Annotated in this window: 56 protein-coding genes (2 of these 56 cut by a window edge); 21 read left to right on the top strand and 35 right to left on the bottom strand. The window is 67.6% G+C overall.

Annotated features, from left to right (window positions below; genetic code table 11):
• The 3 genes from rpsU to M9917_RS10720 all read left to right on the top strand — a co-directional run.
• On the top strand, window positions 1-185 hold the 3' portion of the coding sequence (rpsU, locus tag M9917_RS10730; RefSeq protein WP_038359685.1) for a 30S ribosomal protein S21. 49 nt of this gene lie to the left of the window's left edge; 185 of the gene's 234 nt are visible here — the last part of the coding sequence; its start codon lies off the left edge, out of view; the stop codon is at window positions 183-185.
• 192 nt (window positions 186-377) lie between these two features.
• Entirely contained in the window at window positions 378-1229 is an 852-nt protein-coding gene (locus tag M9917_RS10725; RefSeq protein ID WP_297253521.1) for a tetratricopeptide repeat protein, read from the top strand.
• Window positions 1230-1397: 168 nt separating this feature from the next.
• On the top strand, window positions 1398-1673 hold the full coding sequence (locus M9917_RS10720; protein WP_297253519.1) for a PilZ domain-containing protein: 276 nt from the start codon (window positions 1398-1400) through the stop codon (window positions 1671-1673).
• Window positions 1674-1680: 7 nt separating this feature from the next.
• On the opposite strand, the gene M9917_RS10715 is transcribed toward M9917_RS10720, so the two are convergent.
• From M9917_RS10715 to M9917_RS10695, 5 genes are all read right to left on the bottom strand, one after another.
• Window positions 1681-1965, bottom strand: coding sequence for an aa3-type cytochrome c oxidase subunit IV (locus M9917_RS10715; RefSeq protein WP_297253517.1), 285 nt, complete (start codon window positions 1963-1965; stop codon window positions 1681-1683).
• A 78-nt stretch (window positions 1966-2043) separates the two neighbouring features.
• Window positions 2044-3405 carry an ABC1 kinase family protein gene (locus M9917_RS10710; RefSeq protein WP_297253515.1) on the bottom strand — a complete coding sequence of 454 codons (1362 nt, stop codon included), beginning with the start codon at window positions 3403-3405 and terminating at the stop codon, window positions 2044-2046.
• 62 nt (window positions 3406-3467) lie between these two features.
• Window positions 3468-4700, bottom strand: a complete 1233-nt coding sequence (gene pepT / locus M9917_RS10705) for a peptidase T (protein WP_297253513.1) — start codon at window positions 4698-4700, stop codon at window positions 3468-3470.
• Window positions 4697-5092, bottom strand: a complete 396-nt coding sequence (locus M9917_RS10700; protein WP_297253511.1) for a type II toxin-antitoxin system death-on-curing family toxin — start codon at window positions 5090-5092, stop codon at window positions 4697-4699. Before M9917_RS10700 ends, pepT begins: the two co-directional genes overlap by 4 nt.
• Complete coding sequence (locus M9917_RS10695) at window positions 5089-5349, bottom strand: AbrB/MazE/SpoVT family DNA-binding domain-containing protein (RefSeq protein WP_297253509.1); 261 nt, start codon at window positions 5347-5349, stop codon at window positions 5089-5091. The genes M9917_RS10700 and M9917_RS10695 overlap by 4 nt, the downstream gene beginning before the upstream one ends.
• A 165-nt stretch (window positions 5350-5514) precedes the next feature.
• On the opposite strand from M9917_RS10695, the gene M9917_RS10690 reads away from it, so the two are divergent.
• The 5 genes from M9917_RS10690 to iolB all read left to right on the top strand — a co-directional run bounded on the left by M9917_RS10690 (window position 5515) and on the right by iolB (window position 12014).
• A complete protein-coding gene (locus M9917_RS10690; RefSeq protein WP_297253507.1) occupies window positions 5515-6369 on the top strand; it encodes a MurR/RpiR family transcriptional regulator in 855 nt (284 codons plus the stop codon).
• Window positions 6370-6476: 107 nt separating this feature from the next.
• Window positions 6477-8411 carry a bifunctional 5-dehydro-2-deoxygluconokinase/5-dehydro-2-deoxyphosphogluconate aldolase gene (locus M9917_RS10685; RefSeq protein WP_297253504.1) on the top strand — a complete coding sequence of 645 codons (1935 nt, stop codon included), beginning with the start codon at window positions 6477-6479 and terminating at the stop codon, window positions 8409-8411.
• A gap of 13 nt (window positions 8412-8424) precedes the next feature.
• Window positions 8425-10275 (top strand): 3D-(3,5/4)-trihydroxycyclohexane-1,2-dione acylhydrolase (decyclizing), encoded by a 1851-nt coding sequence (iolD, locus tag M9917_RS10680; protein ID WP_297253502.1) that lies wholly within the window; start codon window positions 8425-8427, stop codon window positions 10273-10275.
• Between the two features lie 28 nt (window positions 10276-10303).
• Window positions 10304-11188 carry a myo-inosose-2 dehydratase gene (gene iolE / locus M9917_RS10675; protein ID WP_297253500.1) on the top strand — a complete coding sequence of 295 codons (885 nt, stop codon included), beginning with the start codon at window positions 10304-10306 and terminating at the stop codon, window positions 11186-11188.
• A 28-nt stretch (window positions 11189-11216) separates the two neighbouring features.
• Entirely contained in the window at window positions 11217-12014 is a 798-nt protein-coding gene (gene iolB / locus M9917_RS10670; protein ID WP_297253499.1) for a 5-deoxy-glucuronate isomerase, read from the top strand.
• Window positions 12015-12041: 27 nt separating this feature from the next.
• Here iolB and M9917_RS10665 read toward each other — a convergent pair whose 3' ends face one another.
• Entirely contained in the window at window positions 12042-12350 is a 309-nt protein-coding gene (locus M9917_RS10665; protein ID WP_297253497.1) for a hypothetical protein, read from the bottom strand.
• Window positions 12351-12572: 222 nt separating this feature from the next.
• On the opposite strand from M9917_RS10665, the gene M9917_RS10660 reads away from it, so the two are divergent.
• Window positions 12573-12869: a hypothetical protein gene (locus M9917_RS10660; RefSeq protein ID WP_297253495.1), complete on the top strand. Its 297-nt coding sequence runs from the start codon at window positions 12573-12575 to the stop codon at window positions 12867-12869.
• Window positions 12870-13018: 149 nt separating this feature from the next.
• Here the strand turns inward: M9917_RS10660 and M9917_RS10655 are convergent, their stop codons facing one another.
• Entirely contained in the window at window positions 13019-13657 is a 639-nt protein-coding gene (locus M9917_RS10655) for a hypothetical protein (RefSeq protein WP_297253493.1), read from the bottom strand.
• A 160-nt stretch (window positions 13658-13817) separates the two neighbouring features.
• Here M9917_RS10655 and M9917_RS10650 point away from each other — a divergent pair, with 160 nt between their 5' ends.
• Window positions 13818-14027 (top strand): hypothetical protein, encoded by a 210-nt coding sequence (locus tag M9917_RS10650; protein ID WP_297253491.1) that lies wholly within the window; start codon window positions 13818-13820, stop codon window positions 14025-14027.
• A 91-nt stretch (window positions 14028-14118) separates the two neighbouring features.
• Window positions 14119-14439, top strand: a complete 321-nt coding sequence (locus tag M9917_RS10645; protein WP_297253489.1) for a polyhydroxyalkanoic acid system family protein — start codon at window positions 14119-14121, stop codon at window positions 14437-14439.
• A gap of 55 nt (window positions 14440-14494) precedes the next feature.
• On the opposite strand, the gene M9917_RS10640 is transcribed toward M9917_RS10645, so the two are convergent.
• The 3 genes from M9917_RS10640 to M9917_RS10630 form a co-directional block, all read right to left on the bottom strand.
• Complete coding sequence (locus M9917_RS10640; protein ID WP_297253487.1) at window positions 14495-14911, bottom strand: DUF3830 family protein; 417 nt, start codon at window positions 14909-14911, stop codon at window positions 14495-14497.
• Window positions 14912-14989: 78 nt separating this feature from the next.
• On the bottom strand, window positions 14990-16063 hold the full coding sequence (locus tag M9917_RS10635) for a patatin-like phospholipase family protein (protein ID WP_297253485.1): 1074 nt from the start codon (window positions 16061-16063) through the stop codon (window positions 14990-14992).
• Complete coding sequence (locus tag M9917_RS10630) at window positions 16060-16845, bottom strand: 3-hydroxybutyrate dehydrogenase (RefSeq protein WP_297253483.1); 786 nt, start codon at window positions 16843-16845, stop codon at window positions 16060-16062. Before M9917_RS10630 ends, M9917_RS10635 begins: the two co-directional genes overlap by 4 nt.
• A gap of 111 nt (window positions 16846-16956) precedes the next feature.
• Here M9917_RS10630 and M9917_RS10625 point away from each other — a divergent pair, with 111 nt between their 5' ends.
• The 3 genes from M9917_RS10625 (at window position 16957) to M9917_RS10615 (ending at window position 20864) form a co-directional block, all read left to right on the top strand.
• Window positions 16957-17505: a Fur family transcriptional regulator gene (locus M9917_RS10625; protein ID WP_297253481.1), complete on the top strand. Its 549-nt coding sequence runs from the start codon at window positions 16957-16959 to the stop codon at window positions 17503-17505.
• A gap of 40 nt (window positions 17506-17545) precedes the next feature.
• On the top strand, window positions 17546-18820 hold the full coding sequence (gene ispG / locus M9917_RS10620) for a flavodoxin-dependent (E)-4-hydroxy-3-methylbut-2-enyl-diphosphate synthase (RefSeq protein ID WP_297253480.1): 1275 nt from the start codon (window positions 17546-17548) through the stop codon (window positions 18818-18820).
• Window positions 18821-18899: 79 nt separating this feature from the next.
• Complete coding sequence (locus tag M9917_RS10615) at window positions 18900-20864, top strand: potassium transporter Kup (RefSeq protein WP_297253479.1); 1965 nt, start codon at window positions 18900-18902, stop codon at window positions 20862-20864.
• Window positions 20865-20888: 24 nt separating this feature from the next.
• Here the strand turns inward: M9917_RS10615 and M9917_RS10610 are convergent, their stop codons facing one another.
• Together M9917_RS10610 and M9917_RS10605 are read right to left on the bottom strand one after the other, a co-directional pair.
• Window positions 20889-21782, bottom strand: coding sequence for a DMT family transporter (locus M9917_RS10610; RefSeq protein WP_297253478.1), 894 nt, complete (start codon window positions 21780-21782; stop codon window positions 20889-20891).
• A gap of 94 nt (window positions 21783-21876) precedes the next feature.
• Window positions 21877-22359 carry a MarR family winged helix-turn-helix transcriptional regulator gene (locus tag M9917_RS10605; protein ID WP_297253477.1) on the bottom strand — a complete coding sequence of 161 codons (483 nt, stop codon included), beginning with the start codon at window positions 22357-22359 and terminating at the stop codon, window positions 21877-21879.
• A 173-nt stretch (window positions 22360-22532) separates the two neighbouring features.
• Between M9917_RS10605 and folD the strand changes: the two genes are divergently transcribed.
• Window positions 22533-23393 carry a bifunctional methylenetetrahydrofolate dehydrogenase/methenyltetrahydrofolate cyclohydrolase FolD gene (gene folD / locus M9917_RS10600; protein WP_297253476.1) on the top strand — a complete coding sequence of 287 codons (861 nt, stop codon included), beginning with the start codon at window positions 22533-22535 and terminating at the stop codon, window positions 23391-23393.
• 31 nt (window positions 23394-23424) lie between these two features.
• Here folD and lpdA read toward each other — a convergent pair whose 3' ends face one another.
• The 10 genes from lpdA to M9917_RS10550 all read right to left on the bottom strand — a co-directional run bounded on the left by lpdA (window position 23425) and on the right by M9917_RS10550 (window position 35780).
• Window positions 23425-24822, bottom strand: a complete 1398-nt coding sequence (lpdA, locus tag M9917_RS10595; RefSeq protein WP_297253475.1) for a dihydrolipoyl dehydrogenase — start codon at window positions 24820-24822, stop codon at window positions 23425-23427.
• 133 nt (window positions 24823-24955) lie between these two features.
• Window positions 24956-26224, bottom strand: a complete 1269-nt coding sequence (gene odhB, locus M9917_RS10590) for a 2-oxoglutarate dehydrogenase complex dihydrolipoyllysine-residue succinyltransferase (protein ID WP_297253474.1) — start codon at window positions 26222-26224, stop codon at window positions 24956-24958.
• 103 nt (window positions 26225-26327) lie between these two features.
• Window positions 26328-29285, bottom strand: coding sequence for a 2-oxoglutarate dehydrogenase E1 component (locus M9917_RS10585; protein ID WP_297253473.1), 2958 nt, complete (start codon window positions 29283-29285; stop codon window positions 26328-26330).
• A gap of 133 nt (window positions 29286-29418) precedes the next feature.
• A complete protein-coding gene (sucD, locus tag M9917_RS10580) occupies window positions 29419-30303 on the bottom strand; it encodes a succinate--CoA ligase subunit alpha (RefSeq protein WP_297253472.1) in 885 nt (294 codons plus the stop codon).
• Between the two features lie 9 nt (window positions 30304-30312).
• The gene (gene sucC / locus M9917_RS10575; protein WP_297253470.1) at window positions 30313-31509 is read right to left on the bottom strand and encodes an ADP-forming succinate--CoA ligase subunit beta; all 1197 of its coding nucleotides are present in this window, start codon (window positions 31507-31509) and stop codon (window positions 30313-30315) included.
• A 22-nt stretch (window positions 31510-31531) separates the two neighbouring features.
• Window positions 31532-31948: a hypothetical protein gene (locus tag M9917_RS10570; protein ID WP_297253468.1), complete on the bottom strand. Its 417-nt coding sequence runs from the start codon at window positions 31946-31948 to the stop codon at window positions 31532-31534.
• A 6-nt stretch (window positions 31949-31954) separates the two neighbouring features.
• Entirely contained in the window at window positions 31955-32917 is a 963-nt protein-coding gene (gene mdh, locus M9917_RS10565) for a malate dehydrogenase (RefSeq protein WP_297253466.1), read from the bottom strand.
• 325 nt (window positions 32918-33242) lie between these two features.
• Window positions 33243-33842 carry a TetR/AcrR family transcriptional regulator gene (locus M9917_RS10560; RefSeq protein WP_297253464.1) on the bottom strand — a complete coding sequence of 200 codons (600 nt, stop codon included), beginning with the start codon at window positions 33840-33842 and terminating at the stop codon, window positions 33243-33245.
• A gap of 37 nt (window positions 33843-33879) precedes the next feature.
• Window positions 33880-35058, bottom strand: a complete 1179-nt coding sequence (gene zapE / locus M9917_RS10555) for a cell division protein ZapE (protein WP_297253462.1) — start codon at window positions 35056-35058, stop codon at window positions 33880-33882.
• Between the two features lie 38 nt (window positions 35059-35096).
• On the bottom strand, window positions 35097-35780 hold the full coding sequence (locus tag M9917_RS10550) for an amino acid ABC transporter ATP-binding protein (protein ID WP_297253460.1): 684 nt from the start codon (window positions 35778-35780) through the stop codon (window positions 35097-35099).
• Between the two features lie 260 nt (window positions 35781-36040).
• Between M9917_RS10550 and M9917_RS10545 the strand changes: the two genes are divergently transcribed.
• Entirely contained in the window at window positions 36041-36427 is a 387-nt protein-coding gene (locus M9917_RS10545) for a SpoIIAA family protein (protein ID WP_297253457.1), read from the top strand.
• A gap of 9 nt (window positions 36428-36436) precedes the next feature.
• Here M9917_RS10545 and phoB read toward each other — a convergent pair whose 3' ends face one another.
• From phoB to pstS, 6 genes are all read right to left on the bottom strand, one after another.
• Window positions 36437-37135: a phosphate regulon transcriptional regulator PhoB gene (gene phoB / locus M9917_RS10540; RefSeq protein WP_297253455.1), complete on the bottom strand. Its 699-nt coding sequence runs from the start codon at window positions 37133-37135 to the stop codon at window positions 36437-36439.
• Between the two features lie 13 nt (window positions 37136-37148).
• Window positions 37149-37868 (bottom strand): phosphate signaling complex protein PhoU, encoded by a 720-nt coding sequence (gene phoU, locus M9917_RS10535; protein ID WP_297253453.1) that lies wholly within the window; start codon window positions 37866-37868, stop codon window positions 37149-37151.
• A gap of 76 nt (window positions 37869-37944) precedes the next feature.
• Window positions 37945-38751 carry a phosphate ABC transporter ATP-binding protein PstB gene (pstB, locus tag M9917_RS10530; protein WP_465246349.1) on the bottom strand — a complete coding sequence of 269 codons (807 nt, stop codon included), beginning with the start codon at window positions 38749-38751 and terminating at the stop codon, window positions 37945-37947.
• 42 nt (window positions 38752-38793) lie between these two features.
• A complete protein-coding gene (pstA, locus tag M9917_RS10525; protein ID WP_297253449.1) occupies window positions 38794-39678 on the bottom strand; it encodes a phosphate ABC transporter permease PstA in 885 nt (294 codons plus the stop codon).
• 10 nt (window positions 39679-39688) lie between these two features.
• Window positions 39689-40660: a phosphate ABC transporter permease subunit PstC gene (gene pstC / locus M9917_RS10520; protein WP_465246348.1), complete on the bottom strand. Its 972-nt coding sequence runs from the start codon at window positions 40658-40660 to the stop codon at window positions 39689-39691.
• Window positions 40661-40692: 32 nt separating this feature from the next.
• Window positions 40693-41718, bottom strand: coding sequence for a phosphate ABC transporter substrate-binding protein PstS (gene pstS, locus M9917_RS10515; RefSeq protein ID WP_297253447.1), 1026 nt, complete (start codon window positions 41716-41718; stop codon window positions 40693-40695).
• A gap of 296 nt (window positions 41719-42014) precedes the next feature.
• Between pstS and M9917_RS10510 the strand changes: the two genes are divergently transcribed.
• On the top strand, window positions 42015-42947 hold the full coding sequence (locus tag M9917_RS10510) for a LysR substrate-binding domain-containing protein (RefSeq protein WP_297253445.1): 933 nt from the start codon (window positions 42015-42017) through the stop codon (window positions 42945-42947).
• 271 nt (window positions 42948-43218) lie between these two features.
• On the opposite strand, the gene M9917_RS10505 is transcribed toward M9917_RS10510, so the two are convergent.
• Window positions 43219-44268, bottom strand: a complete 1050-nt coding sequence (locus tag M9917_RS10505; RefSeq protein ID WP_297253443.1) for an ATP-binding protein — start codon at window positions 44266-44268, stop codon at window positions 43219-43221.
• Window positions 44269-44392: 124 nt separating this feature from the next.
• On the opposite strand from M9917_RS10505, the gene ppk2 reads away from it, so the two are divergent.
• Window positions 44393-45346, top strand: a complete 954-nt coding sequence (gene ppk2 / locus M9917_RS10500) for a polyphosphate kinase 2 (RefSeq protein WP_297253441.1) — start codon at window positions 44393-44395, stop codon at window positions 45344-45346.
• Between the two features lie 37 nt (window positions 45347-45383).
• Here ppk2 and M9917_RS10495 read toward each other — a convergent pair whose 3' ends face one another.
• From M9917_RS10495 to M9917_RS10475, 5 genes are all read right to left on the bottom strand, one after another.
• Window positions 45384-46061, bottom strand: coding sequence for a GntR family transcriptional regulator (locus M9917_RS10495; RefSeq protein ID WP_297253439.1), 678 nt, complete (start codon window positions 46059-46061; stop codon window positions 45384-45386).
• 11 nt (window positions 46062-46072) lie between these two features.
• Window positions 46073-46969 carry a dihydrodipicolinate synthase family protein gene (locus M9917_RS10490; protein WP_297253437.1) on the bottom strand — a complete coding sequence of 299 codons (897 nt, stop codon included), beginning with the start codon at window positions 46967-46969 and terminating at the stop codon, window positions 46073-46075.
• 56 nt (window positions 46970-47025) lie between these two features.
• The gene (locus tag M9917_RS10485) at window positions 47026-47844 is read right to left on the bottom strand and encodes a carbohydrate ABC transporter permease (protein WP_297253435.1); all 819 of its coding nucleotides are present in this window, start codon (window positions 47842-47844) and stop codon (window positions 47026-47028) included.
• Between the two features lie 130 nt (window positions 47845-47974).
• Complete coding sequence (locus tag M9917_RS10480) at window positions 47975-48901, bottom strand: carbohydrate ABC transporter permease (protein ID WP_297253433.1); 927 nt, start codon at window positions 48899-48901, stop codon at window positions 47975-47977.
• A gap of 138 nt (window positions 48902-49039) precedes the next feature.
• A complete protein-coding gene (locus tag M9917_RS10475; protein WP_297253431.1) occupies window positions 49040-50377 on the bottom strand; it encodes an ABC transporter substrate-binding protein in 1338 nt (445 codons plus the stop codon).
• 238 nt (window positions 50378-50615) lie between these two features.
• Between M9917_RS10475 and M9917_RS10470 the strand changes: the two genes are divergently transcribed.
• The 3 genes from M9917_RS10470 to serA all read left to right on the top strand — a co-directional run bounded on the left by M9917_RS10470 (window position 50616) and on the right by serA (window position 54149).
• Entirely contained in the window at window positions 50616-51071 is a 456-nt protein-coding gene (locus M9917_RS10470; RefSeq protein WP_297253429.1) for an RbsD/FucU family protein, read from the top strand.
• Between the two features lie 100 nt (window positions 51072-51171).
• Window positions 51172-52350, top strand: a complete 1179-nt coding sequence (locus M9917_RS10465) for a phosphoserine transaminase (protein WP_297253427.1) — start codon at window positions 51172-51174, stop codon at window positions 52348-52350.
• A 209-nt stretch (window positions 52351-52559) separates the two neighbouring features.
• Complete coding sequence (gene serA, locus M9917_RS10460) at window positions 52560-54149, top strand: phosphoglycerate dehydrogenase (protein WP_297253425.1); 1590 nt, start codon at window positions 52560-52562, stop codon at window positions 54147-54149.
• A 12-nt stretch (window positions 54150-54161) separates the two neighbouring features.
• On the opposite strand, the gene M9917_RS10455 is transcribed toward serA, so the two are convergent.
• A protein-coding gene (locus tag M9917_RS10455) for a DMT family transporter (RefSeq protein ID WP_297253423.1) crosses the window boundary here: on the bottom strand, window positions 54162-54646 show its 3' portion. Its footprint extends 445 nt past the window's final position; only the last 485 of its 930 coding nucleotides appear in the window; the start codon falls outside the window, past its right edge; the stop codon is at window positions 54162-54164.

The following is a 54646-nucleotide window of genomic DNA, read 5'->3' as shown; positions in this document are numbered from 1 at the left end:
TCAAGAAGAAGATGCAGCGCGAGGGCATCTTCCGTGAGATGAAGCTTCGTGGTCACTACGAGAAGCCGTCCGAGAAGAAGGCACGCGAGAAGGCCGAGGCCGTCCGTCGCGCCCGCAAGCTCGTCCGCAAGAAGCTCCAGCGCGAGGGCCTGCTGCCCGCGCCGGTGAAGCCCAAGCGTCCCTGACCTGGGCGGCGGCCTGACGGCTGCCGCAAGGCCGGTAGCGATTCGCGCCTGGAGCCGGCTCCGGGCGCGCTTTGTTTTCGGCGGCGTTAACCAAGTTTTGGCGGGTTTCGGGCGTCTTCTCCGCAAGGCCGCTCACCCTGCGGGGGGATGGGCATCGCGGCAGGCGAAGCACGAAAACCGATGAGGCAGAGCATGATCCGAGGCAGTAACTGGTTGGCCGCAGCCGGCATGGCGCTGGCGCTCGCAGGTTGCGACACCGTCTCCAATCTCGGCTCCCAGCCCGCCGTCGCCGAGCTCGACACGCGCGACGCCGCCGACGCCAGCGTCAATATCGGCTCGCTGACCGAGGTCATCTCCCGCAACCCGAACGATCCCGGCGCCTACAACACCCGCGGCGCGGCCTATGCCCGCGTCGGCCGCTTCTCCGATGCGATCGCCGATTTCACCAAGGCGGTGCAGCTCGATCCCAACCTCGCCTCCGCCTACACGAATCGCGGCCTGGCGCTGCGCCAGAGCGGCCGCAACGATTCGGCGCTGGCCGATTTCAACCGCGCCACCACCGCCAATCCGAATTACGCGCCGGCCTATATCGCCCGCGCCAACCTGCTGCGCCAGCAGGGCAACAGCCAGCAGGCGCTCGCCGATCTCAACACCGCGATCCGCCTCAACCCCGAATCGGCGGAAGCCTTCCATGCGCGCGGCCTCGTCTACCAGAAGGAAGGCCAGCACCAGCACGCCGTCACCGATTTCGACTCGGTGATCGACCGCAACCCCTATACCGCCCCACCCTATATCGCGCGCGGCCAGAGCCTGAACGCGCTCGGCAAATACGATGCCGCGCTCGAGGATTTCACCGCCGCGCTCAACGTCGACAACCGCAGCGCCGATGCCTGGGCCGGCCGCGGCTTCGCCTTCGAGAAGCTCGGCAAGAAGGCCGAGGCCTCGGAAGCCTATCAGCGCGCGCTCTCGCTCGACGGCAACAACGCGCTCGCCCGCGCCGGCTCCTCGCGCATGGGCGGCGGAGGCGGCCTGTTCCGCAGCTGACGCAGCCGGCAGCACGGCCTATCGCATATCCGGATAATTGTCGTGCCGCCCTTAAACGGGCTGAAAGACCTCCTGCCCGATATTCGAGCATCGGATCAATCCGACGTTAAGGCTGAGATCCGCCGCGCTGGCGTCCAGCCGCTCGATGGCGAGGGAGACCGCACCGACATGACCGACATGATGATGGCCGCGACCGAACGCAAGCATATCGACCGCCCGGCGCGCTGGGAGTGCACGGCCGATATCACGATCGCGGATCACGCCGGCCGCGAGCTTTTCGCCAAACTCGGAAACATCTCGGATTCGGGTTTCATGGCCGAAGCCGAGGAGACGGTGCTCGTCGGCTCGATCGTCACCGTCGATCTGCCCGGGCGGGGGCCCGTGCGGGCCGAGGTCCGCTGGTCGAACGGCTGGCGCTTCGGGTGCCTGATCCTGCCGGCCTGAGCGAGAATCAGAGCAGGACGAGCGCGAGCAGCATCAGCACCAGCGAGACGGCCGGCGCGCGCCACGAGATCGAGGGCGCGGCGATGCCGACGACGGCGCCGATGACGGCGATCAGCGTGCCGAACAGCGCCGTGCCCCAGGCATGCTTGGCGCCGCCGACCGCGAGCGCCGCGACGATGGCGAGCGAGGCGACCGTCACCACCTCGGCGAGCAGGAGGAAGCCGGCATAGGTCCGCTCATGCTCACGATAGTCCATCGCGGGGATGTCGGCGTGATGGGCGTGCTCGGCCATGGTCTCGATCCTGAAAAGACTTGAGGTCCCCACGCCTGTAGCGCACCCGCGGCGCAGGAGCAACGCGGCAGCGCGCCACTATGCCTTCAGCCCCGCCTCGGCCAGCGCGGCGCCTTGCCGCTCGGCGACGCGCGCGACGCAGAAGCCGTCGATCTCCGCCTCGAACAGCCGGTGGAAGTTCAGTTCGGCGTCGAGATGCAGGAAGACGCCGCCGAGTCCGATCGCGGCGCGATCCATGAAGACGAACTCGCGCGGCACCGTCACCGGTCCGCGCTTCTTCAACGCCTGATGCACCTGGAAAGCCTGCTTGCGGCCGTATTCGGCCGGGCTGACGCCCTCGGCGATGCGCCTGACCCGATCCTCCAGCAAGGGCCCGTAGATGAAGCGCGCCCAGATGTTCAGCGTCTCGACCAGATCCCGGCTCAGCCCCTTGAAGCCCCAGGTCTCGTAGGCATGGACGACGCGGGCCTCGTCGCCGTCGCGCAGACCTTTATAGAGATCGACCACGCCGCCGACGAAAGCCTCCGGGAAGATGCGGATGCAGCCATAGTCGAGCAGGTTGATGCCGGCAGGCGCGCCATCCTCCGAGAAAACCGTGTAGTTGCCGAGATGCGGATCGCCATGGATGACGCCGTGATGGCTGAAGGGCCGCCACCAGGCCTTGAACATCGCCGTCGCGATCAGGTCGCGCGCGCCCTGCCCGTCCTGCTTGTGAGACAGGATCGGGCTGCCATCGAGCCAGTGCATTGTGATCAGGCGCCGCGTCGACAGCTCCGGTTCGGCCCGCGGCACGCGCACCTGCGGCGTATCGGCCAGGATAGCGCGGTAGAGCGCGATATGCTTCGCCTCGCGGCGGTAATCGAGCTCCTCGCGCACGCGCGCGCCGATCTCCTTGGCGATCTCGGTCGTATCGATCACCGCACCCATGCGCCGGTGCAGCGAGAACAGCACCTGAAGCTGCGCGATATCGGCCTCCACCGCCGATTCCATGTCGGGATATTGCAGCTTACAGGCGAGTGCGGTGCCTTCGAGCGTGGTCGCGCGATGGACCTGCCCGAGCGAGGCCGCCGCCACCGGCTTCAGCTCGAATGTGCCGAAGCGCTCGCGCCAGCGCGGCCCGAGTTCGGCCATCATCCGCCGCTTGACGAAGGCCGCGCCCATCGGCGGCGCCTGCGATTGCAGCTTCTGCAATTCGGCGGCGTATTCCGGCGGCACGACGTCGGGAATGGTGGCGACGAGCTGCGCCACCTTCATGATCGGCCCTTTCAAGCCCCCCAGCGCCCTGGCCAGCGCCTCGGCATTGGATGCCTCGCGGCCCTCGACGCCGAACAGCCGCGCCCCCGCGATCCGCGCCGCGACGCCGCCGACATTGGCGCCGACGCGGGCATAGCGCGCCGCGCGGGCGGAGAATCGGTTGGCTTCGGCGTCGCGTTCGGACATGGGCGGCTGGCTCTCGCTTTCCCCTGAAGATGTAGGCCGCGCCCGGCCGAGCGCCAGTACCGCTAGACTTCGCCCCGCCCCGCCAGCAGGCAGATCCGCCGCGCCACCTCATAGGCGGTCTCGAAGGCCGGGACGGGCAGGAATTCGAAGCGCGAGTGGAAATTATACGCGCCGGTGAAGAAGTTCGGCGTCGGCAGCCCCCGCGCCGAGAGGGCCGCCCCGTCAGTGCCGCCCCGCATCGGGATGAGCTTCGGCGTGATCTCAAGCTCGGCCAGCGCAGCCATCAGCAGATCGACCGAGCGCCGATCCTCGCCCATGCTGTCGGCGATGTTGCCATAGGTGTCGCTCACCTCGAAGGTCACGCGCCCGGTCGGATAGCGCCCGGCGATCTCGGCCGCGACTTCCCCGATCCGCCGCTTGCGCGCTTCGAAGGCTGCCTTGTCGAACTCGCGGATATTGGCCTTGAGCACCGCCTGCGCCGCATTGGCGGCAAGCTCGGTGAACCAGACATAGCCCTCGCGGCCTTCGGTGTTCTCGGGCGTCTGCGCACGATCGAAGGCGGCGACGAAATCCTGCGCCATCAGCAGCGGATTGACCATCACGCCCTTGGCAGACATCGGATGGGCGGTGACGCCGGTGAAGACGATCTCGGCGCCGGCCGCGTTGAAGTTCTCGATCACCACCTCGCCGACCTCGCAACTGTCGATCGTATAGGCGAAATCGCAGTCGAACCGGGTCAGATCGAGCGCCTTGGCCCCGCGCAGGCCGATCTCCTCGTCCGGCACGAAGGCGACCAGGATGTCGCCGTGCCCGTCCTGCGGACCAAGCTTCGCCAACAGCGTCATCACGATCGCGATCGCCGCCTTGTTGTCGGCGCCGAGCACGCTGGTGCCGTCGCTGAAGACGATGTCGCTGCCCTTCCAGCGCACGATCTCGGGATGCTCGGCGACCCGCAGCCAGATGTCCTCGCCCCGGTTGAGGCACAGATCCTGCCCCTCGAAGCGCAGCACCTGCGGCCTGATCGCCGGCGACAGGCCGACATCGACGGTATCGATATGGGCGATGAAGCCGATGCGCGGCGCGCCTGGCCGGTTGCCCCGCTTGCGCGCGGTCACCGTGGCGTGGTCGTCGACGACGACGTCGTCGAGGCCGAGCGCGCGCAACTCGCCGGCGAGCAGCTCGGCCAGCCTCTGCTGTCCGGGCGTGCTCGGCAGGCTCGTCGCCCGCGGGTCGCTCTGGCTCTCGACCGCGAGATAGCGGAAGAAATGTTCGAGCAGGTGTTCGCGCAGGCTCATCGGGCGGCCTCCTTCGGCCAGTTGTCGCGGATCCAGCGGGTCAGGCCCTCCTCGTCGACCTCACCGGCGGCGAGCGCGAGGATGGCGGCGGCGGCACTCTCCTGCGATGGCGCGAAGGCGACACCGTTGAGACGCAGGAAAACGAGCAAGGCGAGCAGGGCGCCCCGCTTGTTGCCATCGATGAACGGGAGGTTGCGGGCAATGCCGGAGGCATAGGCCGCGGCGAGCACGGCAAGATCGGTCTCGCCATAGGCGAAGCGGTTCAGCGGCCGTGCCAGCGCCGATTCGAGCAGGCCCGGATCGCGGATGCCGCCCGGCCCGCCGAAGAGCGCGAGCTGCTCGGCATGGATATCGTAGACGATCTCCGCCGAGAGCCACAGCGGCTCGCTCATTTGGCGAGCTCACGCAGCGCGCCCGCATAATCCTTCATCGCCTGACGCGCGGCGGCCATCGCCCGTGCGTGCAAATCGTCGTGGCGCTGAAGCTTGAGCCCGCCTTCCGGCTGCCGAACGACCTCCAGCCTGTCGCCCTCGCCGAAGCCGAGCTGCACCAGCAGTTCCTTGGGCAGGATGAGGCCGAGCGAATTGCCGATCTTGCGGATCTGGAGCACCGTCGCCTCGGCCGTCTCGACCTTCTTCGCCTCGCTCATGATCGCGGCCTTTCCGTTATACGCTTCGTATAACATGACACCCCCGGCATCGCGACGTCTTTCGCAAGGACCGATCGATCGTCCGTTCCTTCGGCGGAACGCTTGCTCCATTTGCGCTTCGCTGCCAGAACTGTCGCGATCGGGGGCGGGAGCGGGCATCCATCAATGAGCGAGACCGCCGTTGCGGAGTTGCCGCGCGATTTCGACGGGTTGCGCGCGCTGATCCTCAGCCAGCGCGAGAGCCTGCCCAAGCGCATCGCGCAGATCGCGGCCTATGCCCTCGACAACCCCGACGAGATCGCCTTCGGAACCGCCGCCAGCATCGCGGTCTCGGCCGGGGTGCAGCCCTCCACCCTGATCCGCTTCGCCCAGCATCTGGGCTTCGACGGCTTCACCAGCCTGCAGGCCGTCTTCCGCGAAAGGCTGCGTGGGCGCAATTCGAGCTATGAGGAACGCCTCGCCATGCTGCGGGGGGGCGACGATGGCGCCGCCGGCAACCACCGCATCCTCGACGGCCTGCTGACGGCCTCGCGCAAATCGCTCGACATGATGAGCCGCACCCTCGACGAGGCGACGCTCGACCGCGCGATCGCGGTGCTCGCCCGTGCCGAGACGATCCATATCCTCGCCCGGCGCCGCTCCTATCCGGTGGCGAGCTATCTCGCCTATGCGCTCGGCAAGCTCAAGGTCCGCAACCAGCTGATCGAATCCGCCGCCGGCCTCGATCCCGAGATGATCGCCTTCGCCACGCCGAAGGACGCCGTCATCGTCGTCTCGTTCTCGCCCTATGCGCCCGCCACCATCGCGGATGCGCGCGGCCTCGCCGAACGGGGCGTGCCGCTCATCGCCATCACCGACAGCGCGTTTTCCCCGTTGGCGGGCCTCGCGAAACTGTGGTTCGAGGTGGCGGAGGCGGATTTCGGCGGCTTTCGCACGCTCGCCTCGACCATGGCGCTGGCGATGGCGCTCGCGGTCGGTATCGGCGAGGCCCGCCGGAGCGGACACGGCACGCCGGGCTGACGACACAGGAATAGCTATTCCGCATTGACGAGATGCTGGAATTATCATTTCATTTTTACGATGCGGGCCGTTCGGCGCCGCTGACCGTCTTAAGGCCGGAGGACAACATGGCGGGACCGCTCGGCGGATCGGCGCAGCCGCTCGACGTCATCACCATCGGCCGTGCCTCGGTCGATCTCTACGGCCAGCAGATCGGCTCGCGGCTGGAGGATGTCGCGAGCTTCGCCAAATCGGTCGGCGGCTGCCCGGCCAACATCGCCATCGGCACGGCCCGGCTCGGCCTGCGCTCGGCGCTGCTCACCCGCGTCGGCAACGAGCAGTTCGGCCGCTTCCTGCGCGAGCAGCTCGCCCGCGAGGGCGTGGACCTCGCCGGCGTGAAGACCGATCCCGAGCGGCTCACCGCGCTCGCCCTCCTCTCGGTCGAGAGCGATGCCTCCTTCCCGCTGCTGTTCTACCGCGAGAACTGCGCCGACATGGCGCTGGAGGAAGGCGACATCGACCCCGCCTTCATCGCGCGGGCCCGCGCCGTCGTCGTCACCGGCACGCATTTCGCCAGGCCCGGCCCCGAGGCCGCCCAGCGCAAGGCGATGCGGCTGATGCGCGAGGCCGGCGGCAAGGTCGTGCTCGACATCGACTACCGCCCCAATCTCTGGGGGCTCGCCGGCCACGACGCCGGCGACAACCGCTACATCGCCTCCGACGCCGTCTCCGCGCGGATGAAGACAGTCCTGCCCGGCTGCGACCTCGTCGTCGGCACGGAGGAGGAGGTGCTGATCGCCTCGGGCGAAAGCGAGCTCATGCCGGCGCTGAGGACGATCCGTTCGCTCACGCCCGCGACCATCGTGCTGAAGCGCGGCCCGATGGGCTGCATCGTCTATGAGGGCGCGATTCCGGAGGATCTGGAGCAGGGCATCGTCGGCCGCGGTTTCCCGATCGAGGTCTACAACGTCTTGGGCGCGGGCGACGCCTTCATGTCCGGCTTCCTGCGCGGCTGGCTCGGCGGCGAGAGCTTGCAGACCACGGCGACCTGGGCCAATGCCTGCGGCGCCTTCGCCGTCTCGCGCCTGCTCTGCGCGCCGGAAAACCCGACCTTCGAGGAGCTGCGATATTTCCTGAAGGAAGGCAGCCCGCACCGGGCATTGCGCAAGGACGAGGCGATCAACCACATCCACTGGGCGACGACGCGCCGGCGCGGCATCCCCTCGCTGATGGCGCTCGCCTGCGACCACCGCTCCCAGCTCGAGGAGCTTGCCGCGAAGCTCGGCGCCGATCCGGCCCGCATCCGCGCTTTCAAGGTGCTCGCGGTCAAGGCCGCCGCCCGCGTCGCCGATGGCCGGCCCGGCTATGGCATGCTGCTCGACGAGAAGCACGGCCGCGAGGCGATGTTCGAATTCGCCCGCCACCCCTTCTCCTGGCTCGGCCGCCCGGTCGAGCGGCCGGGCTCGCGTCCGCTGCGCTTCGAGACAAGCCAGGATATCGGCTCCCTCCTGCCGGAATGGCCGGTCGACCACTGCATCAAATGCCTGTGCTTCTACCACCCGGACGATCCCCCCGCGCTGAAGCGCGAGCAGCAGGAGAAGCTCCGGACCTTGTTCGAGGCGGCACGCAAGGTCGGGCGCGAGCTCCTGATCGAGATCATCGCCGGCAAGCATGGCGCGCTTGGCACCGACACGGTCGCCCGTGCGCTCGACGAGATCTACGCGCTCGGCATCAAGCCCGACTGGTGGAAGCTGGAGCCGCAAGCCTCGGCCGCAGCCTGGGCGGCGATCGAGGCAGCGATCGCCCGGCACGATCCCTGGTGCCGCGGCGTCGTGCTGCTCGGCCTCGACGCACCCGCGGACGAGCTGGAAGCCGGTTTCGCCGCCACGGCGAACGCACCCATCGTCAAGGGTTTCGCGGTCGGGCGCACCATCTTCATGAACGCGGCCGAGGGCTGGCTTTCAGGCCAGATTTCCGATGAGGAGGCCATCGCCGACATGGCGCAGCGCTTCGAGGCGCTGACCGGCCTCTGGCTCGCCACGCGCGGCCGCAAGGCGGCCTAGCCGGAGATCGATCATGACCGCCACCATCCGCCTCACCATGGCGCAGGCGCTGACGCGCTTCCTCAGCCGCCAGATGACCGAGATCGACGGCAAGCGCCTGCCGATCTTCGGTGGCGTCTGGGCGATCTTCGGCCATGGCAATGTCGCGGGGCTGGGCGAAGCGCTCTGGCACGAGCGCGAGCGCCTGCCGACCTTCCGCGCCCATAACGAGCAGGCCATGGCGCACGCGGCCATCGCCTATGCCAAGGCGCAGATGCGCCGCCGCTTCATGGCCGCGACCACCTCGATCGGTCCCGGCGCGACCAATCTCGTCACCGCCGCCGCACTCGCCCATGTCAACCGCCTGCCGGTGCTGCTCTTGCCGGGCGACGTCTTCGCCAGCCGCATTCCCGACCCCGTCCTCCAGCAGGTCGAGGATTTCGGCGACGGCACGGTCTCCGCGAACGATTGCTTCCGTCCCGTCTCGCGCTATTTCGACCGCATCACCCGCCCCGAGCAGATCATCCCCGCGCTCGCCCGCGCCATGCAGGTGCTGACCGACCCGGCCGAATGCGGCCCGGTCACGCTGGCGCTGTGCCAGGACGTGCAGGCCGAGGCTTTCGATTATCCCGAGAGCTTCTTCGCCGAGCGCCTCTGGATGCCACGCCGCCCCCGCTCCGACCGCGACGAGCTGAAGGCCGCGACCGATGCCCTGAAATCCGCGAAAAAACCGCTGATCGTCGCCGGCGGCGGCGTGCTCTATTCCGGCGCGAGCGCGGCGCTCGCCCGCTTCTCGGCCGAGACCGGCATCCCCGTCTGCGAGACGCAAGGCGGCAAATCCGCCCTGCCCGACGACGACGCGCTCAACATGGCGGCCGTCGGCGTCACCGGCACGGCGGCCGCCAACCGCCTCGCCGCCGAGGCGGACCTGATCCTCGCCGTCGGCACAAGGCTTCAGGATTTCACCACCGGCTCCTGGGCGCTGTTCGGCGCCGCGCGGAAGACGATCATCGGCCTCAACGTCCAGCCCTTCGACGCCGGCAAGCACCGCGCCCTGCCGCTGGTCGCGGACGCCCGCGAGGGCCTCGCCGAGCTCGCCGAAGCCATCGGCGACTGGAAGGCGCCGGCAGGCTGGACCGCCGGCGCCAGGGCCGGCAAGGCCGCATGGCGCGCAGAGGCGGACGCCGCCACCGCCCCGACGAACGCAAGCCTCCCCTCGGATGCGCAGGTCATCGGCGCCGTCCAGCGCGCGCTCGGCTCGGACATTATCCTGCTGCATGCCGCCGGCGGCCTGCCCGGCGAGCTGCACAAGCTCTGGCGAGCCGGCCCGCCCGGCTCCTACCACGCCGAATACGGCTATTCCTGCATGGGCTACGAGATCGCCGGCGGGCTCGGCGCCAAGATGGCACGGCCGGACAGGGAGGTCGTCGTCATGGTCGGCGACGGCTCCTATCTGATGCTCAATTCCGAGATCGCGACCTCGGTGATGCTCGGCCTCAAGCTCACCATCGTGCTGCTCGACAATCGCGGCTTCGGCTGCATCAACCGGCTCCAGAACGCCACCGGCGGCCAGAGCTTCAACAACCTGCTCAAGGACACCCGGCACGAGACCCTGCCCGAGATCGACTTCGTCGCCCATGCCGCGAGCCTCGGCGCGACCGCGGCGAAGGCGGCCTCGATCGCGGAGCTGGAGACCGCGCTGGCGCAGGCGAGGGCGAACAGCCGCACCACGGTCGTCGTCATCGACACCGACCCGCTCACCTCGACCGGTGCCGGCGGCGCCTGGTGGGACGTCGCGGTGCCCGAGGTCAGCGAGCGCGACGAGGTCCGCGCGGCACGGGTGGACTACGACGCGCGGCGCAAGCGGCAGCGCCTCGGTGAGTAACGGGCAGACAGCAGGAAAGACCCGAGACATGATCCGCATCGGCGCGAACCCCATCGGCTGGTCGAATGACGACATGCTGGAGATCGGCGGCGACATCCCGCTCGAAACCTGCCTGAGAGAGGCCCGCGAAGCCGGCTTCACCGGCATGGAGCTCGGCAACAAGTTCCCGCGCGAGGCGGGCAAGCTGAAGCCGATCCTCGACGCGCACGGCCACGCCCTGGTCTCGGGCTGGTATTCGACGGAATTGCTGATCCGCGACGTCGCCGCCGAGATGGAGGCCGTGAGAGCCCATGCGGGCCTGCTCAGCGCGATGGGCTCAACGGTCCTGATCGCGGCCGAGACCTCGAACGCGATCCATTCCGACATCGCCAGGCCGCTCTCGGCCCGCCCCGTCCTGCCGAAGCCGCAATGGGACGATTTCGGCGCGCGCTACACCAACTTCGCCGCAGCGGTCGAGGCCGAATACGGCCTCAGGCTCGTCTACCACCACCATATGGGCACGGTCATCCAGACCGAGGCCGAGATCGACCGCTTCATGAGCATCACCGGGGAAGCCGTCGGCCTCTTGCTCGATACCGGCCATGCGACCTGGGGCGGCGGCGATCCCGCCCGCATCGCCCGCCACTGGAAGGCGCGCATCCGCCACGTCCATTGCAAGGACATCCGCGAGGCGGTGATGTGGCGCGCCAATCGCGGGGACTGGTCCTTCCTCGAAGCGGTGCTCGCCGGCGTCTACACCGTCCCGGGCGACGGCCTGATCGACTATGTCCGCGTGCTGAAGGAGCTTCGGGGTTATTCCGGCTGGATCGTGGTCGAGGCCGAACAGGACCCGAAGAAGGCGGAGCCCGCGGCCTATGCCAGGCTCGGCCACGCCAATCTCAGCCGCTTCATCGCGGAAGCGGGGCTGGCCTGACGGCAGCCCAACGGAGAGGAATGAGCCGATGTCGCATCTCAAGGTCAGGCCGAGCGGAACGCATGACCGCGTCACCCATGTCACGCCGCAAAGCGCCGGCTGGACCTATGTCGGCTTCGACCTCTACCGCCTGAAGCCGGGCGAGACCGCCTCGGCGAAGAGCGAGGATCGCGAGACCTGCCTCGTCTTCGTCACCGGCAAGGGAAGGGTCGCGGCCGGAGGCAGGCCGCTCGGCGAGCTCGGCCGGCGCATGAGCCCCTTCGACGGCAAGCCCTGGGCGGTCTATGTCCCGCAAGGCGGCGGCTGGTCGGTCACCGCCACGACGGATCTCGAGCTCGCCGTCTGCACGGCGCCGGGCCTGGGCGGCGGACTGCCGGTGCGCGTCATCGAGCCGGGCGATCTCGGCCAGGAGACCCGCGGCAAGGGCTCCAACACCCGCCACGTCACCAATATCCTGCCCGAGAGCGAGCCGGCGGATGCGCTGCTCGTCGTCGAGGTGATCACGCCCGCGGGCAACACCTCGAGCTACCCGCCCCACAAGCACGACCGGGACGACCTGCCGCGCGAATCCCATCTGGAGGAGACCTATTATCACCGCCTGAACCCGCCGCAGGGCTTCGGCTTCCAGCGCGTCTACACCGACGACCGCAGCCTGGACGAGAGCATGGCGATCGAGGATGGCGACGTCGTGCTGGTGCCGAAGGGCTATCACCCCTGCGCCACCTGCCACGGCTACGATCTCTACTATCTCAACGTCATGGCCGGGCCGAGGCGGACCTGGAAGTTCCACAACGCCGCCGAGCACGAATGGCTGCTGAAGGGGTGAGTTCTTCCCGGGTCGAACGAAAAACGGCTAGGGATTGCACTTGTAGACGGTGCCCTTGCTGTCCGGCCCCTTCCACTTGATGTCGGCGACGCTGGCGAGGACATGGGTCCCGCCCATCTCGGCGGCGGCGATCTTCAGGCGCGTGATCACCGAATCGCGCGTCTTGTCCAGGGTCATGATCGACTGGAGGCTCTCCTGGCCGTCGATCTCGCCGAGCGCCGCGCAAGTCTCGACGACGCCCTTGGCGTCGGTCACGACGACGATGCTGCTGCGCGAGGAATGATAGGCGCAGGCGCCAAGCAGCAAGGCCGGCAGAAGGATGAAGAAGCGTGGCATCGTCGCGTCCGGGCTGTCCTGATCGGATCGCCGCCATGTTCCGCCGCTTCGGCGCAAATGCAAGCCCGGGCCGCCCTGCATCCGCCCGCAGCCTCGCGGCCATGGCCAAGTTGCCGCGATCCGGCCCGAAACATTAACGCAAAGGCTGCGACATTCTTGACCTGCCGGCACGGCTGCCTTTAAGTCGCGACAGGCTGATGGGAGGCTGAAAAAGGATAGACTATGCGTAGCATTTTGATCGTTGGGGCGATGGCCGCCCTTCTTGCCGGTTGCCAGACCGCGCAGGAATCCATGGCCGACGCCGAAGTCACCTGTGAGGCTCAGGGTTTCCGCCCCGGCACCCGCGCCTATCAGCAGTGCCGCTCGGCGAACTATGTCGAAAACCGCCGCGCCTCCAACGAGGCCGGCAATGCGGTTGCGGCCGGCGTGGCCGCCGGCGTCATCGGCGGCGCCATCGCCGCCAGTGCCGCACCGCGTTACGGGTACGGCTATTACGGCCCGCGCCGCTACTGGTGGTGAGCCGGGGCGGCGCCTTCCCGAAAGGCGCCCTGCCCTATAACGAAGCCCTGCGGCGCCTTCCGCCGCAGGGTTTTTTTTGCCTGCCGGCAAGGCACTGGGTCGAAAAGCGGAATCCGTCTTTCGGCCCGGCGCCATGACGATGGGATAGCTCAGCGCCGGGACGCGCGTTTCCGGGCCGGCGGCGGGGCCGGCTCGGCAGCGGACGCCGCGCTCATGAGCGAGCCGACGGCGTAGATCGCAAGCCCGATGCCGATCAGCGCCGCGACCGGCTCGCGGCCGGCGCGCCTGGCCAGCATGCGCCCGCCCCTGTCGGCATAGTCGCGCGCGATCGCCGCATAGTCTCCAGCCCGGCCGGCGTAATCGTCGGCGACGCCGCGTTGCGCGTCGAACCAGCTTCGCCCGGATTTCAGCGCCCGGCCGCCCGCATCGGCCACATCGGCCCCGTAATCCTGGAGCCAGCCGCGCCACCGGCCATAATCCGGCAGCGAGGGCGAAGGCTCTCTGCGCGACACAGCCCAGGCGATCAGCCCGATGCCGAGCGCACCCAGCCCGAGCGTGGCGAGCGGATGGCGCTCGACGGTGCGCACCACCGCCTGCCCGCCCTCGCGAACGGCCTCGAGCGGCTCGGCCTCGTCCCAGGCGTCCTTCGCCCGCTCATAGCCTTCCCTCACGGTCTCGCCCGCCCGGCCGGCCAGCTCCGCCGCCTTGCCGCGCAGATCGCTTGCCGTCTCCCCGGCCTCCTCGGCGGCCTTCGGGACATCGGGCGGGAAGCTGTTGCTGATCGCCATGGCGGTTTCTCCGTTTCTGGATGGGGTCATTGCAGTGAACGATGCGGGCGCGGCCCGGTTCCAACGCCGCGGCAAAACAGGCGCGCCTCGGTCACGACCGCGTCACGATTGCATGCGACCCATCATCGGACAGGGGCTATCAACGAGAAGGAGACGCCGCATGCATGTTCAGCACCTCCAGATCGCTCACCCGTTCGTTCTCTCGGATCCCGAATGGATCGCGCTGGAGAGCATCGAGGAGGAGACCCGCCACTTCATCTTCGATGAGACGATGCTGCAGGCCCTGCGGGATCGCGGCCTCGTCGAGCCGGACGGCGCCCTCTGGCGCGTGACGCAGACCGGCCAGAAGCGCCTGAACGAACGCGACTGAGCCCGCCTCCGGCGGGCTTCTTCATTGCGGCGCTGGAAAAGCGCCGGTGCCAGCGCCATCTAGGGCTCCCCTTCCTTTCCGATGAGTCGCCATGGGCAAGCCCGTTTCCATCACCATCTCCCATGAACTCGGCCGCGATGCTGCGCTCGCACGGCTGCGCGGCGGGCTGGACGGCATCCGCGACCGGCTCGGCATGGTCAGGATGCAGCTCACCGAGGAGCGCTGGGAGGGCGACGCCCTGCATTTCGGCGTCGGCGCGCTCGGCCACGCCGTCCATGGCCGCGTCGAGGTCGAGGACAGGCTCGTGCGCGTCGAGGTGACGCTGCCCTGGATGCTCGCGGTCTTCGCCGAGAAGCTCAAGCTCGGCGTCGAGAGGCAGGGCGGGATCCTGCTGGAGAAACCGAAGGGCTAGAGCATCGGACCGAAAAGTGGAATCCACTTTTCGGAAAAATCCGATGCTGCGAGCTTCAGCCGACGAGGTCGAAGCGGATGTCCTGCGCGCCTTCGTAGAGCGTCTTGCGGCCGAGCGCGTAGAGGTTCTCCAGCCCCGAGGTCAGGGTGATGAAGTGGTTGCCCGAGAGCACGCCCGCCTTGCTGGCGAACTGCACGCCGCCATAGGCGAGCAGGATCTCGGTCTCGCTGACCCCGCCCGGATAGAGGATGATGTGGCCGGGCGCCGGATAGGCCGTGTTGTTCTCGTAGCCGACGCCGAAATCGAGATCACCGAGCGGCATCCAGACGCCCTCGCCGCTCCAGCGCACATGCACGATCTTGCTGATGAACGGCATCTGCTTCCTGAACGCGGCGCAGGTCTTGGGAGCCGCATCCAGCTCGAACTTCGCATCGAACCTGTACGGGCCGGCAGTGACGATCAGCTTGCTCATGAAATCCCCTCTTCCTGGAAAAGGCGGCGAAGCTGCTGAATGACATCACGCCTCAGGGCCGCGCAAGAGCGTTCCGCCTCAGCCGATCGCCTCCCTGAGGTCGAGCGTTCCGCTCTGGCCGATCGCCTCGTAGTTGCGCTTCAGCCAGCGCTTGCCGGCGCTGCGGCCGATGTCGCGCAGCTTCAGGAGGAAGGACCACTCCGCGTTCATCCGCGAGGAGGAGGTGAGTTCGGCCAATGGCAGGCCGCCGTCGATGCGGTGCATCAGCACGCGCTTGTATTCGTCGCGCGGCAGCTTGCCGGCATCGACGAGGCGGTTGACGAAGTCGATCGCCCTGAATTCGCGGAGCAGCGAGGCGTTGAAGGTGATCTCGTTCAGCCTGTCCTGGATCTCGCGCGCCCTGGTCGGCAGCTCCCGGCGCTGGATCGGGTTGATCTGCACCAGGAGCACGTCGTCGCAACGCGCCTCGTAGAACAGCGGGTAGAGGGCCGGGTTGCCCATATAGCCGCCGTCCCAATAGGCCTCGCCGCCGATCTCCACCGCCTGGAACACCATCGGCAGGCAGGCCGAGGCCATCAGATGGTCCGGCGTCAGCTCGCGGCCCTCGAACACCGCGATCTTGCCGGTGCGGACGTTGGTGGCCGCGATGAACAGCTTGACCGCGTCGCAGGCGCGCACCTTGTCGAAATCGATCAGCTCGGCGATGACGCCGCGCAGCGGGTTGATGTTGAGCGGGTTGACGTCGTAGGGGCTCGCCACCTTGGCGAACATCTCGAGGAACAGCATGCCCGGCGGCGTGCCGCTGGCGTTGCCCCAGGCGCCGAGCATGGTGTCGAGCAGCGAGCGCTGCGAGCCGCCGTATTTGCCGTCGACGCTGATCGCCCGCCAGAATGCCTCGAGCTTGGCGCGCGCCCCCTCCGCCCCGCCCTCGATCCAGCCCTCGGCCAGCACGACCGCGTTCATCGCGCCGGCGCTGGTGCCGGTCAGCGCCTCGATGCCGAGGCGCCCGTCCTCCAGCACGGCGTCGAGCACGCCCCAGGTGAAGGCGCCGTGCGCGCCCCCGCCCTGCAACGCCAGCGATACGATCTTCTCGGTTCCGGGGCCGGTGAGAGCCGGGGCCGGCTCGGCCTTGCGCGACGGGCGCCCGCTCACGCGGCCGTCCAGCCGCCGTCGATCGGCAGGACCGAGCCGGTGATCGACTTCGCCGCATCGGTGCACAGGAACACCGCCAGCGCCGCCACCTGCTCGACCATGACGAATTCCTTGGTCGGCTGCCCGGCCAGCATGACGTCGTTGACGACCTGCTCCCGGGTCAGACCACGGACCTTCATCGTATCGGGGATCTGCTTCTCGACCAGCGGCGTCCAGACATAGCCGGGCGCGATGGCGTTGACGGTGATGCCCTTGGTCGCGACCTCGAGCGCGACCGTCTTGGTGAGGCCCGCGATGCCGTGCTTGGCGGCGACATAGGCGCTCTTGAACGGCGAGGCGGTGAGCGCATGCGCGGAGGCCGTGTTGATGATGCGGCCCCAGCCCTTCTCCCTCATCTTCGGCAGGGCGGCGCGGATCGTGTGGAAGGCAGAGGACAGGTTGATCGCGATGATCTGGTCCCATTTCTCCGGCGGAAATTCGTCGACCGGCGAAACAAACTGGATGCCGGCATTGTTGATCAGGATGTCGATGGCGCCGAACGCCTTCTCGCCCGCGGCGATGAAGCCGGCGATCTCGGCGGGCTTGCCCATATCGGCGTCAGAGAACACCACCGCGACCCCGAATTCGGCCGCCAGATCGGCGCGCAGCTTCTCGGCGTCGGCCGGCGCCATGATGCCGTTGATCACGAGGTTGGCGCCCTCGGCTGCGAGCGCGCGGGCATAGGCGAGCCCGATGCCGGAGGTCGATCCGGTGATGGCAGCGGTACGGTCTTTGAGGAACATGAGCGTCAAGGCTCCTGACAATCGGGAAGAAAATGCTTAGGGTCGGATCAGGACGTGGCAATGCACCGACGGATATCGCGCAGGTTGCCCGATGAGTCTTCGCAACGCAACATGACGAAAATGCAGCCGAATGCGCATTCCCACGGTGGCCATGACCATGCGTCCCATGACCATGGCGACGGGGCCTGCCGCCATGCCGACGAGCATCGCCGCCATGCGGCGGAAGCGCTTGCCCGGGCCGAGCGCATCTGCCGCGAGCGGGGCCTGCGCCTGACCCCGATCCGGCGGCAGGCGCTGGAGGCGCTCCATGCCGACCATCGCCCGGTCGGCGCCTATGACCTGGCCGACCGGCTCTCGCCGGAAGGCGGGCGCCGGCTCGCGCCGATCTCGATCTACCGCGCGCTCGACTTCCTGGTCGAGCAGGGCTTCGTCCACCGCCTGTCGTCGAAGAACGCCTATGTCGCCTGCCTGCACGGCCATGGCGTAAACGAGGTCGTCGCCTTCCTGATCTGCGAATCCTGCGGCGGGGTCGACGAGGATTCCTCGCCCGCCATGAAGAAAGCGGTGGCGGCCATCGCCGAAACGCGGCAATTCTCACCCTCTCACCAGATGGTCGAGATCGTCGGCCGCTGCGAGCATTGCCGGAGCACCGGTTCGTGATGTCTTCCCATGGTCATGGGCAACCTCTAGAGCAGCCCGCATGAACGAGCGTGCCTTCTCCTACCTGATGCCGGAGCGCGCCGGTCCGTTGGGTCGCCAGCTCACCGTCCCGGTCAGGATCGGCAATGTCGTCGTCGGCGGCGGCGCGCCCATCGTCGTGCAGTCGATGACCAACACCGACACCGCCGATGTCGCCGCCACGGTGGCGCAGGTCGCCGCGCTCGCCCGGCAGGGCTCGGAGCTCGTCCGCATCACCGTCGACCGCGACGAGGCCGCCGCCGCCGTGCCGCGGATCCGCGAGCGGCTCGACCGCATCGGCGTCGACGTGCCGCTGATCGGCGATTTCCACTATATCGGCCACAAGCTGCTCGCCGACCATCCGGCCTGCGCGCAGGCGCTGGCGAAATACCGGATCAACCCCGGCAACGTCGGCTTCAAGGACAAGAAGGACAAGCAGTTCGCCCAGATCATCGAGCTCGCGATCCAGCATCGCAAGCCGGTGCGCATCGGCGCCAACTGGGGCTCGCTCGACCAGGAGCTGCTGACGGCGCTGATGGACGAGAATGCCCGCGCCATCCGCCCGCTCGACGCGCGCGCCATCATGCGCGAGGCGATGGTGCAGTCGGCCCTGCTCTCGGCCGAGCGCGCCGAGGAGATCGGGCTCGGGCGCGACCAGATCATCCTCTCCGCCAAGGTCTCCGGCGTGCAGGACCTGATCACGGTCTACCGCATGCTGGCGAGCCGCGCCGACTATGCGATCCATCTCGGCCTGACCGAGGCGGGCATGGGCTCGAAGGGCATCGTCGCCTCCTCCGCCGCGCTCGGCATCCTGCTCCAGGAGGGCATCGGCGACACCATCCGCTATTCGCTGACGCCCGAGCCCGGCGGCGACCGCACGCTCGAGGTCAAGACGGCGCAGGAGCTGCTCCAGACCATGGGCTTCCGCGCCTTCGTGCCGCTGGTCGCCGCCTGTCCCGGCTGCGGCCGCACCACCTCGACCGTGTTCCAGGAGCTCGCCCGGGATATCCAGGACTGGATCTCGGCCTCCATGCCCGAATGGAAGGAACGCTTCCCCGGCGTCGAGGGCCTCAACGTCGCGGTGATGGGCTGCATCGTCAACGGCCCCGGCGAGTCCAAGCACGCCGATATCGGCATCTCGCTGCCGGGCACCGGCGAGGCCCCGACCGCCCCCGTCTTCGTCGACGGCCGCAAGGTCGCGACGCTGCGCGGCGCAGGAATCGCGGCGGAGTTCAAGATAATGGTCGCAAGCTATGTCGAGCGACGCTTCGGCGCCGGATCCGGCGCCGCCCGCTGATCCCTCCTTTGCGCGCTCACCCGCAACGTGCTAGAGGCCCCAGCCTTTCGCTGCACCGCAGCATGCGCGGAGATCCCCTATGGGGCATGAGAACCCGAATTCCGCGACCGCCCGACCGGAGGATTCCCGCTTAGGGCTCGACCCCGGATCCGATTCGAACGGCGGCCAGGGGCACGGCAAGGCGGGCTTCGCGGCGCTGGCGCTGGGCGCGCTCGGCGTCGTCTACGGCGACATCGGCACGAGTCCGCTCTACGCGCTGCGCGAGACGATCCTGGCCGCGACCGGCGGCGTGGAGAACGCCTCGGTTCCCCCGACGGTCGTCATCGGCGTGCTCTCGCTGATACTGTGGTCGCTCGTGGTCGTAGTGACGCTCAAATACGTCGTGCTGCTGATGCGCGCCGACAACAACGGCGAAGGCGGCATCCTCACTCTCGTCGCTTTGGCCCAGCGCAGCCTGGGCCGTGCCCGCAGCCATGTCGCCCTGCTGCTCGGAATGATCGGCGCCGGCCTGTTCTACGGCGACACCGTCATCACCCCGGCGATCTCCGTCCTCTCGGCGATCGAGGGCGTGAAGCTCGTCACGCCTGCGCTCGACGACTACATCCTTTGGATCGCCTCGGTGATCCTGATCGGCCTGTTCGTCATGCAGAGCCACGGCACCCACCGCGTCGCAACCCTGTTCGGGCCGCTCATGCTGGTCTGGTTCCTGACGCTCGCCGGGCTCGGCATTTATCACATCGCCGACGACCCCCAGATCTTCCGCTCGATCAATCCCTGGTACGCACTGCTCTTTTTCCGTGACCATGCCGGTGTGGCGCTGGCCGTGCTCGGCTCGGTCTGTCTGGCCGTCACCGGGGCGGAGGCGCTCTATGCCGATATGGGCCATTTCGGCCGGGGCCCGATCCGCGGCGCCTGGCTCTATGTCGTCTTCCCGGCCCTGTGGCTCAACTATCTCGGCCAGGGCGCGCTGATCCTCTCCGACCCGACGGCGATCGACAATCCGTTCTATCGGCTCGCGCCGCAGGGCCTGCTGCTGCCCTTCGTCATCATGGCGACGGTCGCGACGATCATCGCCAGCCAGTCGGTCATCACCGGCGCCTTCTCGCTGACGCGGCAGGCGATCCAGCTCGGCCTTCTGCCGCGCATGGAGATCCGGCACACCTCCGAGCAGACCTCGGGCCAGATCTACGTGCCGCGCGTCAACCTGCTGCTGCTCGTCGTCGTGCTGATCCTCGTCTGGTCGTTCCGCACCTCCTCCAGCCTGTCGCATGCCTATGGCATCTCGGTCTTCGGCACGATGGTGGTCTCCTCGCTGCTTGCCTCCATCGTCATCCGCCGCCACTGGGGCTGGAGCCTGCCGGCGACCGCCGCGCTGATCCTGCCCTTCCTGCTGGTCGACGTCGCCTTCTTCTCGGCCAACATGCTGAAGCTGCTCCATGGCGGCTATGTGCCGGTGCTGCTCGCCATGGCGCTGACGCTGATCATGTGGACCTGGATGCGCGGCACCAGGATCCTGTTCGACAAGACGCGCAAGACCGACGTGCCGCTGCTCGAGCTCGTCACCATGCTGTCCAAGAGCCCGCCGGTGCGCGTCAAGGGCATGGCCGTCTTCCTGACCAGCGACCCGCAGACCGCGCCGGCCTCGCTCCTGCACAACCTCAAGCACAACAAGGTGCTGCACGAGCGCAACGTCGTCCTGACCGTGCGCTCGGCCGACACGCCGCACATCGCCGAGGAGGAGCGCGTGCGCCTCTCCCGCATCACCGACGATTTCTGGCGGGTCGAGATGGTCTATGGCTACATGGAAAGCCCGAACGTGCCCAAGGGCCTGGCGATGCTGCGCAAGCAGGGCTTCAAGTTCGACATCATGTCGACCTCGTTCTTCCTGTCGCGCCGCTCGATAAAGGCTTCGCCGCAATCGGGCATGCCGGTCTGGCAGGACAATCTCTTCATCGGCCTGACCAAGAGCGCGACCGACGCGACGAGCTTCTTCCAGATCCCGACCGGCCGCGTCGTCGAGGTCGGCACGCAGGTCATGGTCTGACGCGAAGGCGGCCGGTCCTGCCGCCTACCGCCTCACCACCCGCTCGCGGTAGAGCAGATAAAGCCCCGAGGCGATGACGATGCCGGCGCCGGCGAAGGTCCAGCGGTCCGGCAAGTGGTCGAAGATGAGCCAGCCGAGCAGCAGCATCCAGACGATCTGCGAATAGACGAAGGGCGCCAGCACCGTCGCCGGGGCGAGGCGATGCGCCAGGATCAGGAGCCAGTGGCCGAAGCTGCCGAGTACGCCGAGCACGAACATCATCAGCCAGACGAACGGCGTCTGCGGCGTCTCCCAGATCCAGGGCAGGAGCGGGATGGTCGCCAGCGCCGACGCCGCGCCCGAATAGACCATCGTGGTCTGCGATGAATCATGGCCCGACAGCACCCGCGTCGCGAGCGCGTAGAAGGCATAGCACAGGCAGGCCACAGCGCTCAGCAGCGCCGCCGGATGCATGGCGCCGAACCCCGGCCGCGTCACTACCAGCACGCCGAGGAAACCCACCGCGATCGCCATGAGCCGCCGCGGCCCCGGCCATTCGCCGAGCAGGGGTCCCGATGCCAGCGCCACCACGAACGGCGCCGCGAACATGATCGACGTCGTCTCGGCGAGCTGGAGATAGCGCAAGGCGATGAAGTTCAACAGCGTCGTGCCGAACATCAGGAGCGAGCGGCCCCCTTGCAGCCAGGGACGGGAGGTGCGCAGCACGCCCGGATGCGTCCACGGATTGAGGACGGCCAGGACCAGGATCATGCCGCCGACCGAGCGCGCGAACACCACCTGCAGCGGATTCATCGACTGGCTCAGCCATTTCACGCTGGTGTCGAGCAGCGCGAGCACCAGAACGGCCGCGCACATCAGGCCGATCGCGGCGATTCGCGCGCGGCCGGTCTCGGAAGGCGCCTCTGAAGGAAGCGGCACGGGCCTCGCCATGTTTTGGAGGAATGACGAGAGCAGGTTTGAACTGATTTAGCCGGCGCCGCCAGCACGCCGGAGCATGCGCTCCATGCGCAAATCAGGCATCGTTCTCGGCGTCGTCGAGATCGGCGTCGCCATCGTCCGGCTCGGCGCCGGCCTTGGAGAGGCCCTTCGCCGCCTTGCGCAGGAGCTTGCGCAACTGCTTGCGCTCCTTGCCGTCGAGCTTGTCGAGCAGTTCCTCCTCGACCGCGTTCCAGACCGCGTCGAGCTCGGCCGCCGTCTTGCGGCCCTCTTCCGTCAGCGCGACCTGGACGAGGCGCCCGTCGCGGTTGCCGCCCTCGCGCGCCACCAGGCCCTGCAGCGAGAGCCGCCCGATCGTCTTGGACACGGTCGGCGGCTTGACGCGCAGCAGCGCCGCGAGCTCGCCCATCGTCATCGGGGCTTCCTGCAGCGCCTTCAGCGCCTGCTCCTGCCCGGGAAACAGCCCGAGCCCGTTCAGCCGCTCGCCCATCCGCGAGCGGTGCAGTCTTGCGGTGACGAGCAGGGCCCGGCCGACGCTCTTCTCGATTGCCTTGGTCATGGAGCCGGTCCCTCGGGCGGATGGCAAGATGCTTCGCCGGCTCGCGTCCTCGCGCGCGAACATGACATGGGTATGACAATCGCTCGCCATCGCCTGCGGTCGCATTCGGGCTTGTCCGGGCCGGCGGGATCGCGCATGAGGACGGCATCACCACGAAGCACGGAATCTGACCCATGATCGGCGAAGCCCGCATCATCGACGGCAAGGCCGCTGCCGCCGCGCTCAGGGCCGGGATCGGCCGCGAGGTCGCGGCGATCAGGGCCGCGCGCGGGCTTGTGCCGGGCCTGCATGTCGTCCTCGTCGGCGAGGATCCGGCGAGCAAGGTCTATGTCGCCTCGAAGGAAAAGCTCGCCGTCGCGGCCGGCATGAATTCGGTCGCCCACCGGTTGCCCGCCGCGACGACCGAGGCGGAGCTCCTCGCCAAGCTCGCCCAGCTCAACGCCGACGATGCCGTCGACGGCATCCTCGTCCAGTTGCCGCTGCCGAAGCATATCGACGCCGGCCGCATCATCGACGCCATCGACCCGGCCAAGGACGTCGACGGGCTGCATCCGGTCAATGCCGGCCGGCTCGCCGGCGGCAAGCCGGGGCTCGTGCCCTGCACGCCGCTCGGCTGCATGCTGCTGCTGAGGCAGACGCTGCCCTCGCTTTCGGGGCTGGAAGCGGTGGTGATCGGCCGCTCGGAGCTCGTCGGCCGCCCGGTCGCGCAATTGCTGCTGCAGGCCGACTGCACCGTCACCATCGCCCATTCGCGCACGCGCGACCTGCCCGCGGTGGTGAAGCGCGCCGACATCGTCATCGCCGCCGTCGGGCGCCCGCGCCTGGTCGGGGGCGACTGGATCAGGCCCGGCGCCACCGTGATCGACGTCGGCATCAACCGCCTGCCCGACGGCAAGCTCGCCGGCGACGTCGATTTCGCCGCAGCCGTGAAGGTCGCCGGCGCGATCACGCCGGTCCCCGGCGGCGTCGGCCCAATGACCATCGCCTGCCTGTTGCGCAACACGCTGACGGCATTCGAGGCGCGGCGGGGGTGAGCCTCTTCGGCCGATGCGCCGCGCGCGCCGATCACATATGGATCGGGCGCTTGTCCACCGCGAGGGCTGCTTCCTTCACCGCCTCCGACAGTGTCGGGTGTGCGTGGCAGGTGCGGGCGAGGTCCTCGGCCGAACCGCCGAACTCCATCAGCACCGTCACCTCCGCGATCAGGTCGCCGGCATGGGGGCCGATGATGTGGCAACCGAGCACGCGGTCGCTTGCCGCATCCGCCAGCACCTTCACGAAGCCCTCGGTATGGCGCATGGCCCGCGCCCGGCCATTGGCCGTGAACGGGAACTTGCCGACCTTGTAGGCGATGCCGGCCGCCTTCAGCTCTTCCTCGGTCTTGCCGATCGCGGCGACTTCGGGCGCGGTGTAGACGATGCCGGGAATGGCGTCGTAGTTCACATGGCCCGCCTTGCCGGCGATGATCTCGGCCACCGCGACGCCCTCGTCCTCGGCCTTGTGCGCCAGCATCGGCCCGCGCACCACGTCGCCGATCGCGTAGATGCCCGGCACATTGGTCCTGAAATGATCGTCGATGACGACGCGGCCCTTCTCCGTGGCGACGCCGGCCTTGTCGAGGCCAAGCCCTTCCGTGTTCGGACGGCGGCCGATGGCGACGAGCACGATATCGGCATTGAGCGCCCTCACCTCGCCCCCGGCGGCGGGCTCGACGGTGACGGTCGCGCCTTTCTTAGCCGTTTCGACCTTGGTGACCTTGGAGCCGAGCTGGAAGCTGAAGCCCTGCTTCTCCAGGATGCGCTGGAACTGCTTGGCGACCTCGCCGTCCATGCCGGGCAGGATACGGTCGAGATATTCGACGACCGTGACCTTGGCACCGAGCCGGCCCCAGACCGAGCCGATCTCGAGCCCGATCACGCCGGCACCGACCACGACGAGCTCCTTCGGCACGGAACCGAGCTCGAGCGCGCCGGTCGAGGTCACGACGGTCTTCTCGTCGACGGCGACGCCCGGCAGCGGCGCCGATTCCGACCCCGTCGCGATGACGATGTTCTTGGTCGCGAGCTCCTGCGTCTTGCCGTCGCCAGCCGTGACGACGACCTTGCCGGCGGCAGGAATCGAGGCCGTGCCGTGGAAGGCGTCGATCTTGTTCTTCTTCAACAGGAAGCCGACGCCGGTGACGTTGGCGTCGATCGTCTCCTGCTTGTGCGCCATCATCGCCTTGAGGTCGAGCCTGGGCTTGCCGACGACGACGCCGAGCTTGTCGAAGGTATGGCCGGCTTCCTCGAACATCTCGGAAGCGTGCAGCAGCGCCTTGGAGGGGATGCAGCCGACGTTCAGGCAGGTGCCGCCATGGGTCTTGCGCTTCTCGACCACCGCGACCTTGAGGCCGAGCTGGGCGGCGCGGATGGCGCAGACATAGCCGCCGGGGCCGGTTCCGATGACGACGAGATCGTAGGACATCTCTAGAGCCTCTTGCTGCCCGCCATGGCCGGGCTTGTCCCGACCATCCACGTCTTCGGAGGCCGGAAGGAAAGTCGTGGGTGCCCGGGACAAGCCCGGGCATGACGCCGGAATGGACCGCCGACGAGAGCGGTCACAGATCGAGCACGAGCCGCGCCGGGTCCTCCAGCCCCTCCTTGATCCGGACGAGGAAGGTCACCGCCTCCTTGCCGTCGATGATGCGGTGGTCGTAGGAGACCGCGAGATACATCATCGGCCGGATTTCGATCTTGCCCGCGACCACGACCGGGCGCTCCTGGATCTTGTGCATGCCCAGGATCGCCGATTGCGGCGCGTTCAGGATCGGGGTCGACATCAGCGAGCCGTAGACGCCGCCGTTCGAGATGGTGAAGGTGCCGCCCTGCATCTCCTCGATCGAGAGCTTGCCGTCGCGGGCCTTGCGGCCGAACTCGCCGATCTTCTTCTCGACGCCGGCGATGGAAAGCTCGTCCGCATCGCGCACCACCGGGACGACGAGGCCCTTCTCGGTGCCGACCGCGACGCCGATATGGTAGTAGTTCTTGTAGATGATGTCGGTGCCGTCGATCTCGGCATTGACGGCCGGGATCTCCTTCAGCGCCTGCACGCAGGCCTTCACGAAGAAGCCCATGAAGCCGAGCTTCACGCCGTGCTTCTTCTCGAACACGTCCTTGTACTGGTTGCGCAGCGCCATCACGCCGGACATGTCGACCTCGTTGAAGGTCGTCAGCATCGCGGCGTTGGACTGGGCTTCCTTGAGGCGGCGCGCGATGGTCTGGCGCAGCTTCGTCATCTTGACGCGCTCCTCGCGCGAGGCGTCGTCCGGCGCGGACGGGGCGCGGATCGCAGCCGGCGCGGACGCGGCGGCCGGAGCGACGGCACCGCCCGTCGCGATCGCGGCGAGCATGTCGCCCTTGGTCACGCGGCCGTCCTTGCCCGAAGCCGGGACGGAGGCCGGGTCGACGCCGCTCTCGGCGGAAAGCCGCGCCACGGCCGGGCCGGAATCGGCGGCCTTGGTCGCCGGCTTCACCGGCGGCTCGCCGGCGACGGCGGCGGTCTTCTTCTCGGCATCGGCCAGCTTTTCGGAGCCGGCCTTGCCGGCGGCCTGCGCCACGGCCGCATCGTCCTTCTTCGCGGCGGCGGCAGCGCCCTCGCTGATCGAGCCGAGCAGCGCGTTGACGCCGACGGTGTCGCCTTCCTTGGCGACGATCTCGCCGAGCACGCCGGCGGCCGGCGCGTTGACCTCCAGCGTCACCTTGTCGGTCTCGAGCTCGACAAGGGGCTCGTCGGCCTTCACCGCCTCGCCCGGCTTCTTGAACCACTTGCCGATGGTCGCCTCGGACACGGATTCGCCGAGGGTGGGTACGCGGATTTCGGTCGCCATGTCAGGCCTCTGTTTATGTCGTTCTCTGGCGGTCGTTTCGAGCCTCGAGCCCGAAAGGCGGGAAGACCGGACCGGGTTTGAGGGCCCGGTCCGCTTATGACGGTCAGGCCGCGAAAGCCTCGTCGAGGAAGGCGTGGAGCTGGGCGGTGTGCTTGGACATCAGGCCGGTCGCGGTCGCGGCCGAAGCCGGGCGCCCGACATAGCGCGGCCGCTTCGACTTCGAGCCGGCATGGCCGAGCACCCATTCCAGATAGGGCTCGACGAAGGTCCAGGCGCCCATGTTCTTCGGCTCCTCCTGGCACCAGACCACATCGGCGCCCTTGAAGCGCGCCAGCTCCTGCGCCAGCGTCTTCAGCGGGAAGGGATAGAGCTGCTCGACGCGCATCAGGTAGACATCGTCCAGCCCACGCTTCTCGCGCTCCTCCAGCAGGTCGAAATAGACCTTGCCCGAGCAGAGCACGACGCGGCGGATCTTCGAATCCTTGACGAGCCTGGTGGTCGAGCGGCCGCGCTCGGCATCGTCCGCCAGCACGCGATGGAAGCTCGATCCCTCGGCGAGTTCGCTGAGGTCGGAGACGCAGCGCTTGTGGCGCAGCAGCGACTTCGGCGTCATCAGGATCAGCGGCTTGCGGAAGTCGCGCTTGAGCTGCCGGCGCAGGATGTGGAAGTAGCTCGCCGGCGTCGAGCAGTTCGCGACCTGCATGTTGTCCTCGGCGCACATCTGCAGGAAGCGCTCGAGGCGGGCGGAGGAGTGCTCCGGCCCCTGGCCCTCGTAGCCGTGCGGCAAGAGGCAGACGAGCCCGGACATGCGCAGCCATTTGCGCTCGCCCGACGAGATGAACTGGTCGAACACCACCTGCGCGCCGTTGGCGAAGTCGCCGAACTGCGCCTCCCACATCGTCAGCGCGTTCGGCTCCGACAGCGAGTAGCCGTATTCGAAGCCGAGCACGGCCTCTTCCGAGAGCATCGAGTTGATGACCTCGTAGCGAGCCTGGCCTTCGCTGATATGGTTGAGCGAGGTGTGGCGGGCCTCCGTCTCCTGGTCGATCAGCACGGAATGGCGCTGCGAGAAGGTGCCGCGCTCGCAATCCTGGCCGGAGAGCCGCACCGGGTTGCCGTCGAGCAGCAGCGAGCCGAAGGCCAGCGCCTCGGCGGTCGCCCAGTCGATGCCCTCGCCGCTCTCGACCGCCTTCTTGCGGTTGTCGAGGAAGCGCTGGATCGTGCGGTGCAGGTTGAAGCCGGCGGGAACCGAGGTGATCTTCTCGGTGATCTCCTTCAGCACCGCCTCCGGCACGCCGGTGGCGCCGCGGCGCGGATCGTCCTCGTCGGCGCGGATCGCCTTCATCCCGGCCCAGCGGCCGTCGAGCCAGTCGGCCTTGTTCGGCTTGAAGCTCTGCCCGGCCTCGAACTCGACCTCGAGCCTCGCCTTCCAGGCGGCGCGCATCTCGTCGAGCTCGCCGGGCTGGATCACGCCCTCGGCCTCGAGCTTGGCGCCGTAGAGTTCCAGCGTCGTCTTGTGGCCGCGGATCTTGCGGTACATCAGCGGCTGGGTGAAGCCCGGCTCGTCGCCCTCGTTATGGCCGAAGCGGCGATAGCAGAACATGTCGATCACGACCGGCTTGTGGAACTTCTGCCGGAACTCGATCGCGACCTTGGCGGCGAAGACCACCGCCTCCGGATCGTCGCCGTTCACATGGAAGACCGGCGCCTCGACCATCTTCGCCACATCCGACGGATAGGGCGAGGAGCGCGAATAGCGCGGATAGGTGGTGAAGCCGATCTGGTTGTTGATGATGAAATGCAGCGAGCCGCCGGTGCGGTGGCCCTTGAGGCCGGAGAGCCCCAGGCACTCCGCCACCACGCCCTGGCCGGCGAAGGCGGCATCGCCATGGATCAGCAGCGGCAGCACCTTGGTGCGCTCGACGATGTCGCCGAACTGGTCCTGCTTGGCACGCACCTTGCCGAGCACCACCGGATCGACGATCTCCAGATGCGAGGGGTTGGCGGTCAGCGAGACATGGACGTTGTTGCCGTCGAATTCGCGATCCGACGAAGCGCCGAGATGGTACTTGACGTCGCCCGAGCCCTCGACGTCGTCGGGCGCGAAGGAGCCGCCCTTGAACTCGTGGAACAGCGCCCGATGCGGCTTTCCGAGCACCTGCGTCAACACGTTGAGGCGGCCGCGATGGGCCATGCCGAAGACGATGTCGCGCAGGCCCAGCGCTCCGCCACGCTTGATGATCTGCTCCAGCGCGGGGACGAGCGACTCGCCGCCATCGAGGCCGAAGCGCTTGGTGCCGGTGTATTTCAGGTCGAGGAACTTCTCGAAGCCCTCGGCCTCGACCAGCTTGTTCAGGATCGCCCGCTTGCCTTCGCGGGTGAAGGCGATCTCCTTGTCCGGCCCCTCGATGCGCTCCTGCAGCCAGGCTTTCTGCTCGGGGTCGGAGATGTGCATGAACTCGATGCCGACCGTGCCGCAATAGGTCCGCTCCAGGATCGCGACCATCTCGCGGATGGTGGCGAACTCCATGCCGAGCACGTTGTCGATGAAGATCTTGCGGTCGAGGTCGTCGGGCCCGAAGCCGAAGGCGGCCGGCGACAATTCCTCATGGTCGGTGCGGCTCTCGATGCCGAGCGGATCGAGATTGGCGTAGAGATGGCCGCGCATCCGGTAGGCGCGGATCAGCATGATCGCGCGCACCGAATCGCGCGTCGCCTGCTGCACGTCGGCGGCGGAAAGCGCGGTGCCGGCCGCCTTGGCCTTGGCGCCGAGCTTGTCGGAGACCGCCTTCTCGACCTGGGCCCAGTTGCCGTCGAGCGCCGAGACCAGCTCGCCGCTGGCGGGAACCGGCCAGTTCGGCCGCTTCCAGGAAGCGCCCCTGGCGTTCTCCAGCACGAGCTTCTTGTCGTCCTTCAGCGCGCCGAAGAAGCTCTGCCACTGCTCGTCGACCGATTTCGGATCGGCCTCGTAGCGGGCATAGAGATCCTCGATATAGGCGGCGTTGCCGCCATAGAGGAAGCCGGTCTGCGCGAAAGCCTCGTTGATGTCCAGGCGAGCCATTCGTCTATCTCCTCCGTCATCCCGGAACCGGCTCCGCCGGAGCCCGGGATTCAAAACCGCGACAGCCTCCCTGCTGCCGCGACCTGAGTCATGGGTTCCGGGCACACGCCTTGCGGGTGCGCCCGGAAACCGATCAGCCCTTCAAAACCTCGACCAAGGTCTTTCCAAGGCGCGCCGGCGAGGGCGAGACCCTGATGCCGGCAGCTTCCAGGGCGGCGATCTTGTCCTCGGCGCCGCCCTTGCCGCCCGAGATGATCGCGCCCGCATGGCCCATGCGGCGGCCCGGAGGGGCCGTGCGCCCGGCGATGAAGCCGACCATCGGCTTCCTGCGGCCGCGCCTGGCCTCGTCCTTGATGAACTGCGCCGCGTCCTCCTCGCCCGAGCCGCCGATCTCGCCGATCATCACGATCGACTCGGTCTTGTCGTCGGCCAGGAACATCTCGAGCATGTCGACGAACTCGGTGCCCTTGACCGGGTCGCCGCCGATGCCGACGGCCGTTGACTGGCCGAGCCCCTCGCGGGTGGTCTGGAACACCGCCTCATAGGTCAGCGTGCCCGAGCGCGAGACGATGCCGACCGAGCCGGGCTTGAAGATGTTGGCCGGCATGATGCCGATCTTCGACTGGCCGGCGGTGACGGCGCCGGGGCAGTTCGGCCCGATCAGCCGCGACTTGGAGCCCGACAGCGAGCGCTTGACCTTGACCATGTCGAGCACCGGGATGCCCTCGGTGATGCAGATGATCAGCGGGATCTCGGCATCGATCGCCTCGCAGATCGCGTCCGCCGCGCCTGGAGGCGGGACATAGACGACCGAAGCGTCGGCGCCGGTCCTGGCCTTGGCCTCGGCGACGGTGTCGAAGACGGGCAGGCCGAGATGGAGCGAGCCGCCCTTCCCCGGCGAGGTGCCGCCGACCATCTGCGTGCCATAGGCGATCGCCTGCTCGGAGTGGAAGGTGCCGTTCTTGCCGGTGAAGCCCTGGCAGATGACCTTGGTGTTCTTGTCGATCAGGATGGACATGTCTCTTCCTCAAGCCTTCTTGACCGCGGCGACGATCTTCTGCGCGGCGTCGTCGAGATCGTCGGCAGGGATGACGTTGAGGCCGGATTCGCGGATGATGGTCTTGCCTTCCTCGACATTCGTGCCCTCGAGGCGCACCACAAGCGGAACCTGCAAGCCGACCGCCTTCACCGCGGCGATGACGCCGCGCGCGATGACGTCGCACTTCATGATGCCGCCGAAGATGTTGACCAGGATGCCCTTCACCTTCGGGTCGGCGGTGATGATCTTGAACGCCGCCGTCACCTTTTCCTCGGTCGCGCCGCCGCCGACATCGAGGAAGTTCGCCGGGCTTTCGCCGTAGAGCTGGATGATGTCGAGCGTCGCCATGGCAAGGCCCGCGCCGTTGACCATGCAGCCGATCGTGCCGTCGAGCGCGATATAGGCGAGGTCGTATTTCGACGCCTCGATCTCCTTGGCGTCCTCCTCGGTCTCGTCGCGCAGCACGACGATGTCCGGATGGCGGTAGAGCGCGTTGGTGTCGAAGTTCACCTTGGCGTCGAGGCACTTGATCTGACCCTGCTTGGTCACGATCAGCGGGTTGATCTCGAGCATCGCCATGTCCTTGGCGACGAAGGCGTTGTAGATCTGGGTCAGCACCGCGCCGGCCTGCTTGGCGAGGTCGCCGGTCAGCCCCAGCGCCTTGGCGACGGTGCGGCCGTGATGGGGCATGATGCCGGTCGCCGGATCGACCGAGAAGGTCAGGATCTTCTCAGGGCTGTCGTGGGCGACGGCCTCGATGTCCATGCCGCCCTCGGTCGAGACGACGAAGGCGATGCGCGAGGTCTCGCGGTCGACCAGCGCCGAGAGGTAGAACTCCTTCTCGATGTCCGAGCCGTCCTCGATATAGAGGCGGTTGACCTGCTTGCCGGCGGGGCCGGTCTGCGCGGTGACGAGGGTGTTGCCGAGCATCTCCCTGGCGAAGGCTTCCACCTCCGCGACCGATTTGGCGAGGCGCACGCCGCCCTTGGCGTCGGCCGGCAGTTCCTTGAACTTGCCCTTGCCGCGCCCGCCGGCGTGGATCTGCGACTTCACCACATAGAGCGGGCCCGGCAGCTTGCCGGCGGCCTCGACCGCCTCCGCCACCGACAAAGCGGGGAAACCGGCCGAGATGGGCGCGCCGAACTCCTTGAGGATGGCCTTGCCCTGGTATTCGTGGATGTTCATGCAGTTGTTCCTTTGCCTGGGATTAGCAGGGCGAAAAGCGACGCTTGATCAAGGCACCGGCGTGACGGGTCACGGCGGCGGAGACATCGATATTCTCTTGTTCGAGCACGACCATGACGAGCGAGCCCGACTTGCCCGTCAGAATGCGCAAATGGCGCTTGCCTGCAACCGCTGCTTTCCGCTGATCCGTGAAGACCAGCCGGAAGGTGGTGGGTTCCGCCCCCTGCTCGACCCGATCGAACCTGATCCCGTCGAACGCAGGATCCTTGCCGACCCAGCAAAGCCTCGCCACATCGGCCAGTTGACCGGCGAGCTGCCGGATATCCGTCGCGACATATTCCGCGGCGATGGTCTGCCGGACGGGAGCCGCCTGCGCGGCCGAAGCCGCGAGGGCGGTTCCGGCCAGCAACAGGCCGGCGAGCCGCTGCCCGGTCGACATGCAGGCTCACGCCAGAGACGCGTCGATGCTCTTGCAGGCGTCGATCAGCCCCTGCACGGACGCCACCGACTTCGCCAGCATCTCCTTCTCGGCGCCGTTGAGGCGAATCCGGACGACGCGCTCGATGCCCTTGGCGCCGATCACCACCGGCACGCCGACGAACATGTCCTTGACGCCGTACTGGCCCTTCAGCGCGGCGGCGGCCGGCAGCACGCGCTTCTGGTCCTTGAGATAGCTCTCGGCCATCGCGATCGCGGAAGCCGCCGGCGCATAGAAGGCCGAGCCGGTCTTGAGCAGGTTGACGATCTCGCCGCCGCCCTTGCGGGTGCGCTCGACGATGGCGTCGAGGCGCTCCTGCGTCGTCCACTTCATCTTGACGAGGTCCGGCAGCGGGATGCCGGCGACGCCCGAATAGCGCACCAGCGGCACCATGTCGTCGCCGTGGCCGCCGAGCACGAAGGCCGAGACGTCCTTGACCGAGACCTGGAATTCCTCCGCGAGGAAGTAGCGGAAGCGGGCTGAATCGAGCACGCCGGCCATGCCGCAGATCATGTTCGGCTTGAGGCCGGAAAACTTCTGCAGCGCCCAGACCATGGCATCGAGCGGGTTGGTGATGCAGATCACGAAGGCTTTCGGGGCATATTGCTTGATGCCCTCGCCGACCGACTTCATCACCTTGAGGTTGATGCCGATCAGGTCGTCGCGGCTCATGCCGGGCTTGCGCGGCACGCCGGCGGTGACGATGATCACGTCGGCGCCCTTGATGTCCTCATAGGAGTTCGTGCCCTTGTAGCCGGCGTCGAAGCCGTCGACCGGCGAGGATTCGGCGATGTCCAGCCCCTTGCCCTGCGGAACGCCCTCGGCGATGTCGAACAGGACGACGTCGCCCAGTTCCTTGAGGCCGGCGAGGTGGGCGAGCGTGCCACCGATCTGACCGGAGCCGATGAGGGCGATCTTCTTACGGGCCATGGCCTAGTCCTTTTGTCCTGGCGCTGCGAAAAGCCGACTCTCGTCCAAGAGTTAGAGCAGGATCGGGAGAAGCCGTTTCCCGGTTTTTCCCGATCCTGCTCCAGCCGGCCAAACCGTGCGTTCCTTTGGCCCAAAGCGGGCTTTTGCCGCAACCCTCGCCGCAAAAGCGGCTTTTCTCGGGCGCCCGCGTGAGGGTCATGCAGGCCCCTGGCGCGGGCTCTGGTTTTTCAATGACTTGCACGCGAGCGCTCGAAATGCGACCGCCCCGAGGCCAGGAATCCGGTTTGTTACAATTTACGTTTTCTGTAATTAGTAACCTGATTTTTCACACGATCCCGCTGCCGAGCACCCGCAGGATCACCCGGATCAGGGTGGAGAGCCTGGTATCGACCGAAGCCTGCGGCACATCGGCTTCCAGCGCCAGCGAGGCCGGGTGGATGAAGCGGTTCGTCGCGTCGATGACGAAGGCGATGGCCCTGTCGCGGTCGCGCGGCTCGAATACGCCTGTGGCGATCCCCTCGTCGATCACGCGCTCGAACAGGGCGCGGACACGGGCGCGGTTGCGCCGGCTGATGGCATGGCGCCGGGCGACCGCCAGCGACAGCGCGGCGAAGAGATGCGGCTCCTCGCCGAGGAGATCGCGATTGGCCTTGGCGAGGCCGAGGATCAGGCGCTCGAGCTTGTCGTCGGCGGGGTCCGGCCCGTCGGCGATGTCGGCGAGGTTGCGCTCCGTCGCCTTGAGCCAGAGATCGACGACGGCGTCGATCAGCGCCACGCGCGAGGGGAAATAGCGGTAGACATTGGCATGGGTCATGCCCGCCTCCTCCGCCACGGCGACGACCGTGAAGCGCTTCAGCCCGAACCGGCGCAGATGCTCGGAGGCCACCGTGAGGATACGGGTCTCGCTCGGTTCGCGCGGTGGCATGTTCAGCCGCCCTCCCGCTCTGGCGCCGCTACCTTCGTCACGTCTCCACCAGCCCGGTCGTATCCCCGCTCGCCGCCGAATCCGGGCGGCCATGGGGCAGGCTGAGATAATCGCCGGAGCGCATCTCGATCAGCCGCGAGACGGTGCGGTCGAACTCGAAGGCCTCGCGGCCCTGCCGCGCCTTATAGAGTTCGTGCGGCTCGGCCGCCGCCGAGGCGACGAGCTTAACATGGTGCTCGTAGAGCGTGTCGATCAGGATGATGAAGCGCTTGGCCTCGTTGCGCCGGTCGTAATCGAGAACGGGTATGTCGTCGAGCACGAGCGTGTGGAAGCGCTGCGCCAGCGCGATGTAGTCGGAGGCGCCATAGGCCTCGGCGCAGAGATCCGCGAAGCTCGCCCGCGCCACGCCGCCCGCCGCCTGCGGCACGACGAGGTCGTGGCCCTGCACGGAAAGCACCGTGCGCTGCCCCCGCTCCACACCGGACAGGGCCTTGAACGCCTGATCGAGCGCGGCCTTCGCCTTCGCGTCGGCGGGCACGTGATAGACCGGCGCGCCGCCGAGCTTCTCCAGCCTGAAATCGGTGCGCGCATCGAGCTTGAGCACCTCGACCCGGGTCTGGAGCAGCGCGATGAAGGGGGTAAACAGCGCCCGGTTGAGCCCGCCCTCATAGAGCCGCGACGGCTCGACATTGGAGGTCGCGACCACCACGACGCCGGCCGAAAACAGCGCCGTGAACAGCCGCCCCAGGATCATCGCATCGGCGATGTCGGTCACGGTGAACTCGTCGAAGCAGAGCAGATAGGCTTCCCCGGCGAGATCGGCGGCGACGGGGGCGATCGGGTCGGCGTCCTTGACCTCGCCCGTCCTGATCTTCTGCCGGTAGGCGTTGATGCGGGCGTGGACGTCGGCGAGGAATTCGTGGAAATGCACGCGGCGCTTGCGCTTCACCGGCGCGGCCTCGAAGAACATGTCCATCAGCATGGTCTTGCCGCGGCCGACCGAGCCCCAGACATAAAGCCCCTTCGGCGCCTCGCTCGTCTCGGGCCTGCGGCCGAAGAGCCAGCCGAGCGCGCTGCCCTTGCGGGCGAGGCGGCGGGCGGCGAGCGTCGCGGTCAGGGCTTCGAGCTTCTTCACCACCGCGACCTGCGCGGGATCGCGCTCGATGGCGCCCGCCTCGACCAGGGCGGCATAGCGGTCGGTGATCGAGGCTGACATGAGGCGGGCGCAGGCGATCCGGATGAGACCGGACCGGGTTACGGCAGCCCCGCCCTCATCGCAAGCCCCGGCGCCGGCGCGACGATCTTGCCCTCGTCCATGAAGATGACCGCGCTCGCGGCCGCACGGACGAAATCGAGCGCGTCGGTGACGACGATCATGGTCATGCCGCCGGCGGCGAGGCCGCGCATCACCTCGAGCACCGCGCCGGCCTCATCGGGCTCCAGCCCCGCCGTCGGCGCGTCGAACAGCATCAGCCCAGGCCTCACCGCCAGTGCGCGCGCGATGGCGACGCACTGGCGCTCAGCGCCCGAGAGCTCGGCCGGATAGGCATCGCGCCTGTCGGCGAGGCCGACGCGCTCCAGCGCCGCCATCGCCGCGGCGACGAGCTGCCGGCGCGGCCGCTTCAGCCCGGAGAGCGGCCCTTCGATGATCTGCTGCAACGCCGTCATCGCCTCGGGCAGGTCGGCGCGCTCGCCGATCAGCGGCGCGACCGGCCCGCCATCCAGCCGGATCGTCCCCCGGTCGATCGTCTCGAGCCCGCCGACGCAGCGCAGCAGGGTCGATTTGCCGGCACCCGGCGGCCCGATCACGCACAGGACCGTGCCGGCCCCGACCGAGAGCGAGACGTCGTCCAGCGCCCTCACCCCGCCGAAGGATTTCTCGACATGGGCGAGCGTGACGCTCACGCCATCGGCCTCTGTGCCCTGCGCCGCATCCATGTGGCCCGTCCCGCCCCCTGCCCCAGGGGCTGTTGACACTTGCCCCACCTTCGTCATTCCGGGGCTTCGCGTAAGCGAAGAACCCGGAACCCACGACCGGGTGAAACATTCTATGCCTCGTTTCGGGTGGCTCGCCCAGCCGTCGGTTCCGGTTTCGCGCCAAGGCGCGCCCCGGAATGACAGTCGTCGTTGCAGCCAGCATCCTGTGACCCGGGGAAACCTCACCCTGCCCCGCGCGTTGTCGCCGAGGAGGAAGCGCCATGCTCACCATTCTTCCCGCACCCGATCATGTCGCCGCCTATCGCCTGTCGCAGACGCTGACGGCCGAGGACCTCGACGCGGTGATGGCCGATATCGAGGCCAGGCTTTCCCGCCACGAGAAGCTCGGCATCCTGGCCGACCTGACCGACTTCACCGACATGACGCTCGCCGCCGCCTGGAAGGATGCCCGCTACGGCATCAGCAAGCTGTGGGAGCTCAACCGCTTCCCGCGCGAGGCGGTGATCACCGACAAGGGCTGGCTCACCAGCTTCGTCGAGCTGCTCTCCCCGGCGATCCCCTTCGTCACGGTGCGCGCCTTCAAGCCCGAGGACTACGGCAAGGCGCTGGCCTGGGCCGGCGACATCGAGGGCGGCCCGAACGCCTGAGCGCACCCTTCAGCCGCGCGCGAAGGTCTCGTCGAAGGCATAGCCGGCCCCGCGCACGGTGCGCAGCGGGTCCTTGGCGTCGCCGGGCGTGATCGCCTTGCGCAGCCGCCCGACATGGACGTCGACGGTGCGCTCGTCGATATAGACGTCGCGGCCCCAGACCGCGTCGAGGAGCTGCGCGCGCGAATAGACGCGGCCGGGCGCCTGCATCAGGAATTCGAGCAGGCGGAACTCGGTCGGCCCGAGATGGAGCTCGCTGCCCGCCCGCCGCACGCGCCGCGTCGTGCGGTCGAGCTCGAGGTCGCCGGCGGTCAGGAGGCCGGCGACATGGCCGGGCTTGGCGCGGCGCAGCAGCGCCTGGATGCGCGCGATCAGCTCCGGCAGCGAGAACGGCTTCACGACATAGTCGTCGGCGCCGGTGGCGAGCCCGCGCACCCGCTCGGTCTCCTCGCCGCGCGCCGTCAGCATGATGATCGGCACGCGCTCGGTGCCGCGCCGCGCGCGCAGCCGCCGGCAGAGCTCGATGCCGGAGAGCCCCGGCAGCATCCAGTCGAGCAGGATGAGATCGGGCGTGTGGTCGCGCAGATGCAGCTCCGCCTCGTCGCCACGCGCGACGCTGTCGACCTCGAAGCCCTCGGCCTCGAGGTTGTAGCGCAGCAGCAGGGTCAGCGGCTCCTCGTCCTCGACGATCAGGATGCGTGCGGCCATGCTAGCCTTACCCTCACTTCCCCGTAACCGCTTCGACCGCGATATTGGTCGTATCGAGCTTCGGCCGGTTGCCGTCGAGGGAATCGCCGGTGACGAGGTAATGGATCGTCTCGGCGATGTTGGTGGTGTGGTCGCCGATGCGCTCGAGGTTCTTGGCGCAGAACAAGAGATGCGTACAGAAGGTGATGTTGCGCGGGTCCTCCATCATATAGGTCAGGAGTTCGCGGAACAGCGAGGTGTAGAGCGCGTCGATCTCGTCGTCGCGGCGCCAGACGTCGAGCGCCTTCTGCTCGTTGGTCGCGGCATAGGCGTCGAGCACGTCCTTGAGCTGCGCCTGCACCAGGCGGCTGATATGCTCCAGCCCGACGACGGCGCGATGCGGCGGCTGGAACTGGCCGGCGATGGCGACGGCGCGCTTGGCGATGTTCTTGGCGAGATCGCCGACGCGCTCGATGTCGGAAGCGAGCCTTATCGCCGAGATCAGCTCGCGCAGGTCCTGCGCCAGCGGCTGGCGGCGCGCGATGGTGAGCACCGCCTTCTCCTCGACCTCGCGCTGGAGGTTGTCGAGGCGCTGGTCGGCGGCGATGATCTTCTGGGCGAGCGCGGTGTCGCCGCGCAGCAGCGCGACGGTCGAATCGCCCAGCATGCGCTCGGCCATGCCGCCCATCTCGGCGAGGCTGCGGCGGATGCCCTCGAGATCGGCGTCGTAGGAGCGGACGATGTGCTCGGTCATGGTGCTGTCCTCTGGTGCATCGGCCCGAAAAGTGGTGGGCGGTTTTCGGAAAAGCCGATGCAAAAATAAGTATCGCTCAGCCGAACCGGCCGGTGACGTAGTCCTGCGTCTGCTTCTTGGCCGGGTTCATGAAGATGGTGTTGGTCGGCGCGAATTCGATCACCTCGCCGAGATACATGAACGCGGTGTACTGCGAGATGCGCGCCGCCTGCTGCATGTTGTGCGTCACGATCGCGATGGTGAAGTCGCTCCTGAGCTGCTCCAGCAGATCCTCGATCTTGCCGGTCGAGATCGGGTCGAGCGCCGAGGTCGGTTCGTCGAACAGGATCACCTCCGGCTTCTGGGCGATGGTGCGCGCGATGCATAAGCGCTGCTGCTGGCCGCCGGAGAGGCCCATGCCGGAGCTCCTGAGCTTGTCCTTGACCTCGTCCCAGAGCGCGGCGCGGCGCAGCGCGCCCTCGACGCGGTCGTCGAGCTCGGATTTCGGCGGCTTCTCGTAGAGGCGGATGCCGAAGGCGACGTTGTCGTAGATCGACATCGGGAAGGGCGTCGGCTTCTGGAAGACCATGCCGACGCGCGAGCGCAGCTCGTTCACGTCGATGTCGTTGGAGATGACGTTGCGGCCGTCGAGCATGACCTCGCCGGTCGCCCGCTGCTCCGGATAGAGCGAGTAGATCCGGTTGAAGATGCGCAGCAGGGTCGACTTGCCGCAGCCGGAGGGGCCGATCAGCGCCGTGGCATGGCGGTCGCGGAAGTCGAGATTGACGTTCTTCAGCGCCTTGTGCTCGCCATAGTAGAAATCGAGGTTCCGGACCGCGATCCGGACGGGCGCTTCGGCATCGAGCGTCTGCGGGGAGGTTTCAAGGGTCGAGAGCATCGACATTAAGTCCTCAGGGTCGCGGGCGACCGGGTTGGTTTTCAAGCCCTACTTGCCACCGGCGACGATGCGCCGGGCGACGAGCGAGAGCACGAGGATCGAGACCGTGATGATCAGCGAGCCCGCCCAGGCGAGCTGTTGCCAGTTCTCGTAAGGGGCGGAGGCGAACTGGTAGATCGTCACCGGCAGGTTCGAGACGCCGCCGACGAGCGAGGGCGAGAACCAGAAATTGTTGTTGAGCGCGGTGAAGAGGAGCGGCGCCGTCTCGCCGGCGATGCGGGCGAGCGCGAGCAGGATGCCGGTGACCATCCCGGCCTTGGCGGCCCGCCAGGTCACGCTGGTGATCACCACGGAAGGCGGGGCGCCGAGCGCAGCGCAGGCCTCGCGCAAGGGGCCGGGAACGAGGTTCAGCATATCCTCGGTGGTGCGCACGATCACGGGGATCGCGATGATGCCGAGCGCGACGCCGCCCGCCCAGCCGGAATAGCCGCGGAAGGGCTCGACCAGGATGACGTAGACGAACAGGCCGATCAGGATCGACGGCGCCGAGAGCAGGATGTCGTTGATGAAGCGGATCAGGTTCGCGAGCTGCGAGCCGCGCCCGTACTCGGCGAGCCAGGTCCCGGCCAGCACGCCGATCGGGGTCGCGATCGCGATGCCGAGGAAGGTCAGCACGAAGGAGCCGACGATGGCGTTGGCAAGCCCGCCGCCCTCGGTGCCGGGGCCGGGCGTGATCGCGGTGAAGGTCGTGAGCGAAAGTCCGCCGATACCCTTCACGAAAAGCATGCCGAGGATCCAGAACAGCACGAAGACGGCAATGAGGGTGAAGCCGGCGGCGGTCACCCTCATCAGCCGGTCGGCGGTGCGGCGCGAGCGGCGCACCCGCCCCCAGGGCTGGCGGGGCAGGTCGCGGGGCGTGGTCGTCAGGGTCATGGGCAAGACCTCAGTAGCGCTTGACGCGGGCGACGAGCAGCCGCGCGATGACGAGGACGACGAAGGTGACGAAGAACAGGATGCAGCCCAGCGCGATCAGCGCGTTGAGCTGCAGGCCCAGCGCCTCGTTGAACTCGTTGGCGATGCGCGAGGCGATGGTCGAGCCCGGATCGAGGATCGAGGCCGAGAGCCGGTTGGCGTTGCCGACGACGAAGGTGACCGCCATCGTCTCGCCGAGCGCGCGGCCGAGCCCCAGCATGATCGCGCCGATGATCGAGGCGCCGGCCTGCGGCACCAGCACATGGCGCACGACTTCCCAGGTCGTCGCGCCGATGCCATAGGCGCTCTCGCGCAGCACGGAGGGGATCTGCTCCAGCATGTCGCGGGTGATCGAGGCGATGAACGGGATGATCATGAAGGCCAGGATGATGCCGGCCGTGAAGATGCCCAGTCCCGAGGGCGAGCGCGCATAGAGGATGGTGCCGACGACCGGCATGCCCTCGACGAGGTTCGAGAGCGGGACCTGCACATAGGCCGCAAACAGCGGCACGAAGACGAACAGGCCCCACATGCCGTAGATGATCGAGGGCACGGCGGCGAGCAGCTCGATCGCGGTCGAAACCGGCTTCCTGAACCAGGGCGGGGCGAGCTGCGTCAGGTAGACGGCGATGCCGAGCGAGAGCGGCACGCCGATCATGAGCGCGATCAGCGCCGTCGAGAGCGTGCCGGCGATCGCCGGCCAGGCGCCGTATTGCTCGTTCTGGGTGTCCCAGACGCTGGAGGTGATGAAGCCCGGGCCGAATTCGCGCAAGGCCGGCCAGCCGCCGGCGACCATCGCCGCCATGATGCCGGCGAGCATCACCAGCACCAGAAGCGCCGCCCCGAAGCTGGCATGGCGGAAGACGCGATCGAAACCCGCCTTCGGCGTCCTGCGGGCAGGCATCGCCGAGGGCATGCGCGTCATGTCGGTTGCTGCGGTCATTCCGCTCGGGCTCCGGTGGGGTTCGGCGCCGATCAGAAGATCGGCTTGCCGGAATTGTCGGTCACGCCCTTCCAGGCGGCCCTGACCTCGTCCTTCACCTTGGCCGGCAGGGCGACATAGTCGAGCTCGCTCGCCAGCTTGTCCCCGGACTTGTAGGCCCAGTCGAAGAACTTCAGCGCTTCCTGCACCTCGGCCGGCTTCTCGGGCTTGGCGGGAACCAGGATGAAGGTCGCCGAGGTGATCGGCCAGGCCTGCGCGCCCTTCTGGTCGTTGAGCGAGATGCCGAAGCCCGGCTGCGCCTGCCAGTCGGCATTGGCGGCCGCCGCCTGGAAGGCCTTCTCCTCCGGAGCCGGGAAGGCGCCGTCGGCGTTCTTCACCAGCGCGTGGGAGAGCTTGTTCTGCTTGGCATAGGCGTATTCGACATAGCCGATCGCGTTGGCGACCTGCTTGACCGAGGCCGAGACGCCCTCGTTGCCCTTGCCGCCGATGCCGACCGGCCACTGCACCGACTGGTTGGCGCCGATCTTCGACTTCCAGTCGGCCGAGACCTTCGAGAGATAGTCGGTGAAGACGAAGGTCGTGCCCGAGCCGTCCGAGCGGTAGACCGGGTTGATGTTGGCTTCCGGCAGGGTGAGGCCGGCGTTCAGCGCGGCGATCTTCGGGTCGTTCCACTTCTTGATCTCACCCAGATAGATCTGCGCGAGGATATCGCCCGAGAGCTTGAGCTTGCCCGGCTCGACGCCGGCGATGTTGACGACCGGAACGACACCGCCCATCACGGTCGGGAACTGGACGAGGCCGCTCTTGGCGAGATCGTCGCCCTTGAGCGGCGCGTCGGTGGCGCCGAAAGCCACGGTTTTCGCCTTGATCTGGCGGATGCCGCCGCCCGAGCCGATCGACTGGTAGTTCAGACCCGTTCCGGTCTCCTTCTTGTAGGCTTCGGCCCATTTGGCATAGATCGGGAAGGGAAAGGTCGCGCCGGCGCCGGTGATGTCGGCGGCCTGGGCGGAACCGGCGATCCCGGCGGCGAGCGCCGCGAGAACGAGAATCTTGCGCATGTGAGGGGTCCTCATCTGGTCGCTGTTGTCAGCGGCTCCCACAGACACCGTCCGTATGACAGCCGAATGACAATCCGTCACGAAGGCCGCGCGGCTTCTCTCGAGCTGCACTGACAGTGGCACCACATGCGGTGATGTGGCACGTATTGGCGGAAAGTTTGGCAGCTGGGGGTCACATCGGCCATTCAATGCCGGTGTAACGCGTCCAGCATTTTTAGATTGAGAGCTGTTCCTCGGCCGGCCCTGCCGCTTGCCTCAAGCTTCGCTCTACCCGCATTTGCCAGCAGTCACCCGTCATGGATATCGCCCAGCTCAAGACCTTGATCCACGTAGCCGAGCTCGGCAGCCTCAGCCGCGCCTCCGAAAGGCTGCACATCGTCCAGCCCGCGTTAAGCCGGCAGATTCGGCAGCTTGAGAGCGAGCTCGGCGTACAATTGTTCGAACGACATGGCCGCGGCATGGTCATCACCGATATTGGCCGAGAAGTCTTGGAGCATGCGTCGCGGATCCTTGCCGAGATGGAAGCGATCCGCTCCGCCACCGGGAGCAGCGGAACCTCGCTACGGGGCACGGTAAAGGTCGGTACCACACCGACGGTAGCGGAGATCGTTACCGTGCCGCTCGTCAGTCGGCTTCGCGAGACACACCCACAACTCGGGATACGACTCGCCTCTGCCTTCAGCGGACATCTTCTTGACTGGCTACAACGTGGCGAACTGGAGCTCGCTGTTTCGTACGATCCGAAACCTCAACGTTCCCTTCGCATTGTTCCCGTCATGCTCGAAGAGCTTATGCTGGTCAGCGCCGGGCGTGGCGAATTGCCCATTGGAGGTCCGCGCCGGTTCTCCGACCTCGTCAATGTGTCTCTCATTCTGCCAAGCCCCCACCATGGCTTGCGCATGATCGTCGATGAGTGCGCACGGCAAGTGGGTATTTCTCTTCGCGCTCAAATCGAAGCGGACTCTTTCGGGGCTATGATCGATCTCGTCCGCAATGGATTTGGCTCGACCGTACTGCCTTTGGCCCCGATTTACGGGCTCGTCCAAGCCGGCTCCGTCCATGCATATCCGTTGGTTGATCCCACGCCCAGCCGCAGGCTCGTTCTCGCCTATCCGGCGGATCGACCGATCAGCCCGGCCGCGCGCTTCGTCGGTGAAACCTTCACCCAAATCGCAGCCGACTTAGTGCGCCGTGATATCTGGATCGGACGTGTACTCTCGGGGATCTGAAGGCATCGCTCCAGATCGGCCGCAAAGCGCTTCAAGGCTTCGTGCAGATACCGAAATGCCCCGCCAAGGTGCTTATGACGTTATCAGCCATGGCTTGGCGCGTCTCGATAGTCCCAGAGCCGGGATGCGGCGTCAGTATAACGCGCCTGTCAGGATAAAGGCAGTCGGTACTTCTGGCTCATTCTCGAACCTGACGCTCCCCGGATACGCTCCGGCATGAATTGCGGGGCAAGCCCGGGATGACGGCGTGGTTCGATGGAAACTCCCCAGCCTACGATCTGGCCTCGAAACGCGGCAGGATCGCCGTGAAGGCCGCGCCCTCCCCCGGATTGCTCCCGATCGTCAGCCGGCCGCGATGGCGCAGCACGATATGCTTGACGATGGCCAGGCCCAGCCCCGTGCCGCCGGCCTCGCGGCTGGCGGCCGTGTCGATCCGGTAGAAGCGCTCGGTCAGGCGCGGCAGATGCTCGGGCGCGATGCCCGGCCCGTCGTCGCGCACGCAGATGCTGGCCTCTGCCTCGTGCGCCTCCACCGTGATCGTAACCTCACCGCCGCGCTTGCCGTATTTGATGGCGTTCTCGACCAGGTTCTCCGTCAGCCGCAAGAGCTCGTCGCGGTCGCCGGGCACCTGCACCGCCTCGCGCGGCGCCCGCAGCGTCAGCGCGACCTCGCGCTCGCGTGCCATCAAGGCCAGCGAATCGACGATCTCGCGGGCGATACCGGCAAGATCCACCGGCTTGTCGGGCGCGACATGGGCGCGCTGCTCGATGCGCGACAGCGAGAGCAGGTCGTCGACGAGCCGCGCCATCCGCAGGCCCTGCTCGCGCATGATGGCGAGGAAGCGCGCCCGCGCCCGCTCGTCGTCGCGTGCCGGCCCCTGCAAGGTCTCGACGAAGCCGATGAGCGAAGCCAAGGGCGTACGCAGCTCGTGGCTGGCATTGGCGACGAAGTCGACGCGCATGCGCTCGATCACGCGCTGCTCGCTCAGGTCCTGGAAGGTCAGGAGCGTCGCATGCCGCTCGCCGCCCTCGCCCAGCGCCGCGATCTGGATGCGGAAGGTGCGCTCGAGCGGTACCCGCTCGACGAGCTCGACGCTCCTGCGGCCGCCCCCGCGCGCGACTTCCTCGATGGCGTCGTTGAGATCGGGGTCGCGCAGCACCAGCGCCAGCGGCTTGCCGGCGGAAAGCCCTGGCATCAGCGCCTGCATCGCCGGGCTCAGCGCCTGCACGACGCCCTGGGCGTCGAGCAGGACGACGGCCGCGCCGAGCGCCTCGATCAGGTTGCGGGCGGTTGCCGCGGGAAGGACCGCGATATCGATCATGGAACGTCCGAAGCGGCCGGCGGTTACCGGCACGGTCCTTCCTGCGCATAAGTGGCGGAAGCGTCAATTCCCTGCCGCGAAGCCCTGGGCTATTCAGGTGGCGTGGGACAGCGGAGAGCGGACGATGGCGAAGAAGATTTCGGGCGCACGCGTGAAGAACGTCATCGAGCTCCCTTCGGCGAAAGCGGCGCGACGGGCCAGGCCGCGCTCCGGGCCAAAGCAGGCGAAGGACTTCGACATCGAGGCCGACACCCTGCCGGAAGCGATCGTCGACGCCGCCTATCACAGCGGCGACTACCCTTACGGCAAGCGGATGAAGCGCAAGCCTTATGCCCGCGAGATGGAACCCCTGCAGATCGAGCTGCAGAAGCTGATGCGCTGGGCCGCAAGCCATCGCGAGCGCATCGTCATCGTCTTCGAGGGGCGCGACGGCGCCGGCAAGGGCGGCACCATCGCCCGCTTCACCCAGCATCTCAATCCGCGCCAGGCCCGCATCGTCGCCCTGCCAAAACCTTCCGACACCGAGAAAGGGCAATGGTATTTCCAGCGCTATGCCGCCGAGATGCCGACCGCCGGCGAGATCGTGTTCTTCGACCGCTCCTGGTACAACCGCGCCGGCGTCGAGCGCGTGATGGGTTTCTGCGAGCCTGAGGAGAGCGAGCATTTCCTGCGCGAGGCGCCGGTCTTCGAAGGCATGCTGGCGCGCGGCGGCATCCGCCTGATCAAGCTGTTCCTGACCATCGGGCGCGAGATGCAGATGACGCGGCTGCATGCCCGCTGGCATGATCCGCTCAAGCGCTGGAAGCTCTCGCCGATCGATTTCGAATCGATCCCGCGCTTCGACGACTATTCCCGCGCCTTCGACGCGATGCTGGCCCGCACCTCGACCGAGGCCGCGCCCTGGCATGTGGTGCGCAGCAACGACAAGCTGCGCGCCAGGCTCAACGCCATCCGCCACGTCCTGCGCGCGATCCCCTATGCCGACAAGGACGAAGCCGCGATCGGCAGGCTCGACGAGGAGATCGTGGTCTCGGTCGCGCGCTATCTCGACAAGGGCGGCGAGCCGGAAGCCGGTTGAGCGGGACTGCCCCTCAATGGTTGAGCGGGACTGCCCCTCAATACTGCATCGCCCGCGCGCGCGCGTTGCCGATATGGACCGCCATCGCCTGCCCCGCCCGCTCGGGGTCGCGCGTCTCGATCGCCGCGATGACGGACAGATGGTCCTGCATCACCGGGATGATGATGCTGTTGTGGATGCGTGTCTCATATTGCCGGATCAGCCGGATCTTGAGCCAGGTGACGCGGAAGGCCTGGGAGACGATCTCGTTGTCGAGATGATCGATGATCGCCTCGTGCAGCAGCCGGTCGACATCCTCGGCATCCTCGATCAGGCGCTCGTCGCCGCCGGCCTCGGCGCGGGCGACGATCGCCTCGTGCCACGCCCGCTGCTCGGCGATCTCCGCGTCGGTGGCGTTCTGCGCATAGAGCGCCGTCGCCTCCTTCTCCAGGAAGAGGCGGAACTGGAAGGCGTTGCGGATCAGGTCGAGATCGACGTGGGCGATCTGCATGCCGCGCTGCGGCACGGTCCGGATCAGCCCCTCCGCCTCCAGCCGCGGCACCAGCTCGCGGATGGCGCCGAGCGGGAAGCCGGTCATCGCCACGAGCTCGCGCTGGGTCACGAACTGGCCGGGCTTGATCTCGCGCGCGAGCAGCCGCTCGGTGAAGGAGGCATAGGCGCGCTCCCTCAGCTTCAGCGGCTCGCCCTCGCGCGGCTCCTGCTCCGGCTGGCTCACCCTTGCCTCCCTCAAGCCGCCCTGGCTTGCGTGATCCGGTCGAAGGCGGCGAAGAGCCGCTTGCGAGTCGCCTCGTCCAGCGCCTCGAGCGGCGGACGCATCGCGCCATAGCCGGGATCGCCATGGACATGGCCGGTCAGCGCCTTCACCGCCGCCAGCACCGGATGCGAGCAGATCTCGTCGACGAGCGCGTTCACCACCGGGCTGTCCCTGCCCTCGTAGACCATCGGGCGCAACAGCTCGGGCACGAGGTTGGCGACGCCGCAGATCGAGCCCTCGGCGCCGTTACGCACCGCCCTGGCGAGCTGGCGCTCGTCGCCGACGAGGATGGCGAGCTCGCCATGCGCCTTCAGCAGCGCCTCGGTGTTGGCATAGTCGCCCGACGAATCCTTGATGCCGATGACGAGGCCGGGAAAGGCGCTCTTCAACCGCTCGACCAGCCCGACGCTGATCGCGACCGCCGTCACGGAGGGGATGTGATAGAGGACGACGTTGCGCGCCGAGGCGCCAAGCTTCTCGAAGAACTGCGAGAACCAGATGAAGAGGCCCTCGTCGCTCACCCCCTTGAAATAGAAGGGCGGCGCGACGAGCAGCCCCTTCGCCCCGGCATCGAGCGCAAGCCGGGCCTGCTCAACCGCCTCGTTGAGCGAGGCCGCCGCGACGCCGGCATGGATCTGCGTCGCCGGATCGATCCCCGCCCCGATCAGCGCCCCCATCATCGCGGTGCGCGCCGGCAGGCCGAGCGCCGCGCCTTCCCCCGTGGTGCCGAACAGCGTGATCGAATCGCAGCCCCGCGCCAGCACGTGCCGGGCATGGTGGACGAGGCGCGGCAGGTCGACGCTGCCGCCCTCCCGCATCGGGGTGGTGATCGCGCAGGAGAGGCCGAAGCGGGCTTTGTCGGTGGCCATGGCGGGGGCTTTCAGGGCTGGACGGTGACTGACATGGGTGACCTCGGCGGCTCTCGCTAGCCGTCCTTGAGACCGCCCGCGGAGAGCCCGGCGACGATCTGGCGCTGGGCGATGACGGTGACGAGCAGCACCGGCAGCGTGACCAGGAGCGCCGCGGCGGCCAGCGGTCCCCAGGAGATCTGCTCGAAGGTCAGCGAATTGTAGACGGCGGACGGCAGCGTCCGGCTCGCCTTGCCGCCGAGCACCACCGAGAAGATGAAGTTGTTCCAGGAGAAGATGAAGGCGAGGATGCCGCCGACGACGATGCCCGGCTTCGCCAGCGGCAGGGCGACATGGCGGAAGGCCTGCCAGGTCGTGGCGCCATCGATGCGCGAGGCGTCCTCCAGCTCGATCGGCACGTTCTCGAAATACCCGATCATAATCCAGACGATGATCGGAATGGTGATGACGAGATGGGTGATGACGAGCGCCGAAATCGTCCCGACCAGCCCCATGATCTGGAAGAGCAGGAAGAGCGGGATCAGATAGGAGAGCGCCGGCGTCATCCGCGCGACCAGGATCAGGATCGCGAATTTATGGGCCTTGCCGCGGGCGATGCCGTAGCCGGCCGGCACGCCGACGATCAGGCCGATGAGCACGGCCCCGCCGGTGACCAGGATCGAGTTCCAGAGATAGAGCCCGAAATTGTTCTGGGCGAAGACGTCGACATAGTTCTTCAGCGTCGGCGGGTTGGGGATGAAGACCGGCGGGAAGGCGGTGTTGTCGAGCTCGTTCTTGAGCGAGAGCGAGATCATCCAGAGGAAGACCAGCACCGCCGGCGAGACCATGACGAAGACGGAGGCCCAGAACCCCAGCTTTTTGAGCGTGCGGTTCATGGGAGTTTCCTCCTGCCGCCGGCCACATCCGCGGTGCCGGAGCCTCGCGGGGCCAGCGCTCCGGCATGGATCCCGGGTCTCCCTTCGGTCGCCCGGGATGACGGTGCGTTCTGGGTCGGGAGCGGTGCCATCACGCGTTCCACTTCGACTTCTGCCGCGCATAGAGCAGAAGCAGCGAGAGCATGATGATGATGACGAAGAAGATCACCACTACGGCCGAGGCATAGCCGATCTTGTAGAACTGGAACGCCTGCAGGTAGAGGAAGATGTTCAGCGTCTCCGACGCCGTGCCCGGCCCGCCCTGGGTGATCACGAAGATGGTGTCGAAGACCTTCAGCGCATCGATGGTGCGGATCACGATCGCCACCATGATGAAGGGCCAGACCAGCGGCAGCGTGATGTGGCGGAACATGTGCCAGTCGTTGGCGCCGTCGATCAGCGCCGATTCGTAAGGCTCGCGCGGCAGCCCGGCGAGGCCGCCGAGCACGATCAGCATGACGAGCGGCGTCCAGTGCCAGACCTCGACCATGACCAGCGTCGGGATCACCGTCGCCGGATCGTAGACCCAGCCGGAAGGGCCGATGCCGACGAGCGAGAGCAGGTAGTTCAAGACACCGAGCTGCGGATGGAACATCATCGTCCAGACCAGCGCGACGGCGACCGGCGTCGCCATCATCGGCATGACGAAGATGGTGCGCAGCAGGCCCCGGCAGGGAAACTCGCGGTGGAAGATCAGCGCCGCCGCCGTGCCGAAGACGATGGGGAGCACCACCGCGAGAATGGTGAAATAGGCGGTATGCCCCATCGATTCGAGGAAGCGGCTATCCTTGGCGAGCTCGGCGAAGTTGCCGAGGCCCACGAACTCCACCCCGCCGCCGATCTTCCAGTCCTGCCCGGACATGTAGAGCGTGAACAGCCAGGGAAAGACGATGACGGCGGCAATGACCAGCACCGCCGGCAGGGAGAACAGCCAGTAGCGCGGCGTGAAATCCTGCGAGGCGGCGGCGGCCGAAGGCGCCGTGCCGGGAAGATCGGCTGGCAGGGAGGTGCTGGTCATGCGTTCTGCTTCACTGGAAGCTCACCGCCATGCCCGCCCTCGTGGCGGGCATGGCGTCTGGGACGCGGGGCCTTCGCCCGGCCGGACGTGGATGGTCGCAGACGAGCCCGACCATGACGCTCCCGGGCGAGGCGGGCCTCAGCCCTGCTCGCTCTTGGCGAGCACCGGCGCGAAGGTTTCCGTCGCCTTCTTCAGCTCGGCGGCGACGCTGGCCCCGCCGATCGCATTGGTCAGCGCCACGCCGAAGACGTCGCGGAACTCCGTCACCGGCACGATCTGCGGCAGGCCGGCCCGCGCGATCTTGGCCGAGGCGAGCAGGCATTCGAAATACTGCTTGCCGAACTTAGACTGCGCGATCGTCTCGGTATCGAGATAGGCCGAGGAGCGGCCGGGCGCCCCGGCGCCGGCCTTGAGCATGGCGATCTGGTTCTTCTTGTTGGTCATGAACTGGACGTAGAGCCAGGCCGCCTCCTTCTTGGCGGAGCCGCGCGAGATGCCCATGCCGTCGGCGAACATGCCGGCATGATGCGCCTTCGGCCCCGGCGGGGTCACGCCATAGCCGACCTTGCCGACGATGCGCGACTTCGAAGGGTCCTCCAGCGGCGTGGCGAAGCCGATGCCGTCGAGCCACATCGCGGCCCGCCCCTGCATGAAGGTGGTCTGGCACTCGTTCCAGTTGAAGCCGACCTGCCCGACGGGGCCTGTATCCTTGTTGAGCTTCGTGTAGAGCTCGCCCGCCCAGACCGCTTCCGGCGTGTCGGTGAGCAGCTTGCCCTCGGGCGAGACCGTCTCCATGCCCTGGCCGAGCATCAGCGAGGTCCAGACCGGGATATTGGCGTTCTTCAGGCCGCGCGAGACGAAGCCGGCGACACCCTTGGCCGGGTCGTGCAGCTTCTGCGCCACGGTGAACATCTCGTCCATCGTCTTCGGATAGGCGACGCCCTTCGCGTCGAAGAGCTCCTTGTTGTAGTAGATCATCCAGTAATCGACGAAGAACGGGATCGTATCGAGCGCCCCGTCGACCTGGCGCGCATAGGCGACCGGACCGGCGCCGAAATCGGCGAAGTCGAAATCCGGCGCGGTCAGCGCGGCGTCCTTGATCAGCGGCTCGAGGTTCTCGAACCATTTGCCCTTGGCCGCCATGCGCTTCTGCACATGCAGCGAGATGCCGCTGACGTCGAAGGAGGGCTTGCCCGCGGCGAACTCTATCACCGCCTTCTGGCGCTGCTGCTGCTCCGGCACCTGCTCGGAGGAGACCTTGATGCCGGTGAGCTCTGTGAACTCCTTCTCCGCCTGCTGCATCAGGTCGGAGCGCGGATTCTTGACCAGGAGCACGTCGATCGACTGGCCTGAGAACTTCTTCCAGTCGAAGGCACCTTGCGCCTGCGCCTTGCGCAGCACCAGCGGCGAGGCGAGAGCGGCCGCGGCGCCGCCGAGCAGGACACGGCGGGTCGGCTTGAGCAACTGATCGGTCATCGGCGTCCTCCCCAGGACTTGAAGGCGGCCCGTTTTCGGGCCTTTCATGTCGCGCGAAGCAGGAGGCGGACCGGCCGCTCCTGTCGCGTCAGCCAAGGACGCTAATCGCCTTTCGAGCCGGTTGCAAGCTAACATGTTGGCGTGCACAGAGTAGCGCCGCATAGCCGCCGAACCTGCGGGAGCCGGCCGTGACGGGCCCGCCGCTGATCGACCTGACCGAGAGGGGGCGCCGCCCGCCATGCTGAAGAACCTCGATCCCGTGCTCTCGGCCGACCTGCTCTGGGTACTCGCCGCGATGGGCCATGGCGACGACCTCGCGCTGGTCGATGCCAACCATCCGGCCGAGACCATCGCCGGCTCGACCACGAGCGGCCGGCTGATCCGCCTGCCCGGCCTGACGATGGAGCGCGCCGCCCGCGCCATCCTTTCGGTGCTGCCGATCGACGATTTCGAGCCCGACCCGCTCCGGCGCATGGAGGCGGTGGGCGACGCCGCCTCGATCCCGCAAGTCCAGCGCGCCGTGCAGGCTGAGATCGACCTGGCGCTCGGCCGCCCCGTCCCGCTTTCCGGCATCGCGCGCTTCGCCTTCTACGAGGCGGCCAGGCGCGCCTTCGCGGTGGTGCAGGTCGGCGATCCGCGCCCCTATGGCTGCTTCCTGCTGCGCAAGGGCGTCATCGCCGGCGAGCCGGGTTGAACAACGCCCCGCTTGACTTTAGCCCCCTCGCCGCTCTACCCCCGTCGACGGGACACGCCCCCCCAACGGGGCGCGCCCATCTGCAAGGATGGAGACATCGATGGCGAATACCGCACCCAGCATGCGCCCGCGCGTGCCGAATTTCTCGTCCGGCCCCTGCGCCAAGCGCCCCGGCTGGAATCTCAGGAATCTCTCCGACGCCCCGCTCGGCCGCTCGCATCGCGCCAAGATCGGCAAGGACAAGCTCAAGCGCGCGATCGACCTGACGCGCGAGGTGCTCGAGGTCCCGGCCGATTACCGCATCGGCATCGTGCCGGCCTCCGACACCGGCGCCGTCGAGATGGCGCTGTGGTCGCTGCTCGGCGCCCGCAGCGTCGACATGCTGAGCTGGGAAAGCTTCGGCGCCGGCTGGGTCACCGATGTCGTCAAGCAGCTCAAGCTCGCGGATGTGCGCACATTCGACGCCCCCTATGGCGAATTGCCGAACCTGAAGAAGGTGGACAGCAAGACCCGCGACGTCGTCTTCACCTGGAACGGCACCACCTCCGGCGTGCGCGTAGCCGATGCGAATTGGATCGCGGAGGACCGTGAGGGTCTGACCATCTGCGACGCCACCTCCGCCGCCTTCGCCCAGCGTCTCGACTGGCAAAAGCTCGATGTCGTCACCTTCTCCTGGCAGAAGGTGCTCGGCGGCGAGGCGGCGCACGGCATGATCGTGCTCTCGCCGCGCGCGGTCGAGCGGCTCCTGACCTACAAGCCGGCCTGGCCGCTGCCGAAGATCTTCCGCATGACCTCCGGCGGCAAGCTGATCGAGGGCATCTTCGTCGGCGAGACGATCAACACCCCCTCCATGCTCGCGGTCGAGGACTATATCGACGCGCTGGAATGGGCCCGGAAGGTCGGCGGCCTCGGCGGGCTGGTGAAACGCGCCGATGCCAACGCCCGCGTCATCGCCAAGTTCGTGCGCGAGAACGACTGGATCGACTTCCTCGCCGTGAAGCCGAAGACACGCTCCAACACGAGCGTCTGCCTGAAGTTCACCGACCCGGCGGTGACGGCGCTGTCGGCCGAAGCGCAGGCCGCCTTCGCCAAGCAGGTGGTCCAGGTCATCGAGAAGGCCGGCGCCGGCTACGATCTCGGCCACTACCGCGACGCCCCTCCGGGCTTGCGCATCTGGTGCGGCGCGACCGTGCAGTCGCGCGACCTCAAGGCGCTGATGCCCTGGATCGCCTACGCCTTCGCCGAGGCCAAGGCGGGCCTGGGCAAGAAGGCGGCGTAACCACGACGCGCTCCCTCTCCCCTCGGGGAGAGGGTTGGGGTGAGGGCAACGCGACATTCGTCGTTAACCTTCGTCTCGCCCTGCACCGCCCTCATCCGTCTCGGCTTCGCCGAGCCACCTTCTCCCCCGAGGGGAGAAGGAGAACCGCACCCAATTCTATCCCACGCCGAAACGCTCCCCGTGCAGCGCGGCGCCATCCGGAGCCTCCCATGTCCGCCCCCAAGGTCCTGATTTCCGACGCCCTCTCCCCCGCCGCCGTGCAGATCTTCAAGGATCGCGGCATCGACGTGACCTTCGATGCCTCGCTCGGCAAGGACAAGGACAGGCTCAGCCAGATCATCGGCGACTATGACGGCCTCGCCATCCGCTCGGCCACCAAGGTCACCGCCAAGCTGCTCGAACAAGCCAGGAACCTCAAGGTCATCGGCCGCGCCGGCATCGGCGTCGACAATGTCGAGATCCCGGCGGCGACCGCGCGCGGCGTGATCGTGATGAACACGCCCTTCGGCAACTCGATCACCACCGCCGAGCACGCCATCGCCATGATGTTCGCGCTCGCCCGCCAGATCCCGGCGGCCGACATCTCGACCCAGGCCGGCAAATGGGAGAAGAACCGCTTCATGGGCGTCGAGATCACGGCCAAGACGCTGGGTCTGATCGGCGCCGGCAACATCGGCTCGATCGTCGCCGAGCGTGCCATCGGCCTCAAGATGCGCGTCATCGCCTATGATCCCTATCTCTCGCCCGAGCGCGCCGTCGCGCTGGGCGTTGAAAAGGTCGAGCTGGACGATCTCCTGAAGCGCGCCGATTTCATCACGCTGCACGTGCCCATGACCGAGAAGACGAAGAACCTCCTCTCGGCCGAGGCGCTGGCGAAGACGAAGAAGGGCGTGCGCATCATCAACTGCGCCCGTGGCGGCCTCGTCGACGAGGAGGCGCTGGCCAGGCAGATCAAGTCCGGCCATGTCGCGGGCGCCGCCTTCGACGTGTTCTCGGAGGAGCCGGCGGAGAAGAACGCCCTGTTCGGGTTGGACAACGTCGTCTGCACGCCCCATCTCGGGGCCGCGACCAGCGAGGCGCAGGAGAACGTCGCCCTCCAGGTCGCAGAGCAGATGAGCGACTACCTGCTCAAGGGCGCGATCACCAACGCGGTCAACTTCCCCTCGATCTCGGCCGAGGAGGCCCCGCGCATCAAGCCTTTCGTCGATCTGGCGGAAAAGCTCGGCTCCTTCCTCGGCCAGCTCACGGAGGCCGCGGTCAAGGGCATCCGCATCGAATACGAGGGCGCGGTCGCGGGCCTCAACCTCAAGGCGATCTCGGCCGCCGCGATCAGCGGCGTGCTGCGGCCCTTCCTGCCCGAGGTCAACATGGTCAACGCCACCATGGTGGCGAAGGAGAAGGGCATCGTCGTCGAGGAGCTGACCCGCGAGGTCGCCGGCAATCTGGAGAGCGTCATCCGCATCGTCGTCGAGGCGCAGGACATGGCGCGCCATGCCTCGGGCACCGTCTTCCATGACGGCAAGCCGCGCATCGTCGAGATCCGCGACATCGCCGTCGATGCCGAGTTCGCGCCGCACATGCTCTATGTCCGCAACGCCGACCAGCCGGGCTTCATCGGCCGTTTCGGCTCTCTGCTCGGCGAGGCCGGCGTCAACGTCGCGACCTTCGCGCTCGGCCGCAACAAGCCGGGCGGCGACGCGGTCTGCTACGTCGCGGTCGACGAGCCGATCTCGGACGAGCTGCTCGCGAAGATCCACGAGATCCCGATGGTGAAGCGCGCCCGCCGGCTGAAGTTCTGACGGGCCGCGGCCCTAAGACGGCTTCCGCCGCCCGAAAGGGATGCGGTTCTCGGCGATGAAGATGCCGCCGAGCACCAGGACGAGCGCGGCGGCGTGGTAGAGCCCGAAAGGCTCGCCGAGGATCAGCACGGCGAGGATCGACGCGAAGACCGGCACGAGATTGACGAAGACGCCGGCCCGGCCGGGTCCGATCAGATCGATCGCCCGCAGGAAGGTGAGCTGCGACAGGAGCGACGGGAAGATCACGGTGAAGGCCACGATCAGCCAGCCCAGCGGCGTCGGCATGGAGAAGCGCCCGAGCGCGATCTCGGCCGCGAGCGGGGGCAGCGCCGCCAGGCAGGCGAAGCCGGCGAGCGCGGTGAAGTAGACCATGCCCGGCACCGGCGGCCGCAGGCGCAGGCCGACCGCGAGACCGGCATTGAACAGGCAGGCCAGGATCATAAGGAAGTCGCCCGGCACGAAGCGCAGCGCCATCAGGACATCGATGTCGCCCCGGC

It is taken from the genome of Bosea sp. (in: a-proteobacteria) (assembly GCF_023953965.1).
Taxonomy (GTDB): Bacteria; Pseudomonadota; Alphaproteobacteria; order Rhizobiales; family Beijerinckiaceae; genus Allobosea.
Note: the sequence above shows the minus strand (reverse complement) of the source record. Positions and strands in the feature narration are given on the sequence as shown.

What these genes read in the sequence shown, in the direction of transcription:
- M9917_RS10665 (WP_297253497.1), bottom strand. Translation starts at nt 12,350, where the DNA reads ATGCCACGCTTCTTCATCCTTCTGCCGGCCTTGCTGCTTGGCGCCTGC.
- M9917_RS10655 (WP_297253493.1), bottom strand. Translation starts at nt 13,657, where the DNA reads ATGGCGATCAGCAACAGCTTCCCGCCCGATGTCCCGAAGGCCGCCGAG.
- M9917_RS10725 (WP_297253521.1), top strand. Translation starts at nt 378, where the DNA reads ATGATCCGAGGCAGTAACTGGTTGGCCGCAGCCGGCATGGCGCTGGCG.
- M9917_RS10650 (WP_297253491.1), top strand. Translation starts at nt 13,818, where the DNA reads ATGCATGTTCAGCACCTCCAGATCGCTCACCCGTTCGTTCTCTCGGAT.
- M9917_RS10470 (WP_297253429.1), top strand. Translation starts at nt 50,616, where the DNA reads ATGCTGAAGAACCTCGATCCCGTGCTCTCGGCCGACCTGCTCTGGGTA.
- iolB (WP_297253499.1), top strand. Translation starts at nt 11,217, where the DNA reads ATGTCGCATCTCAAGGTCAGGCCGAGCGGAACGCATGACCGCGTCACC.
- M9917_RS10630 (WP_297253483.1), bottom strand. Translation starts at nt 16,845, where the DNA reads ATGTTCCTCAAAGACCGTACCGCTGCCATCACCGGATCGACCTCCGGC.
- M9917_RS10645 (WP_297253489.1), top strand. Translation starts at nt 14,119, where the DNA reads ATGGGCAAGCCCGTTTCCATCACCATCTCCCATGAACTCGGCCGCGAT.
- iolD (WP_297253502.1), top strand. Translation starts at nt 8,425, where the DNA reads ATGACCGCCACCATCCGCCTCACCATGGCGCAGGCGCTGACGCGCTTC.
- folD (WP_297253476.1), top strand. Translation starts at nt 22,533, where the DNA reads ATGATCGGCGAAGCCCGCATCATCGACGGCAAGGCCGCTGCCGCCGCG.
- M9917_RS10685 (WP_297253504.1), top strand. Translation starts at nt 6,477, where the DNA reads ATGGCGGGACCGCTCGGCGGATCGGCGCAGCCGCTCGACGTCATCACC.
- M9917_RS10510 (WP_297253445.1), top strand. Translation starts at nt 42,015, where the DNA reads ATGGATATCGCCCAGCTCAAGACCTTGATCCACGTAGCCGAGCTCGGC.
- pepT (WP_297253513.1), bottom strand. Translation starts at nt 4,700, where the DNA reads ATGAGCCTGCGCGAACACCTGCTCGAACATTTCTTCCGCTATCTCGCG.
- ispG (WP_297253480.1), top strand. Translation starts at nt 17,546, where the DNA reads ATGAACGAGCGTGCCTTCTCCTACCTGATGCCGGAGCGCGCCGGTCCG.
- M9917_RS10700 (WP_297253511.1), bottom strand. Translation starts at nt 5,092, where the DNA reads ATGAGCGAGCCGCTGTGGCTCTCGGCGGAGATCGTCTACGATATCCAT.
- pstB (WP_465246349.1), bottom strand. Translation starts at nt 38,751, where the DNA reads ATGTCGATGCTCTCGACCCTTGAAACCTCCCCGCAGACGCTCGATGCC.
- odhB (WP_297253474.1), bottom strand. Translation starts at nt 26,224, where the DNA reads ATGGCGACCGAAATCCGCGTACCCACCCTCGGCGAATCCGTGTCCGAG.
- M9917_RS10545 (WP_297253457.1), top strand. Translation starts at nt 36,041, where the DNA reads ATGCTCACCATTCTTCCCGCACCCGATCATGTCGCCGCCTATCGCCTG.
- M9917_RS10560 (WP_297253464.1), bottom strand. Translation starts at nt 33,842, where the DNA reads ATGCCACCGCGCGAACCGAGCGAGACCCGTATCCTCACGGTGGCCTCC.
- sucD (WP_297253472.1), bottom strand. Translation starts at nt 30,303, where the DNA reads ATGTCCATCCTGATCGACAAGAACACCAAGGTCATCTGCCAGGGCTTC.
- pstS (WP_297253447.1), bottom strand. Translation starts at nt 41,718, where the DNA reads ATGCGCAAGATTCTCGTTCTCGCGGCGCTCGCCGCCGGGATCGCCGGT.
- phoU (WP_297253453.1), bottom strand. Translation starts at nt 37,868, where the DNA reads ATGACCGAGCACATCGTCCGCTCCTACGACGCCGATCTCGAGGGCATC.
- M9917_RS10640 (WP_297253487.1), bottom strand. Translation starts at nt 14,911, where the DNA reads ATGAGCAAGCTGATCGTCACTGCCGGCCCGTACAGGTTCGATGCGAAG.
- M9917_RS10475 (WP_297253431.1), bottom strand. Translation starts at nt 50,377, where the DNA reads ATGACCGATCAGTTGCTCAAGCCGACCCGCCGTGTCCTGCTCGGCGGC.
- M9917_RS10710 (WP_297253515.1), bottom strand. Translation starts at nt 3,405, where the DNA reads ATGTCCGAACGCGACGCCGAAGCCAACCGATTCTCCGCCCGCGCGGCG.
- M9917_RS10480 (WP_297253433.1), bottom strand. Translation starts at nt 48,901, where the DNA reads ATGACCAGCACCTCCCTGCCAGCCGATCTTCCCGGCACGGCGCCTTCG.
- pstC (WP_465246348.1), bottom strand. Translation starts at nt 40,660, where the DNA reads ATGACCGCAGCAACCGACATGACGCGCATGCCCTCGGCGATGCCTGCC.
- M9917_RS10490 (WP_297253437.1), bottom strand. Translation starts at nt 46,969, where the DNA reads ATGGCCACCGACAAAGCCCGCTTCGGCCTCTCCTGCGCGATCACCACC.
- sucC (WP_297253470.1), bottom strand. Translation starts at nt 31,509, where the DNA reads ATGAACATCCACGAATACCAGGGCAAGGCCATCCTCAAGGAGTTCGGC.
- M9917_RS10550 (WP_297253460.1), bottom strand. Translation starts at nt 35,780, where the DNA reads ATGGATGCGGCGCAGGGCACAGAGGCCGATGGCGTGAGCGTCACGCTC.
- M9917_RS10625 (WP_297253481.1), top strand. Translation starts at nt 16,957, where the DNA reads ATGACGAAAATGCAGCCGAATGCGCATTCCCACGGTGGCCATGACCAT.
- M9917_RS10695 (WP_297253509.1), bottom strand. Translation starts at nt 5,349, where the DNA reads ATGAGCGAGGCGAAGAAGGTCGAGACGGCCGAGGCGACGGTGCTCCAG.
- M9917_RS10605 (WP_297253477.1), bottom strand. Translation starts at nt 22,359, where the DNA reads ATGACCAAGGCAATCGAGAAGAGCGTCGGCCGGGCCCTGCTCGTCACC.
- M9917_RS10615 (WP_297253479.1), top strand. Translation starts at nt 18,900, where the DNA reads ATGGGGCATGAGAACCCGAATTCCGCGACCGCCCGACCGGAGGATTCC.
- pstA (WP_297253449.1), bottom strand. Translation starts at nt 39,678, where the DNA reads ATGACCCTGACGACCACGCCCCGCGACCTGCCCCGCCAGCCCTGGGGG.
- M9917_RS10660 (WP_297253495.1), top strand. Translation starts at nt 12,573, where the DNA reads ATGCGTAGCATTTTGATCGTTGGGGCGATGGCCGCCCTTCTTGCCGGT.
- lpdA (WP_297253475.1), bottom strand. Translation starts at nt 24,822, where the DNA reads ATGTCCTACGATCTCGTCGTCATCGGAACCGGCCCCGGCGGCTATGTC.
- M9917_RS10690 (WP_297253507.1), top strand. Translation starts at nt 5,515, where the DNA reads ATGAGCGAGACCGCCGTTGCGGAGTTGCCGCGCGATTTCGACGGGTTG.
- M9917_RS10570 (WP_297253468.1), bottom strand. Translation starts at nt 31,948, where the DNA reads ATGTCGACCGGGCAGCGGCTCGCCGGCCTGTTGCTGGCCGGAACCGCC.
- ppk2 (WP_297253441.1), top strand. Translation starts at nt 44,393, where the DNA reads ATGGCGAAGAAGATTTCGGGCGCACGCGTGAAGAACGTCATCGAGCTC.
- iolE (WP_297253500.1), top strand. Translation starts at nt 10,304, where the DNA reads ATGATCCGCATCGGCGCGAACCCCATCGGCTGGTCGAATGACGACATG.
- zapE (WP_297253462.1), bottom strand. Translation starts at nt 35,058, where the DNA reads ATGTCAGCCTCGATCACCGACCGCTATGCCGCCCTGGTCGAGGCGGGC.
- M9917_RS10720 (WP_297253519.1), top strand. Translation starts at nt 1,398, where the DNA reads ATGACCGACATGATGATGGCCGCGACCGAACGCAAGCATATCGACCGC.
- mdh (WP_297253466.1), bottom strand. Translation starts at nt 32,917, where the DNA reads ATGGCCCGTAAGAAGATCGCCCTCATCGGCTCCGGTCAGATCGGTGGC.
- M9917_RS10505 (WP_297253443.1), bottom strand. Translation starts at nt 44,268, where the DNA reads ATGATCGATATCGCGGTCCTTCCCGCGGCAACCGCCCGCAACCTGATC.
- M9917_RS10715 (WP_297253517.1), bottom strand. Translation starts at nt 1,965, where the DNA reads ATGGCCGAGCACGCCCATCACGCCGACATCCCCGCGATGGACTATCGT.
- M9917_RS10485 (WP_297253435.1), bottom strand. Translation starts at nt 47,844, where the DNA reads ATGAACCGCACGCTCAAAAAGCTGGGGTTCTGGGCCTCCGTCTTCGTC.
- serA (WP_297253425.1), top strand. Translation starts at nt 52,560, where the DNA reads ATGTCCGCCCCCAAGGTCCTGATTTCCGACGCCCTCTCCCCCGCCGCC.
- phoB (WP_297253455.1), bottom strand. Translation starts at nt 37,135, where the DNA reads ATGGCCGCACGCATCCTGATCGTCGAGGACGAGGAGCCGCTGACCCTG.
- M9917_RS10585 (WP_297253473.1), bottom strand. Translation starts at nt 29,285, where the DNA reads ATGGCTCGCCTGGACATCAACGAGGCTTTCGCGCAGACCGGCTTCCTC.
- M9917_RS10465 (WP_297253427.1), top strand. Translation starts at nt 51,172, where the DNA reads ATGGCGAATACCGCACCCAGCATGCGCCCGCGCGTGCCGAATTTCTCG.